This window comes from Lacicoccus alkaliphilus DSM 16010 (assembly GCF_900142805.1).
Classification (GTDB): Bacteria; Bacillota; Bacilli; order Staphylococcales; family Salinicoccaceae; genus Lacicoccus; species Lacicoccus alkaliphilus.
The window spans coordinates 1-57,671 of the sequence record NZ_FRCF01000014.1; the positions used below are offsets into that span (position 1 = coordinate 1).

The following is a 57,671-nucleotide window of genomic DNA, read 5'->3' on the forward strand; positions in this document are numbered from 1 at the left end:
CCGGTGCGGTGCTCGGCGGGAAGCAGCTGAAGCTTGCCGACATCGACCTGCCGGCCGAACGGATGGAGATCTTCAAAAACGGCATGAAGATTGACGAAGGTTACGGGGAAGCCGTGCTCGGCAACCCGCTGGCAGCCGTCGTCTGGCTCGCCCGATCATTGGATGAGTATGGTATCAACCTGAAAAAGGGCGAAGTCGTCCTGGCCGGTTCACTGACCAAAGCGATGGATGTGGATGCCGGCGATGTGTTCGAAGCCCATTTTGAGAATCTCGGCTCGGTCAAGGTGGAATTTTAAAGCGTACGGCCCTCAGTCAGACTGGGGGCCGTTTTTCACTTTCAAATACATATCCCTGAATTTTCCCTTGGTGAAGATCACCGGCACCGGATAGAGCGGGTTCGCTTCCGCAAATGAATAGTCGACCATTTCATCTAGATCATCCTCTTCGATTTCAAGGATCGTTTCCCTGATGCCGAGTGATGCATTCAAGTCTCGGATACTACTTATGAACGCCTGCGCTTTTTCTTCAACAGTCTCTCCTGCTTCAGAAATTCCTGCAGCATCTGAAAGCCGGGCGAGGTCTTCATGAATCACAGGTCCGTATTCCTCCAGTACATAAGGCATGATGACCGCATTCGCTTCTCCGTGTGTCACCGGGTATTTCGCACCGATCTGATGGGCCATCGCGTGAATATTGCCGACATACCCCCTTGTAAATGTTCGCCCCGCAAGGTATGCCCCGTACTGCATATTGTCGCGCGCCTTTTTATTCTTACCATTATGGTAAGCTTCAGGCAGATTTTGGAATATCAGCCGGATCGCTTCCTCCGCCATGCTGCGCGTCGCTTTCGTATTGCTCTGATTGATGTAGGCTTCTACGACATGACTCACTGCATCCATCCCGGTGTGCGCGGTGATTTCACGCGGCAGGCCGGTCGTGAGCGTTGCATCCAGAACAACGATTTCGGGCCGGAGGGCCGGGTCCATGATGGCATACTTCGTCTTATTCTCCGTATCTGTAATGACCGTCGCAATCGTGCCCTCACTTCCGGTCCCGGCAGTCGTCGGCACCGCGATCACCGGCGGCAGCTTCCGCCTCACTTTGAGCAGCCCGTGGTACTGCCTGATGTTTTCATGACCCGCCTCCGCCATCACCGCAGCCCCTTTCGCACAATCCAGCGGTGAGCCGCCGCCGAAGCCGATGATCGCATCACACTGGTGTGCATTGAACATCGCAGCCGCTTCAACGGTGTTCTCATCCGTCGGATTCGGGACTGTTCCATCATAAATGAAATACTCGATGCCCTGGGACTTGAGGCCATCAAGCAGACCGTCCATCAGACCGGCCTTCCTGATGCCTTCATCAGTGACGATGAGCACTTTATTGTAATTCCGGACTTTCAGGGTTTTGGGGAGGATTTCAAGCATCCCTGCCCCGCGGAGGCACAGCGGCGGCTTCCAGTTCAAAAATTTAACCGCCTGCCTGAGAATCCCCTGATAAACCCGGGCGTAGGTTTCGTAACTTTTGTTCTCCATTTGATCACCTGTTTTATAATATTCTTCCCCTTCAGCGCGGATTTCTAACATGGGCAGAGGTGTACTTTATTGATGTAAAGGGTAAACTGCATATAACATCTTATTTAAGGAGTGATATCGATGATGTCGAGGAAGTTCCTGCTGGCAGGCGGGCTGTCGACCATCCTCGTGCTCGGCGCATGCGGCGGCGAGGAAAACACGGATACGGACACCGACACCGAGCCGGTCGAGCAGGAAGACAGAGGCGAAGACATTGATGAAGAAGAAGGCGAAGATGACACTTCGACGGATTAAGGTGATCGAGAGTGGTGCTACGAAACATGGATTTCATATGAGTTCGTGGCGCCAAAGCCACACTCGCGCTACGAAAGACGGATTCCATATGAGCTCGTGGCGCCAAAGCCAACCCCACGCTACGACACATGGATTCTATATGAGCTCGTAGCGCCAAAGCCACCCTCACGCTACGAAACACGGATTTCATATGAGTTCGTGGCGCCAAAGCCACCCTCACGCTACGAAACATGGATTCTATATGAGCTCGTAGCGCCAAAGCCACCCTCACGCTACGAAACACGGATTTCATATGAGTTCGTGGCGCCAAAGCCACCCTCACGCTACGAAACATGGATTCTATATGAGCTCGTAGCGCCAAAGCCACCCTCACGCTACGAAACACGGATTCCATATGAGCTCGTGGCGCCAAAGCCACCCTCACGCTACGAAATCCGGATTCCATATGGGCTCGTGGCGCCAAAGCCACCCTCACGCTACGAAATCCGGATTCCATATGGGCTCGTGACGCCAAAGCCACCCTCACGCTACGAACCCTGCTTGCTATATGGGTTCATGGCACTGATGTAATAACGTAATCACAAAAACACCCCGCCAGGTTCGTGACCTGACGGGGTGTTTCGCATATTATGCTTCTTCTTTAACGTACGGTAACAATGCCATGTGACGTGCGCGTTTGATCGCGACTGTCAGTGGACGCTGATACTTCGCAGAAGTACCTGTTACACGTCTTGGAAGAATTTTACCACGTTCTGAAATGAACTTTTTAAGAAGTTCTACATCTTTATAGTCGATGTGCGTAATTCCGTTTGATGTGAAATAACAAACCTTTTTACGACGACGACCGCCTCTTCTTGGACCTGCCATGAGAAAGCCTCCTTTAATTATAGATTGTCTGGTGAGTCTCGTGTGTGTGGTCGACTCTCAACCTTACGAATCCATAATTCCGTTCATTACGTGTAATATGCCCTGTGTGTATGTGCACGATATATCATACAACACTACAGGCCCTGTTGTCAATATACACAATCTAAGATTCGTTCGCTTTCACACGGATGAACATCAGCATGAAGAACGACAGTATGACGATGACGATCACCCACGCCCAGGCGAGTGTCATGTTGCCCGACTGGAGTGCCACATATATCGCAGTCGGGAGCGTCTGTGTGCGCCCGGGTATATTCCCGGCAACGATGATCGTCGCACCGAATTCCCCGAGTGCCCGGGCAAAGCTGAGCAGTGCACCGGTGATGAGGGCCGTCCTTGCGAGAGGCAGTGTGATTCTGACGAATACCTGCCATCTGCTCGCCCCGTCGACTCTTGCGGCATTTTCGATATCTTCACTGACGTTCAGGAATCCGCCCTTGGCCGCCTGGTACATCAAAGGGAACGCGACCACGGTGCTCGCAACCACTGCTGCATACCACGTGAATATGATGGTATCCCCATAGAGCCACGCAATCGCCTCCCCGACCGCGCTGTTGTTGCCGAAGAATACGAGCAATAAAAACCCGACGACCGTCGGCGGCAGTACAAGGGGCATCATCAGGACCGTCTCGATGATGATCTTCCCCTTGAATTCCTTCCTTGCCATGAACCGCCCGATGATGATGCCGAGGATCAGGACGATGATCAGAGCAATGAATGCGACCCTTAAGGAAAGCAGTACAGGTGTCAGGAACTCCTGGGCGGTGATATTACCGGTTGATAAAACCATATTCATTGAAAACCTCACCGGCTGCTTCACTCTGCATGAACTCGAAGAAAGCAAGCTGTGCCGCTTCATTATCCGTATCGTTCATCATGCCGAGCGGATATACGATTTCTGAATGTGCATCTTCCAACGCTGCATCGATGACATCGATGTCCTCACTCATCAGCGTGTCCGTATGATAGACCACGCCCGCATCGACATTGCCGGTCTCAACATAATTCAACACCTGCCTCACATCTTCTGCATATACGAATTTCGATTCGATGTCCTCCATTATACCCATACTTTCAAATGCTTCCACGCTGTATTCACCTGCAGGCACCGATTCCGGATTGCCGATGCCGATCTCATCTGCATTTTCCAGGTCGTCAAAAGAGGTCACCGTACCACTGCCCGCCGGCACGATGAGGACCAGTTCATTCGTGAGCAGGTCCACTGCGTTTTCCTCATCGATGTGACCTTCCGCCATGACCTCCTGGAAATGGTCCGCATTGGCGGAGAAGAATAAATCCACCGGCGCCCCCTGGAGGATCTGCTGCATCAGGGCACCCGAACCGCCGAAGTTATACTCCACTTCGACATCCGGATATTCTTCATTGAAAAGTGTGGTGACCTCATCGAGTGCATCGACGAGGCTTGCTGCAGCGGAAATCGTGAGTGTGCCTTCAACCACGGCTTCCGTGTCTTCCGCCGCTTCTTCAGGCGCTTCCACCGTCGTATCGGTCGAGTCCTCATCCTCCTCAATCGTTTCGGCAACTTCCCCGTTTCCGCAGGCTGCCATGACAAACACGGCAAGCATCAGCACCAAAAACTTAAAGCTGTCCATATATTTCATTTGCCGAAGCCTCCTTTCCCTCAATTCAGTTTATGTAAGTTCAAGTATATTGATTATGCATATCAAAGTAAATGATACTTGGACGGCGCAGATGACAATATCCGGAATTATTATTCCTTTACTTCCCCCTTACGCCGCCTATACAATTGATTCAGGAAGAATTCCAGGAGGGATGATGATGACGAAGGAAAACGCAGCTGTAAGGGAAGCAGGTGCCCAGTTCAACCTGAGTGTCATGAGTGATGATTTCGCAGAAGTGATTTTAGGGGCGCTCGATGCAGTCGAGACGAAGAAAGTCTGGATGAAGACCGATGATGTGGCGACGGCTGCGACCGGCAGCATCGCGGATGTATTCGATGTGGTCAAAGCCATCTACCTGCACGCGGCAAAGACCGGCCTGCATGTGGAGATGAGCGGCAACATCGTGCTCGGCGGCTGCAACACGGGGGAAGATGAAAATGACCGTAAGGAAATCCGTCTCAATGAAGAGACATCCAGTCAGATTTCCCAGCAGGCCGGCTGCAGATTTTCAATCTACCCCCTCGGCGAGGCAGGTTATATCGAAAAGATCACAAAATCGGTGGAGAAGCTCCCCGATTATGGCGTCGAAGTCAGCATGGCGCCGTTTGCGACCCGTATCGACGGCGAAGTGAATGATATTTTTAAAGCTTTGGAAACGACATTCACCGAGATTCAGGAGACGAGCGCGCACGTGGTCATGCCTTTCACGATTTCGTGCAACAGTCCGTCAAACCGGTGAACATGAAAAAGGCGCAGGTCCCAAGTGACCTGCGCTTTTTTTATACGATCGACAACATCCTCTCGAGACTCTCCTTGGCGTAATGTGCCGTTTCCCCATCAACTTTGATCAGGTTCTGCGTATCACCGGCCACAATCTTATCCAGACACCATGCCAGGTGGGGCAGATCGATGCGGTTCATCGTCAGGCACGGGCACATGATCGGATTGAGCGATTCGATATGCAGATGTGGATTTTCCTCCTTCAGCCGGTTCACGAGGTTCATCTCGGTCCCGATCGCCCAGCTCGTGCCGGGGGCGGCATTGTTGATCATATCGATGATGTACTTGGTTGAACCGTCATAATCCGCCATCTGGACGACTTCATGCGTACATTCCGGGTGCACGAGGACATTCACATCCGGCATCCTCTTTCTGACATTCTCGATATGGATCGGCCAGAATTTCTCATGGACGGAGCAGAACCCTTTCCATAAAATGATTTGAATGTCCTCCCTGTCCCCGTCGAACTCCAGCCTGCGGTTGACGGGGTCCCACACGGCCATCTTTTCAAGAGGTACCCCGAGTTCAAAGGCCGTATTGCGCCCGAGGTGCTGATCCGGAAGGAATAAAATCCTCCGACCCTTGGCGAGCGCCCACTCGATGACTTTTTTTGCATTGCCGCTCGTCACACATGAACCGCCGCGCTCCCCGACGAAAGACTTGATTGCAGCACTCGAGTTCACATAAGTGAGCGGCAGTACGCTTTCCCCAAAAATTCCGCTCAGCTCCCTGTCACAGATGAGGGCCTGGTCGATGTTTGCCATATCAGCCATCGAACAGCCGGCATTCAAATCCGGCAGATAGACGTTTTGATGATCCGCCGTCAGTATATCAGCGGTTTCCGCCATGAAGTGGACACCGTTGAAAATGATGTATTCCGCTTCATGATCTTTACATATACGTGCAAGCTGCAGCGAGTCCCCCATCACATCCGCGAATTGCGCCACTTCATCTTTCTGGTAATGATGAGTGGGCATGAAGAGTCTCGCGCCCATTTCTTCTTTGATACCGGAGACTTTCTTCTCCAGTTCTTCCGTCGTCGCACTCAAATAGTATTCAGGTATGCGTTCAGGCACCTGCGTCATAATATTCATGTCATTTAACCACCTTTAATGTAATGTCCAACGCTTCCTGATGATGGAACAGTGCGCCGGCCGATATGTAATCCACACCGGTTTCCGCATATTCTTTGACCGTATCCAGGGTGATGCCGCCGGAGGCTTCCGTCCGTATATGTGGCGGCACCAGATGGATGTGTTCCCTGATCCACCCTGTGGCGCAGTTATCGAACATGATGATGTCGACATCATTGTCCACCGCTTCCTTCAGCATCTCCACGTCTTCGATCTCCACTTCAACCTTGTCCATCGGCCCGGTCAGCATCCTCGCCCTGCCGACCGCGGCGCCCACCGACCCCATGAAATCGATATGATTGTCTTTCAGCATCAGTCCATCGTTCAATGTCCTCCGGTGATTCCGGCCGCCCCCGGCGGTGACCGCATATTTTTCGAACATGCCGAGTCCCGGTGTCGTTTTTCTCGTATCAATGATTTCAGCCCCTGTGCCGGCAGCCTGCTCCACAAACTCACGTGTCTGCGTCGTGATTCCCGACATTCTCTGGACGAGGTTCAGCACCGTCCTTTCCATGGTCAGTATCGCCCGTATGCTGCCGCTGATCCTGGCGATGGTGTCCCCTTCCCTGACTGCCCTGCCATCTTCCAGCAGCACTTCGACTGCCATATCCGGATCGATCATCCTGAACCCTTCTTCTATGACCACGCTTCCCGAAAAGTATCCACTTTCCCTGGCTATCATTTCCGCATGACCGGTCAGACCCGCGCCAAAAATCTGTGTGGAAATATCACCATGATGATTGTCTTCAATGTAGAATTGTTTGAGCTTTTCCCTGACGTTCAATATATTGAGCATCCATTTTCCCCTCCTTCATACTCACAATCGTATCCATTAACGGACCGGTGCGGGCGCCCGGGAAGTCCGCCCTGCGGTGGCCGCCCCTCGTCTCTTCCCGGAGCAGCGCCGATTTCACCACGGCTTCAATCGTCTTCATTTCAGCATGGGCTTGAAAATTTTGAGTCGTCGCGGTGCCCGTCCCCGCCGTCTGATGCGCTTCATCGATCAAGCCGAGGAGCCCCATGAGCGGACGGCCACTCCTGATGATGCCTGCTGCACTCATCGCCCGCTCCTTGATTTCATCGAACATGGACACATCATATACCGGCACTTTGACCTTGCAGGTAAAGGTCCTGTTTTTTGGTCTGTGCATTGTCCGGTTGATTTTTCCGGCTGCATGCGCACCCATCACGAGCGCCTCCAGCAATGCATTGCTCGCCAGACGGTTCGCTCCATGAAAATGTGTGTGTGCCGTTTCCCCGATGACGTATAAGTCCGGGACCGATGTGCTGCCGTCGATATCGGCAACCGCTCCGCCCATCGTGAAATGTGCACCCGCCGTGACGGGGATCCTCCCTTGCTGCAGATCCACTTCGAAATGTCTCTTCACATTTTCATGGATCGTCGGGAAATTTCCCGGGAAATCCTTTACACCGTTGATATCCAAATATGTCTGTTCACCTCTTAATGCCCGCTTATGAATCTCATAACTCGTTACATGTCTGGGAGCCAGGTCTTCAAGCGGATGCACATCCTCCATGATCCGGCCCCCGTATTCAGCCCTCAGCACACCGCCGGCGCCCCTGACCGCTTCAGAGACCAATCCATACGTTCGTCCAGCCGTACCAAGCAATGTTGGATGAAACTGGACCATTTCCATCTGACGGAGCGCGACTCCGGCTTCCCAGGCGAGTATATGTCCGCTGCCCATCCGGGGTGAAGCACCGGAGTTCACAGTGTAGAGTCCGCTGAACCCGCCGGTGGCAAGGATGACCGCATCACAAAAATGATGATGCTGCACATCTTCACTGTCCACGGTCACTACACCGGCAGCTCCCTCATCACCGGTGAGCACTTTGATCACCGTCTCACCTGTATGGATTTCCACCCTGCTGCTATCGATCCCCTCTGCAAGAAAGCGACACAGGTGTTCACCCGAGCGGTCCCCGCCTGCATGGAGGATCCTCGGCGAATGATGACCGCCTTCCATCGCAAAATCCAAACACCCGGCCTCATCCTCATCAAACGCCATCCCACCGGCAATCATTTCTTCGATCAGCGGATGACCGGCCCGGATCACCTCCCCGATGATTTCCTTAGAACCCAATGCATCTCCGGCCGTATATGTATCTTCAAGATGCCCCGCCCCCTCGTCGCCCTCCCTGCCAGAGTGGCAGATGCCGCCCTGGGCCAGGTGGCTGTTATTCTCTTCCATCCGGTCTTTTGTAAATAAAACCACTTCCGCATCACCGTCCAGATGACGGATGCAACTGAGCGCGGCAAGACCGGCACCGACAATGATCATCTTTTTCATAGTTTACACCTTTATTTACAGTATAGTTTACATTAATATAGACATTAAAGGAAAAACAATAATAAATCAAGGAGATTCATATGATATATTTTGATAATGCTTCAACCACCCAGGCGTCAAAAGCAGTTTTAAACAATTATTTGGAAATGTCCGAAAAGATGTATTTCAACAGTGAAAGCATCCACGGCGGCGGACTCGATACAGCGTTCATACTGGACAATGTCCGCAATTATATCCGTGAGTACTTCAATACCGATAAGCATGTCATCTTCACGCGGAGTGGTTCACATTCAAACGATATTGCACTTCAGTTACTGCTGAAAAATAAAACAGCGAATAAAATATTGGTCTCGCCCTATGAACATATGTCCATTTCAGCGAGCCTCCACCCTTACACCGCCCTTTACGATATCGTCCATATGCCGACGAAAAGCAACGGCGAAATCGACCTCGAATCCCTTGAGGAGATGATGGCAGATACGCAATGCATCATTTCCACCCATGTACATTCGGAGACGGGATACAGGCTGCCGGTTGAAGGGATTGCCGAAATCGCCGGTTCATACCATGTGCCTTATCATATTGACGGTGTGCAGGGAATGTACGATCATCTTTCTACTGGCGGCCTCTGCACCTCATACAGCTTTTCGGCGCATAAAATCCATGGTGTCAAAGGGGTCGGCGTCCTTCTGATGGATTATGAGCATCTCACACCGCTCAATCCACATTTCCATCATGAATACGGCACACAGAACGGCACATTGGACGTACCCGGCATCGCGACGCTCATCCAGGCACTTGAGGCAATCGATGACCCCCGCGCCATGAGGGATATGAGGCATCATTTGAACACATCCCTTTCGGCGCTTGGTTTAAGGGCACTCGACCTGAATCATCATGCGGATCACATCTCGAGTTTCATCGTGCCCGGCATGGAAGGCCAGTATTTGATGCAGAGCCTTTCCAGCAGGAACATTTATATCTCGACAGGCAGTGCGTGCGGACACGGTGTGCTTGTCAGCCGCGGACTCGGGAACCTGATTGCAGAAAACTACGGCGCCTCGGCGGATCAGTATATACGTATTTCATTATCGAGGTATAATAGTATGGAGGAAGTACAACAGCTGATCGAGTGTGTTGAAAAAATCGTCAAGGAGGAATGAGCGTGAGTAAGGCAGAACAGCGTCGGGGGAGCATTCTCGAGGATTTGATGCAGGCGGATGCGGCCATCAGCGGGGCATCCCTCGCAAAAAAGTATGATGTATCCAGGCAGATCATCGTCAGTGACATTTCCATCCTTAAATCTCGAAAACATGAAGTGGTATCCACCAGCAAGGGATACGTATATCAGCCGGCTGGCGAAAAAGGCAGGCCGGTCAAGAGGGTCGTCGCCTGCCGTCACACGTTCAGTCAGATGGAAGAAGAACTGTCACTGATCTTGGATAACGGGGCGATGATCGATGACGTGAGCATCGACCATCCCGTCTACGGTGAGCTCGTCGGGGAGCTGATGATTGAAGATGCCGGGGACATGCATGCTTTCCTGAAATTGATGGACAGCAACAAGAGCAAGATGCTCGCGGAATTGACGGATAATATCCATCTGCACACGATTTCCGCCCACACAGAAAAAATTTTGGATAATGCAGTCGAAGATTTGAGGCGGCATGGATTTTTGCTGGAATGATGCGGACACTACTCTGAAAATCCGGGCCGGCAGATGCTCCCGATGAATAAAATAGCACTGAATTTCATAAAAATGAGTGTTAATATTTCAATCATTTGAATATTACATTTATAATGAATATAGATCCGATTTCAGAAAGGGGTATTTATTTGGCACAACTTGCAGGACTTGGAAAGTCAGGTATTTATGTTCACCCTATCGCACTAGGAACAAACTTCGTGGGCGGCCACAACTTATACAAGAATGTGGATGAAGAAGCGGGCAGGCAGACTGTGCGCGATGCGCTCGATAATGGTGTGACGATGCTCGACACTGCCCAGTCATACGGGCCCCACCGTTCGGAAGAGCTCGTCGGCGAAGTATTGAAGGAGTATCAAAGGGATAAGGTGGTCGTGGCCACGAAGGCTGAACGCCGTGATGAGGGGAACGGCAAAAAGGTCATCGACAACAGCCCTGAATATTTGAAGCAAAAAGTGGATGAGTCGCTTCAGCGCATGCAGCTCGAGTACATCGACCTGTTTTACATCCACCACCCGGACCCGGAAGAGAAGACGCCGCTGGATGAAGCAGTCGGTGCATTGAAGGAGGCGAAGGATGCAGGAAAAATCAGGGCCATCGGCGTTTCCAATGTGACACTCGAGCAGCTGAAGAAAGCAAATAAAGACGGCTACGTCGATGTCGTGCAGAATGAATATAATTTACTTAACCGGGAAGCCGAGAACGGGATGTTCGATTATTGTGATGAAAACAACATCACCTTCATACCCTTCTATCCTTTGGCCGCGGGACTGCTGGCAGGGAAGTATGATGAAAACTCCAAGTTCGATGACCTGCGCTCCAAGCTGCCCTTCTATCAGGAAGACCAGTTCAAGGAGAACCTGGCCAAAGTCGAGCAGCTGAAAGATATCGCCGCAAAATACGAGGAGGCAGTGGCCCAGGTCGTGCTGGCATTCTATTTGACGCGCCCTTCCGTCGGTGTCATCATACCGGGGGCTAAAAGAGGTGCCCAGATCAAAGAAAACATGAGGGCGGCGGATATAGAGCTGAAGGATGAAGATATCCGGCAGATTGCCGAGGTATTCAAGTGAACACTCAACGGGGATGAAACGGGCAGCCGGGTTCATCCCCTTTTTTAAATGTTGAATGACCCGTTTTTCAATACGCCTGAACCATAATTGTCGAAACTCTCCCAATCTTTACAATCTTTACATGTTATATTATTATTTCTGTATACAGTATACAAAGGGTGGTCGAATATGTTGGAAAATATCAATCAAAGAGTCACTGAGCTGGAAATACCGGGCACGCGCCAATTCTCAAACAGGGTATCCGCATTCGAGGATGGCATCAACTTTACGATCGGGGAACCGGATATCCCGACACCGGAGACAGTGAAGAAAGCAGCCATCAGGGCGATAGAAGACAATCAGACCGGTTACTCCCATAATGCGGGTTTATTCGAACTCAGGAAAAGCGCATCGAATTTTTTCAAGGATGTTTACGGGGTCACATACGATCCCGAAGACCAAATCGTCGTGACGACCGGTGCAAGTGAAGGTCTGAGATCCGTTTTTGAAACCATTCTGAACGAAGGTGATGAAGTCATCATCCCCGCACCATGCTACTCGGCTTATGAACCGCTGGTCGACCTGCTCGGCGCAAGTGTGAAGTATATGGACACGACCGACACCGGTTTCGTTCCCGATCCTGAGCAGCTGAGAAGCATGATGACGGAGAGGACGAAAGCGGTACTGCTCAACTTCCCGTCCAATCCGACAGGTAAAGTGTTGTCGGAAGCCGAGATGACACCACTCGTCAAAGCGCTCGCAGACCATGATATCTTCATCATCGCAGATGAAATCTACAGTGAAATCACTTATGACGCGAAGCACATTTCATTCTCCCAGTACCCGGAACTGCGTGACAAATTATTCCTCGTCCACGGATTGTCAAAATCGCACTCGATGACAGGCTGGAGACTCGGCTATGTGCTGGGTCCCGCGCATCTGATGCCGTATGTCCTGCGGGTCCACCTGTACGATACGATATGCGCCTCCCTGCCGAGCCAGTACGCTGCGATCGAGGCGCTGGACAACAGCCGGCACAGCCCTCATGAAATGGCTGAAATCTACCGGGAGCGGCGCGACCTGATCATCAGGAAGCTGACGGCACTCGGCTTCGAAACGAAAACACCGCAGGGTGCATTCTACGTTTTCCCATCGATAGAGAAATTCAATATGACTTCATTCGAATTCGCGGATAAACTGCTTGAAGCAGAGCATGTTGCGGTCGTCCCCGGCAGCGGCTTCACGGAATTCGGTGAAGGTTTCATCAGGATTTCATATGCCACTTCCATTGAAAATATAAATGAAGGACTGAAGAGGATCGAAAGATTCGTGGAGGACCTTTCATAATAAGTTTAGAGGGTGAAGTCATGAAAGCGATACAGTCGAAAATCTCTCTTGCAGAACAGGCGTTCAATACCTTGAAGGAAGAGATAGCGGCAGGCAGGTTGAAAGTCGGTGATCCGCTCCCCGAAGAGAAGATATCTGCACAGCTCGGCATCAGCCGGACACCACTGCGGGACGCCCTCCACAAACTTGAAAACGAGGGGCTTGTCACTATTAAGCCCGGCAAGCCTGCCGCAGTGGCGGGTTTTTCCAGGGCGGACTCGCTCGATCACCTGGACATGCGGCGGGTCCTGGAAATTGAAAACCTCAGAAGGATCATCCATAAGCTGGATGATGAAATGATCGAGGAACTGGAGAGTAATATGAGGCAGCAGAAAGAAGCCATGGAAGAAGGGAACCATCAACGTTATCTTGAACTGGACAGCGCATTCCACATCATGCTCACCCGGATCAATCCGAATCACCTGTTCCACGATATGGTGAAGAAACTCAGCACCGGTGTGGGGAGGGCTTTTTTGACATTATCCAACACGATCGGGCCGAGTGTCGAAAGTGCTTTCATGGAACATAAGTCGATTATCGATGCCCTGGCGGCAAAGGACCTGTCCCTTGCCGAGGCAGCGATGACCCGTCATCTTGAGAATGTTGAAGACCGTTTTTTGAAATTCTATGAGGACAGGGAGGTCTCCGATGATGGGCTCAGAGATTAAAAACTGGCAGACACCTGAACAAATGTTTGATCTGCTGAACCAGCTGGTCGGTTTCGACAGCCGTACCGGAACCCCGGGCGAATTGGATTTCCCTTTTTTCGTAAAAGAGAAGCTGCAGACACTGCCCTATTTCCAAAAAAATGAAAGCCACCTTCATCTAGTCGATGCCGGTATGGGTCGAAATGCTTTGGTCGCGCACTACAAAACGGATGCCACTCAAGACACCATCGTGCTGATCAGCCACTTTGACGTCGTACATACTAAAGAATTCGGTGACCTTGAAGACCTCGCTTTCGACATCAGGGGAATGACGCAGGCTGTCATGGAAAGGAAAGACGGTTTCAGCCCGTCCGTAAAGAAGGATATTGACTCGGATGATTACATCTTCGGCCGCGGTGTGATGGATATGAAGATCGGCCTCGCACTCCATATGAGCCTGATGGAACTCGCAGGCAACGAAGAATGGCCGGTGAACCTGATACTCGTCACCGTGCCGGATGAAGAAGTGAACTCCGACGGCATGCGGGCGGCTGTGAAGTTCTTATCCGGCCTGAAAGATGCTGAAGGGCTCGACTTGAAACTGATCCTGAACAGTGAACCTTCCTTCAGCCGGAATGCTGAAGATACGGATTATTATATATACACCGGCACCATCGGGAAAATGATGCCTTCCGCATTGTTCTACGGCATCGGCACGCATGCCGGCGAACCGCTTCAGGGACTTACGAGCCATTTCATGAGTTCATATTTGACACAGGCCATGGAATTCAACCCTGATTTCCGCGAAGAAGAATACGGGGAGGCGACGCCCCCGCCGGTCTGCCCTCAGCAGAATGACCTCAAAGGAGATTACTCCACGCAGACTTCCCATCATTCATACGCACTTTACAACGTGTTCACTTTAAGGCGCAGTCCCGGCGAAGTGATGGACATCTACCGTACTGTTGCAGAACGTGCCATGCGCCAGTGCCAATCGCATTACACCGGATTATGTGAAGCACTGGGCATCAAACCGTTGGCCGAAATCAGGACGATCACGTTCCATGAGCTCGCGACCTATGTGAGGGAGAGGCTCGGGACCGATCATTATGACAGAATCATCGACGGCGTCTTCAAAGATGAGACCCTCAACATCCGGGAAAAAGCCATCAAAATCGTCGACCGTCTGATGGATCACTCGAAGGCGCTCGCACCGGCAACGGTGCTGTTCCTGTCCCCTTCCTATTATCCGGCGGTCAACAGTTCGGAGGACCCGGCCCTTAAAGGGAAGGTCGACTCCATCCGGGATGTCTTCAAATCCGATCACGGCGTGGAGGCGGAACAGGTCCATTACTTCAACGGCATTTCCGATCTGAGCTATGTCAATTATACGGGCAGCGAGGCAGGATGGATGGCATTCAAGGAAAACCTGCCGGTCTGGGGAGAGCCTTACACCATCCCCTTCAGGGAGATGCAAAACCTGCAGGCCCCGGTCCTGAACGTCGGGCCCTACGGCAAAGATGCCCATAAGATGACGGAACGCCTGCATAAGGACAGTGCATTCATCCACACTCCCGATGTTTTGAGGAAACTCGTCAAAAGTTATATACGGTAAGCAATAACAGATAAAGGGGATGTTTTTATATGAGGAAGTTCACCTTCATTATACTGATGATGGTATTGATATCATCTGCCTGCGGCAGACCCGGCACAGATGAGGAGAGCGGCCAGAAGACGATCCGAATCGCACACCTGGTCAATCCGACCCAATCCTCCCACATGATGGCGGAAGCATTCAAGGAACAGGTCGAAGAGGAATCCGGCGGACAGCTGAGGGTCGAGATTTATCCATCCGGTTCTTTATTCCCGTCGGACAGGGAAGCCATAGAGGCCGTCCAGCTCGGAAACATTGAAATGACCATTCCCGCACTTGCCAGCCTTTCAGGGTTCGATCAGAATTTCATGATCCTCGATCTGCCTTACTTATTCGAAAATGAGGCAGAAGCCTATTCGGTCCTCGACGGCCCGTTCGGGCAGGAATTGCTTGACGGCCTTGAAGAAGTCAATATCAAGGGGCTGGTCTACGGGGAAAACGGGTTCCGTCATATCACGAATAACATCAACCCGGTCTACACACCTGAAGATATAGAAGGTCAGAAGATGAGGACGCTTGAGAGCCCGGTGCATACGGATTTCTTCAATGCTTTCGGGGCCAATGCCTCACCTTTCGCATTCGGGGAGATGTACTCCTCCCTCCAGCAGGGCACATATGATGCCATGGAGGCGCCCATCGCATTGATGTACACCAGCAATCTTTATGAAGTGCAGGAGTATATGTCATTCACTTCGCATGTATATATGCCCATCGCACTGCTGATGAACAACGATTTCTTTGAGTCCCTTGATGAAGATCATCAGGAAATCCTCATGGATGCAGCTGAAACGTTCAGGGAAGACCAGAGGGAACTGGAACAGGAACAGAATGTTGAGTACCTTGAGGAAATGAAGGAAGCCGGCCTCCAGGTCAATGATGTCTCCGATGAAGAAAAACAGGCCTTCAGGGACAGGGCGGAGCCTGTATACGAAAAGTACAGGGAAATGCTCGGGCCTGAACTGTTTGAAGATTTGGAAGCAGCAATTGAGGAGGCAGAGTGAATCTGTCATTAAATAAGGGGGTCTGAATATGAAAAAAATATTCCACAGATTTGAAGAAGGTTTTCTGATTGCCACTCTGGTGCTCATGGTCGCACTGATTTTCGGTCAGGTCGTCGGCCGCTATGTTTTCCAGAATGCACCCAGCTGGACGGAGGAATTTGCCAGATACATCCACATATTCCAAGTCTGGATCGGGGCAGGATATGCGGTTAAAATACGTAAGCACATCCGCGTCACGGCGTTCGTCGACATGTTCAACGGGGCCACGAGGAAGGTCATGGATATCGCCTCGACGATCATCTGGTTTCTCCTGGTCGTGCTCGTTGCGATTTTCGGCACCCAGCTGGTGATGGCAACATTCCAGTACACCCAGCTCTCACCTGCCACACAAATACCTATCTGGATCGTTTATCTTGCGGTGCCGCTCGGCGCCCTCAGCATGGCTGTCCGCCTGGTCCAGCAGCTTATTAATATTTCCAGGAAAGATTACTCCAACATCAAGGACGAAGAGGAGGCACCTCTATGAATATTATACTTATATTATTCGCTGTTTTGATCGTCTGTTTTTTGATCGGCGTTCCGATCGCCATCTCATTGGGTGTCTCGGCAATGGTTGCAATATGGTTCGGCACGGATCTTCCGATCAACCTGATTGCACAGAAAGCCTTCACATCGCTTGACTCTTTCTCGCTCCTGGCCATCCCCTTCTTCATCCTGGCAGGCGTGCTGATGGGGAGGGGCGGCATTTCGAAGCGGCTGCTTGATATGGCCACGGCACTCGTCGGGTGGATCACGGGCGGACTTTCACTCGTGACGATCGTCGCCTGTATGTTCTTTGCAGCAATCGCAGGGTCCGGGCCGGCGACGGTCGCCGCCATCGGAAGCTTCATGATTCCGGCAATGATCGCCAATAAATACCATGAAGGCTTCTCTGCCGCCATTCCTGCCGCCGCAGGGTCGGTCGGGGTGATACTGCCGCCTTCGATTCCATTCGTCGTCTACGGGGCGGTCGGGAGCGTCTCCGTCGGGGCATTGTTCCTGGCCGGCATACTGCCTGGACTCCTGATCGGTACGGCACTGCTGCTCACAGCGTATCTGCTTTCCAAAAAGCGCGGCTATAAACCTCAGGAAGGTGCAGAAAAGTTCGTCTTTAAAGACGTCCTGAAAACGACATGGGAGGCCAAATGGGCGCTGCTCGTCCCTGTCATCATCCTTGGCGGTATTTACGGCGGTATCTTTTCACCGACGGAAGCTGCGGTGACGGCAGTCGTTTACGCCATCATCGTCGGTGTATTCGTCTATAAGGAACTCGACTGGAAAGCTTTATATGAAGCCTTCATGGAAACGATCATCATCAATGCAACGACCATGATCATCATCAGCTTCTCGGTGTCATTCGCTTTCTTCATGACACTTGAACAGATTCCGAATATGATTGCGGACAGCCTGATGGCACTGACGTCCAACCCGGTCTTCATCCTGCTCATCGTCATCCTGTTCCTGTTGATCGTCGGCATGTTCATCGATACAATTTCCGCATTGATCATCCTGACGCCCATTCTGCTGCCTGTTGTCACGTCAGTCGGCGTGGACCCGATCCACTTTGGTGTCATCCTTGTCGTGGCGCTTGCGATCGGTTTCGTGACTCCGCCGCTCGGTGTCAATTTGTTCGTCGCCTCAAGCGTCGGAGAGGTCAAGTTCGAGAAGGTCGCCTTCGGGGTCATTCCACTCGTGGCCGTGATGATTTTATGCCTGATCATCCTTGCATTCGTACCGGCATTTTCAATGTTCCTGCCCGGCCTGGCCGAATGATGACAGGCTTTCCTTATACAAAAACAGCTGTGATGACTTCACTCATCACAGCTGTTTTCAATTATCCTTTTATTTATGTGCCTCATCTTACTTCCTTCACCGCGAAGTAATTCTCTTCATCATCCGAAAAATTGAAGACACGCCCGTCCGGGGTGTTGACGATATCTCCACATCTGATGCCTTTATTGTTCAAATCGGCATATAATGCATCCAGGTCCCCCGCCCGGAACATCAATGAAGGGGTCTCCAGGTTCACTTCATGGCCGGCCTCCCTTATGAATGCCTTGTCAAAAATCACGATGCTCGTCTCCGAATCCAGGCTGGGTGCAACTTCGACCGACTTATAATCATCGAAGATGAAATCTTCGGCTTTAATGACAAACCCCAGATCCTTCGTCCAAAAAGCTACGGATTGTTCCTGGTTGTCCACATATAACATGACACTTTCCAAACCGTCTATCATACTTACTCCCCCTCCTTAAAATCCCTTGCATCCCAATTATAAGTATCGGTTTACTATTACACAAATATAAAAGATGAAAAAGTTCCCCGCCACATTGGCAGGGAACTGCTGAAAACACTCATTTCTTATGGACGGAGTGGATGATGAGGCCGTCGCCGTAGCGGCGGCGGCTTATTTTTCTGGCATCGGCAGCACTGCGTGCCGGAATTTCATACGTTTGTTTCCCATCATCTTTTTCCATCGTCACAATGAAACACTTCGTACCACATCTCATATTCATACACCCTTTCATGAATCATCGCTTAGAATGGACCGTAATCGATGAAGAATGCAATGACCAGGAATATCGCAGCCGCCCCATACCATAACAGGAGCAGCGGCCAAATGAACTTGAGCCAGTCCGTATACTTGATTTGGGCAATCGCAAGTGCCGCCATGAAGTAACCGGATGTCGGATAGAATATATTCGAGAATCCGTCACCGAACTGGAACGCAAGGACCGCGGTCTGCCTTGTCATCTCCGTGAGGTCTACGAGGCCGACCATGATCGGCATGGTCGCCGCCGCCTGTCCGCTGCCTGAAGGAATCAGGAAGTTCAACAGACCCTGAACGATCATCATGGCCACCGGAACGAGCGATTCGGGAATCGCGGTGATGGCAAGGCTCAGGCCGTGGACGATCGTATCCATGATGGCGCCGTCTTCAAGCACTACAGAAACAGCACGTGCCACACCGACGATGAGAGCACCCAGAAGAATATTCCTGATCCCCTGATTCATCGCCTCTGCAATTTTTGAAGGCCCGAGTCCGCCGATCAGCCCGACAAGCAGGCCGGTCAGGATGTAGAATCCGGCCAATTCAATGAAATACCACTGATATTGGAAGATACCGAACAGCATGAAACCGAGTGCTGCAATGAAGACCCACGTTGCAACCACAGTACGCGTCGTGACGTCCTTCGTCTCTGCATCCTTCTCGGTGAACTGGGCATCATCCACATCATCACTGATGAGTGACTTGCCAGGGTCTTTCTGTACACGTTTGATATAGAAGCTTACAAACACTATACCGATGATCGTCATCACCGTCAGGACGATGGCGCGGTAGCCCATACCGGAAAATAAAGGCAGTTCCGCAATCGTCTGGGCGGTCCCGAGGTTCGCAGGCGCGGTGAGCGCCACCGTGAACCCGACCACAGTTGCAATCAGCACAGTGGCCGTCGCGGCCATCCTGTCGAAACCGAGCCTGAGGAACAATGGCAGCAGGGCGGGCAGGAAGATCAGCGAGGATTCTATGTTGCCCGTCAATGCCACGAAAAGCGCCAGGGGCACGACAATGACAGGAATGATCAATAACCCCTTGTTGCCGAACTGTTTGATCAAAAAGTTGATGATCATATCGATGACCCCGGCCCTTTCGATGACTTTGAACATCGCACCGATGGCCATGATACCGAAAATGATGATGACCGTCTGCTCGACCCCGCGCGGTATCGCCGTCATGAATTCAAAAAATCCCACAGGCGACTGTGCGATGAAATCAAATGTACCCGGAATGATGACAGAACGCCCATCCACTTCCTCACGCGCAAACTCACCTGCAGGCACTATGTAGGATGCCGCTGCCCCGATTGCGATTAATATGAAGAGTATCACATAAATATGCGGCATCTCAAACTTGCGTTTATTTGTATGCTTTGCCAAATCAAAACCCCCAATCAATATTTGAAAAATTATAATAACTTACATAAAAACTATTATTACATAATTTCCCGGGGAATAGGACCTGCCATGCATTTTTGGTTTTAAGTTACCATATATAATCATTATATTGGAAATTATGTTTCATCATGTATGGAGCATTTTATTCTTTAAAAAGGAATGAACATGCATAGTCTCGGGTATCGTTAAATTATACAGAAGGAGTGAAGTCAATGCGTGAAATCACATTGGGGCTGATCACCGCTTTCGGTTATCCCGAAAGATCCGGTGAGACTTTGGAGACGAAGAGAAAGCGGACAGGGAGGCGTCTTGATGGAGCGTATCATCAATTTCAACAATGAAATAAAGATGGCCTTGCAGCAAGATGATGGCCGGACATTCAGGGAAATCTTCCTGAATCTGCATCCCATGGACCAGGCGGCGATATATCTGGATATGGACCGGCAGCAGCATCTCCAGATTCAGCAGCACCTCACGCCAAGTGCATTTGCAGGCATCTTCCAGGCGCTCGACCTGCAACACCAGGAAAAAGCAGTGGAGGAAATGGATGATGCTTATATTGCCCATATGTTTGAGGCCATGTATGCCGACAATGTCGCAGATTTCCTTGAAAGACAGGATGCAGGTTACCGGGAGAAGATCATATCCCTCATGACCGGGGAAGGCCGGGCGGAAGTGAGGGAACTTCTCGACTACGCAGAAGACAGTGCCGGTACGATCATGACCAAGGAATACATCGCTGTATTGGAAAGTGATACGGTCGGTGAGGTCATGGAGAAACTCTCAGCCGAAGCGACCCGGGCGGTGACCATCTACTATGTATATGTCATCGGTCCCGACCATCGCTTGAAAGGGGTCGCTTCGCTGAGGGAGTTGATCATCGCTCCGGATGATGCCGGGGTAGGTTCCATCATGCAGACCCACCTCATTTCAGCGGGGGTTGATGACGATCAGGAAGATGTCGCCAAAGTGATACAGAAGTATGATCTGATCGCCCTCCCCGTCGTTACGGATCAGGGGCTTCTTGCGGGAATCGTTACAGTGGATGACATCCTCGATGTCGTACATATTGAAATCGAAGAGGACTTCGGTGAACTGGGTACGACCCGCGGGGCGATGGATTATAATCTGACCATCTTCCAGTCCGCCAAAAAACGCGGCCCGTGGATCATCATGCTGATGCTGCTCGGGATGATCACGGCGAACATCATCGGTGCATTCGAGGAAACACTCGAGGCAGTCGTACTGTTGTCGGCCTTCATCCCTCTCATCATGGATTCTGCCGGCAACACCGGGACACAGGCATTGACGGTCGCCGTGCGCAACCTTGCACTCGGGAACATCGGCCCCGGATCGGTATTGAAGACGCTGGGGCGCGAACTGGGCACAGGATTCCTGATCGGTGCCGCCTCTGCGGTTGCATTGATGATACTGATCCCGATATTCTATCCGGATGGTGGCATGATGTTCGCCGCAATCGTAGGTCTGACACTCGTAACGACCTTAAGCCTGTCTGCAGTCGTCGGGGCGCTCATACCTCTCATCATCAAAAAACTGCACATCGATCCGGCAGTCGCATCGGGCCCCTTCATCACCACGATCAACGACATCATGGGGCTGCTCATTTATTTCACGATCGCCACGACGCTGCTCGGTCAGTTATGATGGAACCTCTCCCATATAAGGGGTCAGGAGGATATTTTTCAGCATAGGGCCGTATCCATGACATAACCCAAGGTCCGGACCGCCACTTGTATCACGGGCTTCCGCCCGCCACCTCAAAGCGCCATTTCACCCTGGTCTGCAAACAAAAAGGAGGCTGCAGCTGCAGCCTCCTTTTTTCCATTACTTACCCCATACTTCTTCTGCGACCTCTTTGACCAGCTGGAGTTTGTCCCACTGTTCTTTTTCCGTCAGGTTGTTGCCTTCTTCCGTAGAAGCAAAGCCGCACTGCGGACTGATGCATAATCTGTCTTTATCGATATACTTCGCCGCTTCTTCGATGCGCGCTTTGATCTCTTCCTTATCCTCAAGCCTCGGCACTTTCGAAGAGATCAGGCCGAGCACGACCACTTTATCTCCACTCACCTTCGACAGTGATTCAAAACCACCGGCACGTTCCGTATCGAACTCAAGATAGTAGCCTTCCACATTCTCTTCGCCGAATAAAATATCCGCGACAGTGTCGTATGCACCGGAAGACGCCCATGTCGAACGGTAATTGCCGCGGCAAACGTGTGTCGTGATCACCAGGTCTTCAGGTGCACCTTCAATGGCTTTGTTGTTCACTTCCACATATTTAAGGCTTAAATCTTCAACCGTGAAGTCGCCCGCCATATTTTTCCAATAGTCCTCATCGACGATCATGCCCCATGTGCAGTCATCGAGCTGCAGGTTACGGCAGCCCGCTTCATATAATTCTTTGATGAACGTCCGGTATGCTGCAGCGATATCTTCAAGAAGCGCCCCTTCATCCGGGTAAAACTGGTCAGTCGCCTCTTTGTTGTCCGGTCGCTGCAGTTCCGCCAGGAACTGGGCCGGGGCCGGAATCGTCTGCCTTGCAATGATTTCATCATCTGCAAACCGGTTCACGAATTTGAAATGGTCTATGAAAGGATGCCCCGAACCGCCGAGCTTGCCTGTCAGGCGTGCGGATTCTGCACGTGTTTCGACTTCAGCGAACTGGTAGCCTTCATCGACTTCCACCTTCTCCACGCCTTCAAGACCCCACATGAAATCGAGATGCCACCATGACCTGCGGAATTCACCATCCGTGATCGCCTTCAGGCCGATCTCCTTCTGCTTTTCGATCAGCTCTTCTATCGCTTCATCTTCAACCGATTTCAGCTCCCCTTCAGAAATCGTGTCTTTGGCGAATGCATCACGTGCTTCCTTCAAGCGCAGCGGGCGCAGGAAACTGCCCACGTTATCGAATCTGTAAGGTGCTGTTTTCCGTTCATTTATACTTTTCGTCGTCATATCCTACCACTCCTCTATGTTTTTATGATATATCAAGATTAACATATATTTCAGCAATAGCATAAAAGTTAAAATTCATGCTTAGATATAGCTTTAAGCTATGACCGATTTAAGGTATACTGTGAATCATTACGATTTGGAAAGCAGGGGTTCAGATGACACTGCAACAATTGAAATATCTGATAGAAGTCGTGAACACAGGCTCCATCAATGAGGCTGCCAAAAACTTGTTCATTTCACAGCCGACATTATCGAAAGCCATCAAGACGCTGGAGAATGAAATCGGCATCCTCATATTCACCAGGACGTCCACAGGCATCGTCCTCTCTTCGGACGGCGCGGAATTCATGAGCTATGCAAGACAGGTCGTCGAGCAGGTGAACCTGATGGAACACCGGTACCTTGATTCGCCTTATCAGGAACGGCTGCTGTCGGTCTCCACCCAGCATTATTCATTTTCAGTGGATGCGATGGTCAAGATGATCGGACAGTACGGCGGGGATAAGTACCAGTTCACCCTCAGGGAGACGAAGACATTTGAAATCATCGACGATGTCAAGAACCTGACGAGTGAAGTCGGTGTCCTGTATATGAACAGTTTCAATGAGCAGGTGATCTCCCAGCTCATCAAAGAGAACCATCTGGCGTTCGAGCCTTTATTTTCAGCCAATCCCCATGTCTTCATCAGCAGGGACAATCCCCTGGCGAATAAAGAGACAGTCACCATTGAAGATCTGATGCCCTACCCGAGGTTGTCATTCGAGCAGGGTAAGAACAATTCCTTCTATTTCTCCGAAGAGATCTTAAAGACGCTGGACGTCCCCAAAAATATACTCGTCAGTGACCGTGCCACTTTATTCAACTGTCTGATCGGTTTGAACGGCTATACCATTTCGACCGGCATTTTGAGCGAGGAGCTGAACGGCACCGAGATCATCCCCGTCAGACTGGAGGTTGATGACCGGATCACCGTCGGGACTTTGACCAATAAAAAAGCACAGCTCAGCCGGATGGCCAAACTGTACCTGGAAGAGCTGGAGAAGTGCATCGAGTCATATGAAATTTTATAGGAAGCGCTTCATGCCTTCATGCGTCACTTCAAAGCCGAGCTTATGATAGAATGCATGCGCCCCGCTGCGGCGCTTGTCTGTCGTCAGCTGCACCAGCCCGCAGCCATGTTCTTTCGAAAGGCGGATCGCTTCTTCGAATAAAGCCCGCCCGATGCCTTTTTTCTGGTGGTCTTTGTGCACACGCACCCCTTCGATCTGCGCGCGCTTCATCCCGCCCCTTGCAAGCGTCGGGATGAAAGTGAGCTGCAGGCAGCCGGTGATCGTGCCGTTCTCGGTGGAAAGCAGGATCTGATTGCCCGTTTGTGCCTCGATGTCCTTGAATGAGCCGAGATACTTATCTTCTACAGTCTCCGAGACCGTCTCACGCGTTTTGCCCAGCTCATCATCCGCGAGCATCGCCACGATATCCTTGAGGTCGTCCGCCGTCGCGAATCTGAAATCCATTGCCTCACCCCTTTTACTGGATTATAGCAGGGTTTCCAGGGAATTTCATTTTGGTGATGACATGAAGCGTCGGCATTTGCTGCTTTCATGGCATGAGACGCCCTTCTGTGACACGAAACCAGAGCTTTCACATCTTTCGTGGCATGAAACGCCCTTCTGTGACACGAAACCAGAGCTTTCACATCTTTCGTGGCATGAGACGCCCTTCTGTGACACGAAACCAGGACTTCCACATCTTTCGTGGCATGAAACACCCTCCCTCTACATCACTGGTTACCTATCGGTCGCCTGCACACCCATGTTGCCCCATATTCATCGGTCAACGCCTGCTTTATATTCAATATGGCGTTGCCGCTGAAAACGTCGTTCCTGATATCATTGAATGCCTTTGATTCTTCTTCCGTCAGAGCATCACGTGACAGCAGTTTCCTGAACCAGTCCTTCACTTCTTCAGGATGGAGGTTGCCTGAAATCGAAGAAAGACGGTTATATCCCGAAGTTATTTTATCTTCCAGGCCGACTTCACCGCCGGCGTAATAAAGAAAACCATCACCGATTGCTTCTTTCAATATACCCATTTTATCGCTGTCACCCGGGTCTTTTATTCCTATGACCCGGGTGTTGCGGCTCAAAGTGATGATGCTTTCCGCTGATAAATCAAAGCCCGTACGACCAGGGTTATTATATAGAATGACCGGCTTGCCAGCCGCCTCTATGATTATTTCCGAATAAGCCACGGCTTCTTCCTGAGAAGGGATGATATAGGGCGGATAGCCCAGCATCATCGCTGAAATATTCGACTCCCCCACCCTGGATGCCAATTCTTCTGCATCTTTTTGCCTGATTGCTGAGACGCCCATGATGATTTCCATTTCCTCAGTTAAGGATGGCTCATTCTCAATTGCCTCGAGCAGGCTCACCTTCTCCTCCAGACTTAAACTATGTTGTTCACCGGTGGTCCCGGAAACCATGACGGAGCGGATACCGCGTGAATACAAAATTTTAACATGCTTGATCGTCTTCCCGATATTTAAGGACTCGTCCTCATCAAACGCTGTAGGTACCGCAACATGCATCTTTTCTTTCAACATACAACTGCATCCTTTCAAATTGATATAAAAATAGAGGGATAAAACCTATGCAGGTTCTATCCCTAATTAATCCATTATACTTCCCTATGATTATATCACTTTCCAGCATGCTCGATTGCTTCTCCAAGTATCTCCAATCCTTTATTTAATTCTTCCTCTGTAATAACAAGTGGTGTCAGGAAGCGGATGACATTATCAAATACCCCGGCTGACAGCAAAACCAATCCATTCTCATTAGCATAACTGGTTATTTTGTTCTTAGTTTCTTTGTCCGGGGTGTGCCTCTTATCATCCTTTATAATTTCAACTGCAACCATAGCTCCTGAACGCCTAATCTCTCCAATAAACGAATGGCGTTCTTGATAATTTTTCAAAAGCTCCTCCAATTTCTGACCAATCTTTTCCGCTTTATTACAGAGATCTTCCTCTTGGATGACTTCCAACACTGCCAGCCCAGCTGCACAGGCAACCGGATTCCCAGCAAATGTACCACCAATCTCACCTGTTGCGGCCGAGTCAAGAATTTCTGATCTCCCCACTACCCCGCTTAAAGGCAGGCCTGCAGATAATGATTTTGAAACCACCATGAGATCAGGCTCTGTTCCAAAATGTTCGGATGCAAACAATTTACCGGTCCGACCAAAGCCCGTTTGAATTTCATCGGCGATAAAAACAATATCATGCTTTTTACAGAATTGTGCGACTGCGTTTACAAAGCTTTTTGGGGGAATCAAAAATCCTGCTTCGCCCTGGATGGGTTCCATAACCACACATGCCACATTTTCAGGTGCTACTGTTTCTATGAAGAACTTATAAAAATCATCTGTAATCATTTCAGTATATTCCTCTTCAGTCAACGACGGATGTCTACGGTATACATTGGGATAGGGCGCATGATATATATCTGATGCGAATGGACCGAAACCATTTTTATAAGGCTTCACTTTACTTGTCATACTCATCGTAAGGTTTGTGCGTCCGTGGAACCCTCCTTTAAAGGAGACGACGGCCGCCCTGCCGGTGTATTTCCTTGCCATCTTAACTGCATTTTCTACTCCTTCAGCACCAGAATTAAAAAAAGCTGCTTTTTTTTCAAAATCACCTGGTGTGAGGCCGCATAGCTTTTCTGCCAGTTCTATATAGCTTTCATACATGATACAATTGAAACCTGGATGTAAAAATTTTTCAGCTTGGTTTTTGACTGCTTCTGTAACCTTCGGGTGGCTATGCCCGACATTCAAGACCCCGATTGCACCTCCAAAATCAATCACTTCTCTGCCTTCAGGGTCTGTTATCGTCGCCCCCCGGGCGTAAGATGCGATACTCTTATTACCATTGCTGATGCTTTTGGAAACGAATTGCTCTCTCTTTTTCTGAAGCTCCTGAGTTCTGTCCATATTAATGTAACCCCTTTCATATTTTTCAAGCAGTTTAATAAAATGATCGCCAACCTCTGAAGTCGATGCTTTACCTCCCAAATCGCTAGTTAACACATCTTTATCGTTTAATATAGTAACTATTGCCTTTAAAATGATTTCTCCCCATTCTTTTTCTTCAAAGTAATCCATCATCTGACTGACTGACCAAATAGCAGCGAGTGGGTTTGCAATGTCCTGTCCCGCGATATCTGGGGCTGACCCATGCACAGGCTCGAACATTGAAGGATAATTCTTTTCAGGATTAATATTGGCTCCGGTGGCTAATCCAAGACCCCCTGTAATACCAGCACCTATATCAGTTAAGATATCTCCAAACAGGTTTGAAGTCACAACAATCTCAAACCTGCCTGGATCCGAGACAAAGTACAAACTTGCAGCATCCACCAGATATGAGTACGTTTTAACGTCAGGGTACTCTTTGCCTACTTCCTCAAAAACTTCATCCCAGAAGACCATCGAATAGTTCAAAGCATTACCTTTGCTTACACTGGTTAAAGTTTTACCTTGCTTATGTGCCTCTTCGTATGCATAACGGATAATCCTCTCGGTCCCTTTTCTTGAAAATACCCCAGTCTGCAGTACGACTTCTTCAGGTTCCCCTTTGTACAGCCACTCACCTGCACCAGAATATTCGCCCTCGCTGTTTTCTCTGATCACTAAAAAATCAATATCCTCTTTTCTTTTATCTTTAAAAGGTGTGAGTCCTTCATTTAGTAATGTGATCGGCCGAAGATTGACATACAAATCAAACTCCCTTCGTATCTTTATCAGTAAATCCCTCAGAGACACATGATCGGGAACGCCAGGGTATCCGACTGCCCCAAGATAAATTGCATCAAAACCCTTCAGCTTATCGATGCCATCTTCATCCATCATTTCTCCAGTTTCCAAATAATACTCACAACCCCAAGGAAATGATTTAAAAGAGAATGATAAATTGTCGTCCATTTTTTCAATTGCTTTTAAGACCTTTACGCCTTCATTTATCACTTCATTACCGATTCCATCACCAGGTATCAGCGCGATATTATAATTCTTCATATCCTACCCCTTAAAAGTCTTATATTAAATTCCCATTGATACGTATTGCATTTCTAAAAACTCATCTATACCTTGATGTCCACCTTCACGTCCTAAACCACTTTCCTTCAAACCGCCAAATGGAGCCTGAACTGCTGAGGGTGCACCATCGTTCCAACCTACTATTCCGAAATCGATATCTTCTATTATCCTCGTACCCTTGGATATACTTTCTGTGAAAACATAAGCCGCTAATCCAAAAGGTGTATCATTAGCTAACCGAATTACTTCATCAATAGTTTCAAATTTTTGAATCGGTGCCACAGGGCCGAAAGTCTCTTCATTCATCATCAACATATCATTTGTCGCATTTTTTATTATCGTTGGAATGTAATAGTTGCCCTGTTCAGAAGGTTGTTCTCCTCCATGAACCACTTGCGCCCCTTTTTCCAGGGCATCTGCTACATGGCTTGAAACCTTTTCTACACCAGCTTTATTTATCAATGGGCCGATATTGATACCCTCTTCCATCCCGTCACCGACTTTAAGTTCTTTAACTTTTTCAGTCAGCGCATCAACGAACTTGTTGTGTATTTCACTCTGAACATAAATCCTGTTACCACAAACACAAGTCTGTCCTGAATTCCTGAACTTCGAAGCAATAGTCCCATCTACTGCTTTATTAATGTCTGCATCGTCAAGCACGATGATTGGTGCATGACCACCAAGTTCTAGACTGAGCTTCTTTATTGTTTCAGAACCCTGTTTCATCAAGATTTTGCCCACTTCCGTGGAACCTGTGAACGTAACTTTTCTTACCCTTGAATCCAATAGAAGCACTTCGCCAATTTCCTTGGAAGATCCTACAACAATATTTATTACTCCCTTGGGAAACCCTGCTTCTTCAGCAAGCTGCACAAGTTTGATTGCTGTCAACGGCGTCTCACTGGAAGGTTTAATGACAACGGTACACCCGGCAGCCAGTGCCGGTCCCATTTTCCTTGTCAACATGGCTGCCGGAAAGTTCCATGGTGTAATCGCTGCGACCACACCCACAGGTTTCTTCCATACTTGAAGCCGTTTATTAGAGTCATGTGTCGGGATATTCTCCCCGTAAACCCTCTTAGCTTCTTCGGCGTACCATTCTATATAATTGGCTGCATAGTGCACTTCACCCTTAGCTTCTGATAGGGGCTTACCCATTTCACGCGTCATCAGTTCAGCCAGTTCCGCCTCGTTTTCAATCATTAATCCATATAATTTTTTCAAAAGCGCTGCTCTTTCATAAGCAGTCGTCTTTGACCACGTCCTGAAGGCATCATCTGCCGCCTCAACGGCTGCAGCAGCTTCTTTCTTTCCACCTTTCGGCACTTCTGATATCAATTCTCCTGTGGCCGGGTTATGGACTGATAATTTATTTAAAGACTCCCCAGTCCATTCACCGTTTATATAAAGTAAGTTATGCATAACTGCACCTCAATTTTCATTTGATTTTTTTATCCTAAAAATTTCCCTTCGACATACTTAATATGGGTATGAATCTTATTCTCTACTATTTTCGGCTCCTTTGTTAACAATGCTTTCATTAGTTCCTCTTGTTCTTCATAAAATGCCTTGGGACTTGTGTAGTATTCATCCAGATACAATAAAAAAGTCCTTATTTGTACTTTGATGGATTCATACAATTTAATGATTCTGGAATTGCCAGATAAACTAACGATATAGCTGTGAAATTTCATATCCAGATCAAATAAATCCATCCAATCCTCCACACTATCTTTATACTTCATCTTGTCCAATATACTCTGCAGCTCAATAAATTCAGGATTCTCCAAGTGGGGTAGTGCTTTTAAAAAGGCGTAAGATTCAACCATAAGTCTCAAATCAATAATTTCTTTCCAATCTTCATCGGAAAAATCAGATACGTATGTACCTTTCCGGGGTTCTATCACTACCATTCCGTCGTTCTCCAATATTTTTAAAGCATCCCTGATTACATTCCTGCTCACATCATATTTGGCGGACAACTCATTTTCGATCAATCTCTCACCAAACCCTATTTCTCTCTTCCATATGCTTCGCCTCAGCTCCTCGGCTATAATTTCACCTAAAGATTCTTTGATTATATTTGATTTCATATGACTAACCCTTTCTTCACCCTGAAGGCGAAACAGTCGATTGTCGACAATTAAACTTAAATACACTTTAGCTTATGACAAAAATTCTGTCAACTGAAAAACTTGCTCTTATTTATCAGTTACACGGTTTACAACCTCGGGGTTGATTAAGTTGGGTGGCACATCTCCGCTTAATCCTGCTATAAGATTTTTTTCTGCCAACTTCGACATTGCCAATTCATTTTCTATTGTAGCTGCACCCAAGTGAGGTAGAGTAACAACGTTTGATAGCGATAATAGGGGATTGTCTGCCCCTACTGGTTCTTCTTCAAAAACGTCAAGCGCTGCAGCCATTATTTCTTTGTTTTTCAGTGCATTGTATAAGGCATTTTCATCCACATTTTTCCCCCTTGATGCGTTGATAAAAATTGCACTATTTTTCATTTTCTTAAAGTCTTCAGCTTTTATGAAATGCTTTGTTTCTTTGGAACCCGGAACCATCAGCACCACAAAATCCGCCTCTCGTAATAAATCTCCTAAATCAAGGTAAACAGCTCCAAATCTGCTTTCCACTTCCTTTTTGCGGGATCTGTTGTAATACAATATTTCCATATCAAAACCAAAGCGACACCTCTTAGCGACAGCCTGCCCTATGCTCCCCATCCCGATGATTCCAACTTTTTTATGGTGAACATCAGTCCCGAATCGGTTAAATTGAAGATATTCCTTCCACACACCTTCTTTAACGAATTTATCCAGCTCCGGTATTCTTCTGGCTGATGCCAGTAGCATTCCAAGAACTGCATCTGCGACTGTATCAGTTAGTACTCCTGGTGTATTAGTTGCCATTATATTCCGCTTCGTCATTTCCGGAATATCGAGGTTGTCGTAACCGACTGACACGTTGGAAACAACCTTTAAATTTGGGGCTAGTTCCAAAAGCTCTTTAGACACCTTTAATTCCAATCCTATAATTCCGCTCGCTTCCTTAAGTGCTTCTCTGAATCGACCATCCTGCAGGTACTCATAGTTCTCAAAGTATGAGACCTCAAATCTTGATTCCAAAGCCTCCCTCACTGGCTTGGAAACTCTTGTATAAGCTATTACTTTTTTCACTATACTCCCCCTTTTTACCTTTATATTCGGCCTTACCCATATATCAAAATAATCATTAGAAATGAAATTTGTCAACAAGATTCATTTATTAATCCGATTATTCTTAATTTAATAAATAGTTAATTATTTTGTTGACATAAATTTTTCCATAGTCTAACATTAGTATAAAGAATTGTCGACAGTCCACAAATGATTATTGTAAGCGTTTACTTTTTAGATTTAATATTATATTTCACAAGGGGATGTTAATAAGATGAATATAAAAGAGAAAATCAGAGAGGATATAAACTCGAAGAAAGATGAGTACATCCAGTTTCTTCAAAAGATTATACAACAACCAAGTACCAGCGGTAATGAGCTGGAAGCACAAACTATTGTCGCCGATCGCTTAAGAGACTTGGGATTGGACGTGGATGTATGGACACCTGATGCTGAGGAATTGAAAAAGAGCGAGTTCTTTAACCCTCGTAGAGAGGATTATGAGGGCAGTCCAAATGTAGTTGGAACTTTGAAAGGAAAGCAGAATGGGAAGTCCCTTATTTTAAACGGCCATATAGATGTCGTGCCTGCAGGAGATGAGAGTAAGTGGATTAATGAGCCCTACTCCGGGACGGTCATTGACGGGAAGTTATATGGGAGGGGAACGACAGATATGAAGGGAGGTAATATGTCCACCCTGATAGCACTTGAAACAATCATCAATTTGGGCATCGAATTAAAGGGGGATGTCATTTACGAAAGTGTTATTGAGGAAGAAACTGGCGGGGCAGGAACACTTGCTGCAATCCAAAGGGGTTATAAAGCTGATGTTGCATTGATTCCTGAACCCAGTGAAATGAAGATCTTTCCAAAACAACAGGGGTCGCTTTGGTTCGAAGTGACTGTAGAAGGTGTCTCTGCTCATGGCGGTACCAGGTATGAAGGAGTCAATGCCATAGAAAAAGGATGGGTTGTTTTTCAAGAGATTATGAACTTGGAGGAACAAAGAAATGAACCTTTACGTGAACATCCCCTCTATAAAAATAATCCAATCCCCATCCCCATAAACATCGGGCAATTTAATGGAGGATATTTTCCCTCGGCAGTACCCGAAGAAGCAATTATTCAAGGCCGTTATGGAATAGCTCCGGGAGAAACCATTGAAGAGGCTAAAGAGCAGTTTCAATCAATGCTTGATAACTTGAAATCCCTTGATAATTGGTTCGAAAAACATCCAGCCACAGTAAAATGGGGCGGTATTCACCTCCCGCCCGGAGGTTGTGAGGACGACCACCCTATGTTAGAAATCCTTCAGAATAATTACCTCGAAGTGGAAAAGGAAGAAGCGGTAATGGCAGGTTCAACCTGGGCTACAGATGGCGGTTTACTTACACAGGCAGGAGGGATTCCTTCCATAGTTTTCGGGCCAGGTACGACGAGCATGGCACATTTCACGGATGAGTATGTTGAGCTGGAAAAAATGTTTAAAACTGCTGAAATCACAGCACTATCCATAATTGAATGGTGTGAAATCAATGAATAAAATCATCAAATTACAGAGGGGAATAATATTATTATGAAAAATTTACTTAGTATACTGGCCTTAATGACGGCACTACTAGTGCTCAGCGCATGCACAATCGGTTCAGAGGATGATGGCGATGCATCATCAGAAGAGTCTTCCGATTCAACAGAGACCGACGAGTCTACAGAAGCCATAGGATCAGGCGAATACTCTATCAGTGTATCTTACACTACACCAGAATCCGGTTCTACGCATATAGGAATGGAGAATTTTAAAGAATTGGCAGAAGAGAAGACAAATGGGGAAGTGGAGATTGAGTTATATCCCAATGGACAGTTATATGCTTCGGAACGTGAAGCAATCGAGGCTGTTCAGTCAGGCACGGTAGAAATGACAGTTGCAGCTTCAGCGCCGGTTGTTGGTTTTGATGAAAGGTTTTTGGCAATAGATCTACCTTTCATTTTCCCTGACCATGAAACCGCCTATGAGGCTTTGGATGGAGAATTAGGACAAACTCTGTTAGATGGCTTACCTGAGATAGGACTTGCTGGATTAGCATATGGCGAAACTGGAATGCGTCAAATGACAAACAATAGTCATCCAATTGAATCTCCTGAAGATTTAGATGGCTTACAAATTCGTACTATGGAAAATGACGTTCATATAAATACATTTAATGAATATGGTGCTAGTGCTTCTCCATTTCCTTTCGGAGAGTTATATAGTGCACTGCAACAAAATATGTATGATGGCATGGAAAATCCAATCAATCTAATTGATCAAATGAATTTTTATGAAGTTCAGGACTACCTGACTATATCAAATCATGCTTATACTGCAACAGTGGCGTTTATCAATAATGATTATTTTGAAAACCTGCCTGAAGATATTCAATCCTCATTGGAGGAAGCAGCTCTTGAATCAATGGATTATCAGAGAGAGGTAGCAAGACAGCAGGATGAGGAAGGAATGGAAAATATTGAGGGCCAAATGGAAATCAATGAATTGAGCGAAGAACAGAGACAACAATTCATTGAGGCAGCTGAACCGATCTTTGACAGATATGAAGATGACATCGGCAGTGATTTAATGGAACTGACACGCTCATACTCAGAATAATTTCAGTTAAACATAGTTAGTTATTCCGAAGTTTAATTTGTATGGTTGGAAAAGTTGAAGACCATCTCTTCCTGGCCATACTTATTAAACTTCTTTTATAGTCAATTGGAATTTCAATAAAAGTGAGGCGTATATATGATGGATTTGAAAAATCTCTTTGACAAACGAATTGAAGAATTCATTCTTGTCCTAACAATGGCTCTTATCGTGTCGATTCTTTTCACTCAATCCATTCTAAGATTTTTTGGAGGATTTTCTTTAAGCTGGGGAGCTGAGTTAGCGCAGTTCCTTCACATCTGGCAAATATGGATTGGTGCTAGTTTAGCAATTCGCTTACAATCCCATATAGGCGTCGATGTATTCGTTAAATTGTTCCCTTATTTTATACAAAAGATTTTCAGAGTCATCGTCATCATTTGTTGGTTCGTATTTGCAGCTTTCTTGGCAATTGCCGGAACTCAATATATTTTGGATATAATGAATAGTGGGCAAACAAGCCCTTCCCTTCAAATACCTATGTGGATTCCATACCTGGTAATTCCTATCGGCGGAGCATTGATGATCATCAGATTGATTCAACAACTCTATTTATTAATTACCGATAAAATAACCTTAGGTGAAAAGGAGGAAATAGAATGACTGTAGCTCTTTTATTCATCTCCTTTTTTCTCTTAATGATAATAGGAGTTCCTATAGCACTTTCTTTGGGCATTGCCTCATTGTTGACAATGGTATTTGCGACAGATAATTCTCCTACAATAATCATACAACAAGCTTTCACATCTCTAGACAGCTTCCCCCTTATGGCGATCCCGTTATTCATTTTAGCTGGTGTACTAATGAGTACAGGCGGGATATCAGAACGCCTGTTAAACCTGGCTAACGTATTGATAGGCTTTGTTGCTGGCGGGCTGGCCATGGTAACAGTGTTGGCAAGTATGTTTTTTGCAGCTATTTCGGGATCAGGCCCGGCAACAGTAGCTGCAATCGGTTCCTTCATGATTCCCTCGATGAAAGAAAATAATTATGGTAGTGGCTTTGCTGCAGCTATTACTGCTTCAGCAGGCTCCATAGGAGTATTGATTCCTCCAAGTATCCCATTCGTGATGTATGGAGTAGTCGGGACGGTTTCAATTGGTTCAATGTTTTTAGCCGGCATCATCCCCGGGCTGATACTCGGCCTCGCATTGATGGTGATTTCTTATATAAATGCCAAGAAGAACGGCATTGAGGGAACCGGCGTGATGCCTACATTCAAAGATGTTTTAAAAGCATTGAACGAAGCAAAGTTTGCATTGTTGGTTCCGGTGATTATACTGGGCGGGATTTATGCAGGTTTATTCTCACCAACCGAATCTGCAGCAGTAGCATCTGTATATGCACTTTTTATAGGAGTTTTTATTTATAAGGAACTGACATGGAAATCCGTTTATCAAAGTTTCTCCTCTGCTGCTCTGACAAATGCTGCTACAGTAATCATCATAGGTTTCTCAGTTTCATTTGCTTACCTGATGACGAGAGAAAGAATTCCAACAATCGTGGCAGACTTTATAGTGAGCCTCTCAGAGAACCCTCTTGTCATAATGTTGATAATTAACATCTTCCTGCTAATTGTAGGAATGTTCATCGATACAATATCGGCAATAGTTATTTTAACTCCAATCCTACTACCAGTTGTGACTAATATAGGATTAGACCCGATTCACTTTGGGGTCATACTTGTAATGAACCTGGCCATTGGGTTTGTCACTCCCCCACTCGGAGTCAACTTGTTTGTTGCCTCAAATGTAGGTAAGGTAGCATTTGAAAAAATTGCGAAAGGTATGATCCCTATTTTGATTGTCATGCTGATTGCCTTGATGATTGTAACTTATTTTCCACCGTTATCAACTTGGATTCCGAGCTTAAGGGATTAATTGATTAAAAGCCTTAGATAGGTGTGACACCTTCCAACAGAGAGCACATCTCTCCCAATACAAATCAGAATGCGCAGTAACTATAAAAAAGACAAAACCAAAGGTTTTGTCTTTTTTATAGTTATTTTCTCAGTCATATAAAGTAGATTACGTACCATTAAGAAAACAGTTCTAATTGGTATCCATATCCGGACTTAACTTCTCTTTTGTCCCCCTGTTTCCCTTATCAAAATAAGAGACGGTAATGATTACAATTATATTAACAACTATACCGTAAATAATTGGGTTATTAGCACCCAATCCTTCTACCCATAACCCTATCAGTACGGTAGTTGCAGAAAGCAATATAGCCGCGAAGGCTGCATTTGGCGTAATTTTTTTAGAAAATAGACCAAATAATATTGGTACAAAAATTGAGCCGGCAAGAATAGCATAAGCGACATCGATTGCTACTAGCAATTCTTCAATCCATAAAGCAATTATAATTGCGAGTATAGCTAATATAAAAGTGGTTATTCTTGAAATTAATAGAAATCTTGTATCATTTATCTTAGTAAAAAAGTGATCTTTCAAAATGTCTTTAGAGATTAATGTTGAGGATGCAAGTAACGTCCCAGAAGCAGTCGACATTATAGCTGCTGCTACCGCTGCGAAGACTATACCTAAAAATCCGGTTGAAATTGTTTCAAACGCCATTGTTGTAAATACATCCTGGGTGTTTTCTATCCCCGGAAGTACTACAAGTGCTGCCATACCTATTATAACCATAGCCAGTGAATATAATAGACTGTAGATACCAACTAACACCCCGGCGGTTTTTGCAACTTTGGAGTTTTTCCCAGTGAAATACCTTTGCCAAATATCCTGACCGACCATCATTCCTAATGTATAGGTTAATAGGTATGTTAATATTTGTCTGAATCCAATTTCCGTAACATTGAAGTAGCTGCTTGGTAAGTTAGCTGACAAGCCATCAAAACCGCCCGCAGCACTTAGACTCTGAGGCAACATAATTAAAAATATACCCAAGGTCATGATGCCAAACTGAATGACATCCGTTATGGAAAGAGTCCACATCCCACCTAGAATTGTATAAAAGAAAACAATACAGCCCCCAATCAAAGACTCCTGAGAGTAAAGCGCCAATAGCGATAATTTGTGTAACACTTATAAGCAATGTATATATAGCAGCTACCACTGCCCCTATAAGTTTGGATTTTGTACCAAACAGCCTTCCTAACAGTTCACTGATAGTCAGGAGTTTATATCCCATCACCCTATCCAGAAACAGTAAGCCGAATAAAGTAATACCAAGGCCCATTGAGAACACAAACCAGATTCCTGACAAACCCATTTCATAACCTAACTGTGAGGAACCGATTGTTGATGAGCCACCCAGAAATACGGCAGTCAGACAACCGAATAACATCCATACACCCAGGTTCCTGTCTGCCACCATATACTGTTCACTAGTTTTTGCTCTTAACATTCCCAGGACACCGACACTGACTAGTAGCAGGAAATATATTACAAATACTAGATAATCTAAAACTTCCATAATTCTTTATCCCCCTGTTTATACGGACTAGGCACTTTTAAGATGATGAATCACGCTTGTGAATTGCTATTAAGCTGATCATTTCAAATATTACTGATGAAGCTGCTACAGCAGTGATTTCACCGCTATCATAAGTCGGCAGCACTTCTACCAAATCAAAACCTTTGATGTCCAATCCTCTTAGATTCCTTACAAATTCCAGCCCTTCGAACGAGGTGGGTCCACCGACTTCCGGTGTGCCTGTTCCGGGAGCATAAGCTGGGTCCAGGAAATCAATATCATAAGATACAAATGCTTTTGCAGTTCCTACCCTTTCCTTGATTCTTTCTGATACTTCATCGAAGCCCATTTTTCGGGCTTCTCTCATCGTTATCACTTCAAAGCCTAAATCTCTGGCGTCTTCTATGCATCCAGGCCCATACAAAGGTCCTCTCATCCCTACTTGAATTGAGTGCTCAGTATCGATTAATCCTTCTTCTACTGCTCTTCTGAATGGTGTCCCGTGCATATACTTTTCACCAAAATAATTATCCCATGTATCACCATGAGAATCGAAATGAATAAGGGCCACAGGGCCATACTTCTTATGAAAGGCTCTTAGGTGACCAAGCGATATGGAATGGTCTCCGCCCATCATTACAGGGGTGATACCATTATCTAAAACTGGCTTGAGGGATTCTACTATATTGTCATAAGTAGCATGAATATTTCCCGGAATCACATCAATATCGCCGTAATCAACACCGGAACAGTAATCAAATATATTAATATCCTGATCTGGATTATATGGCCTGAGCAAGACTGAAAAATCTCTGATATGCTGAGGTCCATATCTTTGCCCTGTCCTATTCGATGCTGCAGTGTCAAATGGCACACCTATAACAGCAAAATCCACCTCTTCTGTAGTTCTAATATTTTCTAACCTCATAAATGTTCGTGGTCCCACAAAACGAGGTGATTTGGATGAATCCTTTGGTCTGTACATATATATTTACTCCTTCTCGTATTAAATATGTTTAACTCCATTATTATATCAAATTCCCTATCGACAAATATTTCGTATCCAGATATGCTTCGATGCCTTCCGGGCCGCCTTCCTTGCCGAGGCCGCTTTCCTTCAAGCCGCCGAATGGTGCATGTGCAGCGGATGGTGCACCGTCGTTCCAGCCGATGACGCCGAACTCGAGCTGATCTGAAAGATACAGGCCGGTTCTGTAATCATTCGTGAAGTAATATGCAGCGAGGCCGAACGGCAGACTGTTGGCGAGTTCAATTGCTTCGTCCACCTCTTTGAATGACTGGATCGGAATCAGCGGGCCGAACGTCTCCTCGTTCATGATCTCCATGTCCTGCGTCGCGTTCTTGATGACGGTCGGTTCAAAGAAGTACGTGCCCTTCTCGTCATCCGCGATTCCTGTGCCGCCGCATAATATATCCGCACCGAGCTGCCCGGCATTGTCAGCCTGGCCGCTCACCTTTTCATATGCCTGTTTATTGATCAGCGGACCGACCTGGGTGCCTTTCTCCAGACCGTTGCCGACCTTCAGTCCCGAAACTTTCTCACTCAGCTTCTGCGAGAATTCATCCACGATCGATTCATGGACGAACAGCCTGTTTGCGCATATGCATGTCTGTCCCGCATTCCTGAACTTCGAGGCGATGGTCTGATCGACCGCGATATCGATGTCCGCATCACCGCAGACGATGATCGGCGCATGGCCGCCAAGCTCCATCGAGACATGCTTCACCGTATCTGCACTGTTTTTGATCAGTGATTTGCCGACCGGCGTCGAACCGGTGAAGGTGATCTTCCTGACGAGCGGACTGTCCGCGAATAAAGACCCGATCTCGCTGCCGGAGCCGTTCACTGCTTTGAAGACGTTCTCCGGTACGCCCGCTTCGTAGGCCAGTGCCACAAGTTTCATCGTCGTGAGGGGCGTCTCCGCTGCGGGCTTGATGATAAAGGCACATCCCGCCGCAAGTGCGGGTGCCACCTTCCTCGTCAGCATCGCCGCAGGGAAATTCCACGGCGTGATGCCGGCAACCAGCCCGACCGGCTGCTTTTTGATGAGGATGTTCTTATTCGGTGAGTTGGCCGGGACGGTCCTGCCGTAGACGCGTTTCGCTTCTTCTGCGTACCATTCGATATAAGCGTTCGCGTAAGCGACTTCGCCGAGCGCCTCGTGGAGGGGTTTGCCGCTTTCCTTCGTGATGATTTCAGCCAGCTCGTCCTTATTTTCATTGATCAGGCGGAACCATTCCTTGATGATGCCGGAACGGTGATGCGCATCCGTCTGCCGCCATTCCGTAAATCCTTCATGGCATGCCCCGATTGCGGCCTCGACTTCCTCTTTCGTATTTACAGGCAAAGTGTCCACGACTTCACCCGTTGCCGGGTTAGTAACTTCAAAAGTCTGCGTCATCGTCACTCACCCGCCTTTTCAAGTGCCGCATCCAGTATATCAAGCCCTTTATTGAGCTCTTCATCGGTGACGACGAGCGGCATCAAAAATCTGATGACGTTACCGTAAATGCCGGCGGAAAGTAAGATCAGTCCGTTATCGTTGGCATACTTTGCGATTTGACCGGCCAATGCTTTATCCGGGGATTTCTCTTCATCATCGTTCACGATTTCCACAGCAACCATCGCTCCGAGGCGTCTGAATTCACCGATGAATGCATATTTCCCTTTATAAATATTGAATACATCCTCAAGTTTCTGTCCGATCCGCTCCGCTTTGTTGCAGAGGTCCTCTGCTTCGATCACGTCGATGACGGCGAGTGCCGCGGCACAGGCGACCGGGTTGCCGGCAAATGTACCGCCGAGTTCGCCGGGTTCTGCCGCATCCAGTATTTCGGATCTGCCCACCACACCGCTGAGCGGCAGTCCTGCCGCCAATGATTTCGACACGAGCATCAGGTCAGGCTCGATGTCGAAGTGTTCCGACGCAAACCATTTACCTGTACGGCCGAAGCCGGTCTGGATTTCGTCCGCCACGAAAATGATGCCGTGCGCCTTGCAGAATTCAACCACTTCATGGACGAAACGTTTCGGCGGAATGATGAAGCCGCCCTCGCCCTGTACCGGTTCCATGACGACACATGCCACATTTTCAGGGGCCACGGTCTCTATGAAGAAATCCTTGAATTCCTTGATGGACTGCTCGATGTATTCTTCATCGGTCAGTGCAGGATGCTTGCGGTAAAGATATGGGAACGGTGCCGGATAAATATCCGAAGCAAACGGTCCGAATCCGTTCTTATAAGGTTTCACTTTGCTGGTCATGCTCATCGTCAGGTTGGTCCGCCCGTGATACCCGCGCTTGAAGGAGACGACCGCATTCCTGCCCGTATATTTCCTGGACATCTTGACCGCATTTTCCACCGCTTCCGCACCGGAATTGAGGAAGATCGCTTTTTTATCAAAGCTGCCCGGGGTGAGATGGCACAACTTTTCGGCAAGCTCGATATAACCGTCATACATGATGCAGTTGAAGCCCGGGTGCAGGTACCTGTCGACCTGGTCCTTGACCGCCTGCGTCACTTTCGGATGTGTGTGGCCGACGTTCTGGACGCCGATCGCACCGGCGAAATCGATGAACGTCTTCCCTTCCGGATCGGTGACGGTCGCGCCGTGTGCGTGGTCCGCAATGCTCAAGTTACCGTTGCTCACACTTCTTGATACATATTTCTCTCTTTTTTTCTGTAATTCCTCAGTTCTTGTCATGTTATGGAAACCCCTTTCATTATATGAGTATAGTCATTATTTCAAATATTGGTATAATTGAAAGTACCAATTTCATAATAATATAGGCACCAGATTGAAAGGAGCCAGAAGGATGTTGGAAATCAACTTATCTTCAAGCCATTCGAAATTCAAATACCGGCAAATATATGAAAGCCTTAAAGATATGATCATATCCGGCAAGATCCCGAAAGGATATAAGCTCCCTTCGAAGCGGGAGCTCGCAAAAGATTTGAATGTGAGTGTGAATTCGGTCGCCACGGCATATGACCAGCTGATTGCGGAAGGTTATGTCTACGCCGTCGAAAAGAGAGGCTATTATACAGAAGCGATCAATAAGTATAATACCGAGGCGCACTTACCGGAAGAACTCCCCGGGGATTTAAAGGAAAATGAAGGTCCGGGACGATATAAATATTCCCTGTCCCATATGACCGTGAACAGCAGTTTCTTCCCCTATAAGAAATGGATGAGCTTTCAAAGGGATGTGATTCAGAATCACCAGTTCGACATCTCCCAGCTGAATCATCCCCAGGGGCCGCTCGAAGTCCGGGAAGCGATCAGGAACCTCATTTCCGTGACCCGGGGCATCAACTGCTTCGCTGAACAGATCGTCATCGGCACCGGGACCCAGCCGCTGATCAGCCAACTCATCGACCTCTTCGAATCCGACGTCAAAGTCGGCATTGAGAATCCGGGCTACTCCAGGGTCCGGGACATGTTGAACGACAAAGGCATCAATGTAGTGGATATCCCGTTGGACACGGAAGGTGTCGATATATGTAAGATGGAGGAGGAACACACGAGTATTCAGTTCCTCACACCCTCCCATCAGTTCCCGCTCGGCATCATCATGCCGATCTCCAAAAGGATCGATCTTCTGAACTGGGTGTCGGAAAAAGATGAGCGTTATATCATAGAAGATGATTACGACAGTGAATTCAAATACTGCACGGACAGCATCCCTTCACTGCAGAGCCTGGACAAGAACCAGAAGGTGATCTACATGGGGACATTCTCCAAAACCCTTCTGCCGAGCTTCCGCATCAGTTATATGATCCTCCCCATCAAGCTGCTCGAAAAGTATAAACAGAGGTACAAGTACTGGCTTCAGGGAAATGACAGCCTCCAGTTATACACTTTAAAATACTTCATGGAATCCGGGGAATACAGCCGTTACGTCAAAAGGATGAACAGCCATTATGAGCACAACAGGATGATACTGGTCGAGGCATTGAGGGCGCATTTCAAGGAAAAGATCGACATCGTGGATGTGCCGGCAGGGCTTCATTTCATCGCGAAATTCAAGACGGACCGGTCATATGACGACATCAAGGCCCGTGCCGAAGCCGCCTCGCTTGAACTGTACGACATCAGGCGCTTTTCGACGGATTACGTGGCGGACGATGATGCGTGGAAGGAATATGTGCTCGGCTTCGCCAATCTCGATATAGATGAAGTCGGGAGCATCACCCGGCTCCTTTACAAGGCGGTCTTTGAATGAAGGGCCCGGCAGCCCCCGACGCCATGACCGCTTCAAGCACAATATTTGAAAACGGTTTCAACAAGTTGTATCTTTGGAATGTAGACATACTATAACAGAGGGGGCAACATCTTGAGTCAATCATTTGAAGACAAAATCGTGTTGATTACGGGCGGTGCCGGCGGCATCGGTCAGGCAGGCGCCAAGGAATTTTTGGACAGAGGGGCTTCAGTCGTATTGGTCGACTTGAATGAAGAGGCGTTGAAGCAGGCTTCAGAAAATCTCGGATCAGACAAAGTCCATACCATTACAGGGGACGTCACGGATGAAGAAAGTGTGAAGAATTATGTAGAGGAAACCGTCGAGAAGTTCGATAAGATCGATGTGTTCTTCAACAATGCAGGCATCAACGGACCGTTCAAGAACATTAAGGACCTGGACAAGAAAGAATTCGATATGATCATGAACATCAATACCACCGGCGTATTTTTAGGCATGAAATACGTCATCAGACAGATGGAGCAGCAGGGCCACGGTGCCATCGTCAATACGGCATCCAATGCTGCATACATCGGTTCGGCCGGGATGGCAGGCTATATCGCTTCAAAGCATGCGGTCGCAGGCTTGACCAAAACAGCCGCCCTGGAAGTGGCCGGCGACAACATCAGGGTCAATGCCGTCGCACCTGCCGCGATCGATACGGATATGCTGTCGGATATCCAAAATAACCTGACGCCAGGTGAGCCGGAAAAATCAGGTGAAGCCATCAAGCAGGGTATTCCCTTCGGACGTTTCGGCACACCGGAGGAAGTGGCGAAAGTGGTCGCATTCCTCGCTTCCGATGATGCCAAGTTCGTCACGGGTTCGCTCTATAATGTGGACGGTGGCATGCAGGCGGATTGACGAAAATAAAACAAGCGATGAGGGTCGGTAAACCGCCTCATCGCTTGTTTTGTTTTAAAGCTTCTCCAACAGCCACCGCGCCACGTCTGCCTTGTTTTCATCGCCGACTGCGTGGGCTGTCTCATATGTCGTATAAGTGACATCCGCACCTTTTTCCTTAAAATACTTCTCGTTCTTCCGGCCGACTTCGGGCGGGAATAATTCGTCCTCCCGGCCGTCCGACAGAAAGACATCAAGATGTGTCACATCCTTGACGCCGTACCTCTCTTCCAGAAATTCCGGGACATACCCATTCATCGAGACGATGCCGGCGATTTCATCACCCATCACCATGGCGAGCGCATTGGACAGGATAGCCCCTTGGCTGAAGCCGCCGAGATATACATGGTTCTCATCCACCGGGTATTCATCGATCACATCTTTTATGAATGCCGGCATTTTCTTCATACAATCATCGAACGTCTCCATGTCCGGTTTTCCGAAATCCTCGAGATGATAATAAGCATAGCCGTTTTTGTATTCCATATCACCGCGGACCCCCACGACGATGAAGTCATCCATGATGCCGCCGAAGTTGATCCATGCAAATTCTTCATGGTGGCCGATGCCGTGGAACGCGAACAGAATCGGATATTCTTTATTCTCATCGTAGTTCTGCGGTGTCTTCACTTCATAATAATAAGTATCCTGCACAATTCTGCCTCCTAATTGTCATGTTACCCACCATTATATGGTAAAGACACGCCTTAAGAAATCAATTCGCACTGATCATCCAGTCGATACCATACTTATCCTCGAATGACCCGAACAACGATGTCCACTCGGCCGGACCCAAAGGCATATGAATCCGTGCCGCCGCACTTGAAGCTTTCCCGAAGAAAGCACCCGCCGTCCCGACCGCCTCTTCATCATCACCATCAAAGACGAAGGCCACCTGCGCCCCTTCATTATTGATCTCTTTTCCGCCCCATGTGCTGCTGATGAAGATCGGCTCCCCCAGAATCTTTATCTCTGCGTTCATGACGAATTTTTCCGCTTCCTCTTCAGACATCTTAAACTCCTCAGACGCACCTTCGAACATTTCATGATCCGCTTTCGTCACCGACACCACTTCCGCATCAAAATATTCCACGTAATAATCGATTGCTTCAAGCGCATTCTGGAAATTGAAATAGGGAATGACCTTGAACATGGGAACCCCTCCTGTAATGACGATATATTAATGTATTAATTATATAATAACCCCATCACAAAGTGAATTATTACACCTCTCACTCGCTTAAATCTTTGATCACCTGCCCGAGCAGCGGGTCGAAGTCCAGACTCGCTGTCATTTCATAAGACACATGAAGGTCCAGTCCCTCTACCATATCTTTGATTTTTGATGTCATGTAGCCATCATATAAAAATAAAGGCACGATGATCAGTTGCCGGTACTTCCCGGAGATTTCAGGCAGCAGTTTTTCAAAGTTCAGCTTTCCGTACAGCATCATCGCATGGGCATCGCACCCGAGGTCCAGATTTTCCGTGAAGGATTCAAGTGCTTCATCCGCTTCCGGGAAGCGCGGATTGCCATGGGCAATGATGACGGCAGCTGTACCGTCCTTTGCCGGAGCATCGTCCACTCGCTGCCTGATGATTTCTTTTACCAATGGATGGGCGGTGAGGACCGGCCGCACTTCAATCTCCACTTCGGGATGCGAGGTTCTGAAACTGCGTACGATTTCCGGTATATCCTCCTTCACGTGGGACGCCGGCAGTATGAACAGCGGTGTGATCACGATATGTCCTGCCCCGTCCGCAATCAGCCGGTCGATCACGATATGGGCATTCTGTGTATCACTTTCCAAAAACGCGGTTGAAAATTCAAGATCATAAGGTGCCATCAGTGCATCGATACGCGCATTCAGCTTCTCGTTCAAATCGCCCCGTCTGACACCGTGGGCAAGCAGCAGATGTCTGATCATAAGACACTTCCTTTCCTTTAATTTTATACAATACCCCTTTCCCGCCGCATCAATGCCTGCTTTTGATTAATCACCGGCGCTGTGGAATAATTGAATCAAACACTGATCACTCAGAACTTTGGAGAGGATATGAAATTGAAGACATTACAGGATTTGAATCATGAAGAGCGTTTGAATTTGGTCGAAGAGACCGCGAAAACCTTCAAGGCAACGGCCCGGGAACATGATGAAAACATCACTTTCCCGTTCGATAATTTCAAGGTGCTGAAGAGCATCGGTTATCCTGCCCTTTCCGTCCCGAAAGAATATGGTGGCGGCGGCATCAGCCTCGCCGAATTGATGAAGCATCAGGAAACCATCGCGAAATATGATGCGGCCACCGCACTGTCCATCGGCTGGCATATGGGCATCATCATGGACCTTGGTGAAAAGAAGACGTGGGAGGCGTCGAAGTATAGAAAGGTCGCGACGGATGTGATTGAAAACGGTGCCCTCATCAACAACCTCGCCACCGAACCCGCAACCGGGAGCCCGACACGCGGCGGGAAACCGGAGACGACGGCAGTCAAGGACGGTGAGTTCTGGATCCTGAACGGCAGGAAGACCTTCGCCACACTCTCCCCCGTCCTGAAATATGCCTCAGTCAGTGCGACCATCGAGGCCACCGGTGAAGTCGGGGATTTCATCGTCGATACAGGCCTCGAGGGTGTCCGCATCGACGAAACATGGAACTCGATCGCCATGCGGGCAAGCGGCAGTCATGACTTCATCATGGAGGAGGTGCGGGTGGAGGCAGACGACCTCGTTTCATTCAGGACACCGGGTAAAAAGGACCCGTCAGGGTGGCTCCTGCATATCCCCGCCTGTTACCTCGGCATCGCGAAAGCGGCACAGACGGCAGCGGTGAAGTTCGCAAAAAGCTACTCCCCCAACAGCATCGCAGGGACGATTTCAGAACTGCCGAATGTGCAGGAGAAAATCGGCAGGATGGAGCTCGCAGTCATGGAGTCGGAGGCATTCCTTTATTCCACGGCAAAGCAGTGGGACACAGCGAACAATGAAGAAAGAAAAGAGATGGGCCCGGTGCTCGGGGCCGTGAAGACATCCGTCGTCAACAAAGCCGTGGAAATCGTCGACCTCGCCATGCGCACCGTCGGCGCGAAGAGCCTGAATGCGGATGACGAACTGCAGAGGCATTACAGGAATGTCCGCGCAGGGCTCCACAACCCGCCGATGGATGACATGGTCATCATCAACCTTGCGAAATCTGCCATTGAAAGGACTGAAGTGTAATATGGAGAAAATCATAATGGATGTCGACACCGGCATCGATGACGCCCTGGCGATATTGTACGCAATCGAAAGCAAACAGCTGGATATATTGGGGATCACCACCGTCAACGGTAACGTTCCCCTCGATTACGTCACGAAGAACACGCTTAAAATACTGTCACTCGCCGGAGAGAACGACATCCCCGTCTATCCGGGGGCGGTCGAACCTTATTTGAGGGAAGCCGTCCATGAGTTCAAAGTGCACGGGAACGACGGCATCGGCAACGCACTCGATGACATGGTGGTGACAAAGCCGCTCGAGGACACCTTTGCAGCGGACTTCATCATTGAAAGTGCACGTGAACACAAAGAAGAATTGACCCTCATCATGGTCGGCCCGCTGACCAATCTGGCACTCGCCTTGAAAAAAGCACCTGAGATCAAAGACATGATCGGACGGGTCGTCATCATGGGCGGCGTCGTGTCGGATGCCGGTTACGGCAACATGCTGCCGACATCCGAGTTCAACATTTTTGCAGATGCGGAAGCGGCGAAAGTCGTCTTCCATAAAGGACTCGACATCACTCTCGTCAGCCTCGACGTCACACATCAGGTGATGATGACCGATGAACATGTGGAAAAGCTCAAAGGCACGAAATATTATGACTTCGTCAAAGACGCGACGGATGAATATATGGATTATGGCCTCAGGCTCTACGGCAAAAGACAGTGCGCACTGCATGATCCCCTCACGGTCGGTTACGTGCTCGATCCCAACCTGCTTGAAACGAAAGCCTGCCATGTCGATGTGGAGACTTCGAGCCCCTTGAGCTACGGTCAGACCATCTGCGACTTCCGGGGGCTGCTCGGTAAGGCACCGAACGTGAAGATCTGCCTCGGCGTCGACAGCGGACGGTTCCTGGAGGACTTCGTGGAGAAGCTGGGTGGATGATCACTCACCTGCCTTGAAGCCGAGCCTCTGATGCGTACTTATTGTGGATGAGAGAAAGCAACAGCTTCCAGGCAGCCAGTGATCGACGACGTTATCATAAATCTTAATCACACCAAACGGAAGCGGAGCCTTTTCAGGTTCCGCTTCCGCTTTCCTTTCATACCAGCACTTACAGCATAATATTGGGAATTAAATCACATAATTGTTATAATGGATGCTCAAAGCTTTCATCAGCTTTACCATCATTATTGAAAAGGAGTCAATACATGTTGTTCAATTTCAATTTCATGAGATTCATGTTATTTGGAATTTTATTTTCATCCCTGGTTGCAGGAGGGTGTGGCACTGACAGGACGGAGGCTGATGATTTCAGCGGTGGTGGCCCCGGTCTGAACTACAGTGAAGAAATGGACTTCACGATCACCGGGGTGGATCTCGGCGCCGGACATACTGCAGTGATCAATGATGCAACAGAAGCGTATGACAGCCTGGAGGGATGGCAGCAGGACAATGCATCTGCCGCTGCGATGCTTGCCGAACTTGATGATGCCGTGGAGAATGAAGAACCGATCGCCGTCGCGGCATGGTCACCCCACTTCAAGTTCTCACAATATGACCTCAAATATCTGGAGGACCCTGAAAGCATCTTTGGTGAGGGAGAGAGCATGAGGACGATTGTCAGAACAGGACTGGAAGAAGACCTGCCCGGGGCCTATGCCATCCTGGACAGCATCCAATTTGAGATGGAGACGATTGAAGAAGCGGTGCTGCAAGGCTCAGACCCGGCGTCCGACCATGCTCAGATCGCCCGCGAGTGGGTGGCAGCAAACCAGGATGCAGTTGAAGAATGGACATCCGGCGCAGCGCCTGCAGAAGGTGTGCCCGTCGCACTGGTCACAACATACCGGGATGATGCACTCTTCACAGCCAATGTGGCTGCTGCTGCTTTAAGCCAGCATGGATTCGATGTCACATTGACTGTATTAGATACACTCTCCCTGTTTGAAGCCATTTCTGCAGGCGATGCGGATGCCTCCCTTTCCCCGTGGCTCCCCATTACAGATGAAACTTATTATAATGAATACTCAAATCAGATTGATGATCTGGGACCGCATACGGAAGGTGCCAAAATTGGCATCGCCGTCCCTGAATATATGAGTGTCGATTCACTCGAAGACCTGGCACCAAAAAATTGACACACTTAAGACACCCCCGGAAGCTTGATTGCTTCCGGGGGTGTCTTCTTGGAGCGGAAGTGTCCCACTCTCTTAATCATTCAATTCATCGTCAGGCAACTCTCCAGATTGACGATCTGCATTCCGTTGGCGCACTGCTTCTTTGAACTGATTGACTGCAGATACGAACGAAGCCTTTTCATTGGCAAAAACCTGCTCCAACGCTTCCCCTTCATATCCTTCCTCAATCAAATCGGCACGCAGTCCTTCAGAGAAATCGTCAATGACCTCCCGGGACTGGGAGCCGTCTTTTTCTAATGCCTTATCGTTCATCCCATCTCCTGGCGTATTGCCTTCAGCCTGTGCCATCTTCCTATGCCCTCCCCGCATGCGGACTCGATACATACCTTGCATATTTTGATCCGAGCATATCAGCGAGCAGGCGTGTCTCGAATCCAAATGCCTTCATGACAAGGAGATGGACCTTCGCCTGGGTCAACGTATAGACGAACCATGGCAGGGTCGGTTCATATTCATGCAGTGCGATGAGCACTTCATCGGTATCCAGAATCCGGCGGAATTCAAGACGTGCACGGCCGCCATCATCAGTCCTTGAAAATTGTCCGCCCTTGATGTAGAACAACAAACGGTCTTCATATGAACGTTCATCCGACTTTTCAAAAACCAGTATCGGATTTTTGAAGAAAGGCAGCGTGATCGATGTTTCATTTTGATCGACGCTTGTATTGATCAACTTGCCGCCGATCCTCGACAGCCAGTTGATATAATAATCTGCTGTATCTTCGATCGACCATTGTGCCGGAATCCTGATGCGCTGTACGGATTTCACATCATTCTTCTCCAGATCCTTCTTCTGAAGTATCCCCCCGCCCGAGGAACTACTCTGATCAAGTTCACCTTCGAGTGCGATCCTCACGCTTTCTTTGAAGGTGGTCGGCGCGTTGGAGATGCCCTCGACATAATTCTCCTCTTTCATGACCATGCTGTGGGTGAGGCTGTCGAGCAATGGATAGACCATTTCCTTCGGTTTCTGTGCGACCACGCTCACCCATAGTTTTGAGAGGAAAATCGGTATGATGGGGACATCCACCATCGGCAGCTTTTTATCCATCACTTCGGCCGTCTCCTCGAACAATTGGCGGTAACTCTTCTCTTCCGGGCCGCCGATGTCGATGGATTCGCTCTGCTCCGGTTTGCGTGTCACGAGTTTTGTGAGTCCCGTGATGACATCCTTCAACGCCACCGGATGTGTACGGTTGTATGCCCATGCCGGCAGCAGCAGCCCCGGCAGACGCTTCACGAGATTATGGAGGATCGGGAATGATGAGCCCTTCGGGCCGACGATCAGTCCCGCACGCATTGTGGAGACGGGGATGCCGTAGGACCCGAGTATCCTCTCGCACTCCAGACGGCTCTCGAGATGAGTCGACAGCTCATCATCATCCGGTACGATGCCGCTGAGATAGATGATGTGATCGATGTCATGCTTTTTCGCCGCCCAGGCGAAATTGTCCGCAAGGATCGCATCCTTGTCAGCGAACGTGCCCTGGTCGAGCTTGGAGGACGGCTGCATGGAATGGACGAGGTAGATGGCGATGTCCACCCCTTCCATCACCTTCTCGACGTCCAGCTGCGAATAAAGATCCGCCTCCTTCCAGGTGACGTTCTCCTCATCTTCCTTATTATCAATATTCCTTGAGACTGCGATGATTTCGTACTCTTCTTTCAGGCTTTCCATCAAGTTCCCGCCGATGTAACCCGACGCGCCGGTCAATAATATTTTCATCTAAGCACCCCTTCATGAATAGTTATGTACTTATACCCTGTAACCTGACATATATGTATTAAAAAAAAGATTCTAGATAAGCCAATTCGATATAAAAAATACACGCCCTACTTTGAGGGCATGTATTTATATGATTACTTACTTTCGAAGAAAGCCAGCTCTTTCCCGGCACCCTTCAGCTCCTTCTCCTTCAGGACATAGCTGAGCAGGTCGAGCATGATCCTTGCGGCAGTCTGCCCCGTCATCCCCGTCGGGTCATACTGCGGTGCGACCTCAACCAAATCGAATCCGATCACTTCGCCGTGCCCTGCAATGGCTTTAAGGAAGTCATTCACTTCATCATAGAGCAGTCCGCCCGGTGAAGGTGTGCCCGTCCCCGGTGCTATGGAAGGGTCGACACCGTCGATATCGATTGTAATGTAGTACTTCTCGCCTTCCGGAATGAGGTCGAGCAGACCCTGGATGCCCTTCATGCGCATCTTCTTCGGCGACAGTATTGTAGAACCGTAGTCCCTCGCCGCATCGACATCTTCCTTCTTGCTGCTGCTGATACCGCGAATACCGAACTGGTAGATATTCTCCACATGATCAAGCTCCGATAACCTCCGGATGCAGTTGCCGTGGCCGTAACGCATGCCCGACCTATGGTCTGCCCAATCAAGATGTGCATCGATCTGAATGACATGAAACGGACCGAGGTCCTCCAAACCCTTGCCGATAGGAGCGGTAATCGAATGATCGCCGCCGATGATCACCGGCATGGCACCCTGTGAAACGATCTTCCTCACCATCTCCTCAGTATTGTCGTGACTCTGCATGATGTCCCCATGGACGATGTCCACATCACCACAGTCCAATACTTTCCAATCAGGTCCAAGGTAAGTGATATCATTTTCAATATCATACGCACCCTCCAGGCCAAAACTGTATAATGTCGATCCTTCACGCACTGCCCTCGGCCCCATTCTTGCGCCCGACTTCCATTGTGTCCCCATGTCGTTCGGTACACCGATCACCGCGACATCCGCCTCCATCTCGGAAAGCTTCTCCACGTCATCACAAATCGGGTACTTTCCAAAAGTGCTGATGCCTGTGAACGGCAGATTCAAAAATTGTTTTTCATCCGGTCTTACCATGATATATTCCCCCTGTTATATACTAATGTTAAATTTCTGACTTTTCTTAAATCTATCAGTGACTAAAATCTATCACGGTTTCCCCGTAAACACAATACAAAAACGCAAAATAATTTCAATAAAATATAAAAAATAATGAACTAAATTCAGTATTGCATTTAAATGCAATATTACATTATTAACATTTAAAGACCGTTAAATGAGGTTTTAATGACCGTTATAATTGATTTTAAATGCATTATTGCATTTTAAAAGTTTTAATTTAATAAAATTTTATGTCGGAAAACTCTTGTTAAATAATATGCCCATGTGCATAATGGTTTTCAAGGGAGATGGATTTCTGAAAATAAGGAATCTTTAATTAACAAAGGGGGACTCGCCATGAATGAACATTTCAGCAAGACGGAAATGCCACTCAGCAGAAAGCGCTACGTTTTAGGGGTAAGCAGGTTCATATTTTTCACGAGCATCGCAATATTGATATTCTTCATACCTTTCCAGATCAATGGAAACACGGAAATACTTTTCGGGTTCATCTATAATACACTCATCGACTTTTTCGGCATCGTGGGCATATGGATGATGACCGTACTCATACTCACCAACGCCTTACTCAGCGTTGTCGGGAAATTCATTTCTAAAGAGGGCACTAAGTTACATAGCCATTATGCGAAAGATTCAAAAGTATATATTCCGATCTACTTTGTAGGAGCTGCATACTCCATACTCTACACTTTGCAGGTTTCCATACCGGCATTCAACGGTCCGGAGGCGATCGTCGGCTCAGGCACGGGGGAACTGATGTCCGGCATTGCACTTGCGGTCATGTGGGTCATCCCGCTCGGTGCGATCTTCATCCCGTTCTTCGTCAACTACGGATCGATCGATTTCATCGGCACACTGCTCCAGCCGATCATGCGTCCGATCTTCAAGGTGCCGGGCAAGAGCGCGGTGGATGCCATCACTTCATTTTTGACATCATCTTCGGTGGCGGTGCTTTTCACCACCAAGCTCTATAACATGAAGTACTACACGAAAAAGGAAGCGGCTGTCATCACGACCAGCTTCAGTGCTGTCAGTATAGGCTTTGCAGCCGTCGTCATCGATACGGCAGGTCTGATGGATCACTTCGGGAAAGTGTACTTCTCATCATTTCTTGTGGCATTCATCATCGCCTTCATCATGATCCGCATCCCGCCGCTGTCATTGAAGAAGAATGTCTATATCGATGACAGTGCACAGACGCCGGAAGACAGGGTTGCGGAAACGTATAATAAAAACACGCTCGGCATCGCCGTCAATTCAGCGATAGATCAGGCTGCCGATGCGAATGATTTCTTCAAGGAAATCAAGAAAAGTTTGAAGGAAGGTTTGGCGGTCCTTCCGAAAGTGCTTTCGATGCTATTCGCCATCGGCGTTTCAGTGCTGATACTCGCTGAATACACACCGACTTTTGAGATCATCGGTGCCGTCATCGCACCTTTCATCCAGTTGTTGCGGGTCCCGGATGCTGCATTGATTGCACCTTCCTTGGCACTCGGACTCGCTGAAATGTTTCTGCCGGTGCTTTACATTTCGGATATGGTGGGCACGCTCGATGTCCAGGCAAGATACTTCGTCACTGCAGTATCGATGGTGCAGATCATCTTCTTCGCTGAGACCGGCGCCGTCATGCTGTCGACTGGGCTGCCACTTAAACTCTGGGAACTGATTGTCATTTTCACTTTGAGGACGCTCATTGCAATGCCGCTTGTGGCCATCTTCATGCACTTGTTATTCTAATTGAAAATTAAAAGTGGCGGCACTCCCGATTGGAGGTGCCGTCACTTTTTTTCACCGGATTTCACTTGAATTCTATACCATACTTATGGAACTTCCTGCGGATGGTCGTCGGGTCGACTTTAAACGCCTTTGCCATGCTGAACACATCTCCGTCCGCCTCCATCGCATTCAGCAGCACCTGCTTTTCGAAGTTCGCCACGATGCCAGCCAGTGATTGCGTCCCGTCCATCTCCATGAAGGAAAGGCTCTCGATTTGGGAATTCTTGATTTCAAAAGGCACATCCACATAGTCGATGGTGGATTCCGGACTTGTGACTACGAGCCGCTCAACGATATTTTCAAGCTCCCTCACATTACCCGGCCAGTGGTAACCGACCAGGACATCCATCGCCTGTGCGTCGATCCGCTTATCCAGATTGTACTTTTTATTGACCTTTTTAAGGTTCTGCATTACAAGCGGATAGATGTCATCCCTCCGCTTCCTGAGCGGTGGGATGTCGATTGGAATGATATTCAGGCGGTAGTAGAGTTCTTCCCTGAATTTTTTTCCTTTCACCATTTCTTCCAAGTTCTTATTGGTCGCAGCAATGATTCGTACATCAGCCGGTATTTCCTCTGAGCCGCCGATACGGGTGAACCTCTCTTCCTGAATGACAGTGAGCAGCTTGCTCTGCAGGGATAATGACAATTCATCTATATCGTCCAGAAACAAGGTGCCGCCGTCCGCCAGATCCAATAACCCTTTCCTCATGCCTTCTGCGGTCCCATTTTCACGGCCGAACAGTTCTGCTTCAAGCAGTGTCTCCGTAATCGTGCCGCAGTCGAGTTTCATGAACGGTTGATCCTTCACCGGACTGTAGCTGTGGATCAGGCGGGCGATGACTCCCTTTCCGGCCCCCGGTTCCCCCTGGATCAGCACTGATGATTTGACCGAAGCGACACGCATGACCAGTTGGATGATTTTCTCCATCGTCACATCCCTTGCGATGACCGCACTGTCTATATCCCGGTATTTCATCTGTTCGAGCTCCATATGGTAGTTCTTGCTGAGGTGTTTCGCTTCCTCCAGTTCGTCCCTCAGGTTATTGAGCGAGGTGATGTCCCGGGAGTTCACGACAATCCCTTTCATTTGCTTCTCCCCGTCGAAGAACGGGGTGGCACTCGCCATGACCAGCTTACCGTTGATGTTCTGGAACATATTCACACGCTCTTTCTTTGCGATTGCCGCGAGGGTGATCGATTCCGGATAGACCTCCGTATCCACGAAATGCTGAACATTTTTACCGATGATATCCTCACGTTTGATGCCCTCGATTTCCTCACATGCCTTGTTGTAGAAAAGTGTCACGCCTTCCGCATCGGTGATGTGGATGCCATCATAGGAGGAATCTATCAAGGCCTGGAACTCATCCCTTGTAAAAAGCTTATCCGTCATATTGTCCACCCCCAGTTAAAGTATAGTTTGCGTCCACACAAATATAACATAAGCCATTAAGTGGGGTATTCACGAAAGCCTTACAAATGTCATAAATAAATGTCAGAATTCAATTGACAAGTCTGATTATTTAGTTTAATATTACTTGACTAAATCAATAACCGAATAGAATATTCATGACACTTATCCAGAGAGATGGAGGGACTGGCCCTTTGAAACCTCGGCAACAGGCTGTACGGTACTGTGCCAATTCCAGGAAGCCAAAGGCTTTGAAGATAAGAAGAGCTCCACCAGTCGAACCCGGCCTCTTCTACTGTAGAAGGGGTCTTTTTATTTCCGGATGACTCCATGAATGTCATTCACATACATAAAGGAAGGAATGATCGAATATGAAAATATCAGATGTGGTGGTAAAGAGATATTGGGATAACCAGCGCCCGGACATGAAGCATGCCGACGGCTATGAAGTCATCACGGTCGAGGTGCAGACGGATGCAGGAATAAGCGGGACGGGTTTCCTTTCCCTCCCCGTCTTCTCTCACGGGCATATCGGCGACGTCATCGCCACCCTGCTTGAACGCAACCTGAGGAACGTCGTCCTCGGGGAGAACCCTTTGCATACGGAAGATGTCTGGCAGCGCATGTACAGCACCACTTGGAAACTCGGCGGAAAAGGCATATTCCGTAAATGCATCGGCGCAATCGACATCGCCCTCTGGGACATCAAGGGTAAAGCGGCGAACTTGCCGGTATCGGGACTCTTCGGCGGCCACAAACAGCACGTGAAGACATATGCGAACGTCGCCCACCAGCTCCCGCCGGATGAACTCGCAGCGAAGGCTGTGGAATACACGGAGCAGGGGCATACGGCCCTGAAGATCCGCTGCGGCACCAGCGCCGTCCCGATCGAAGAGGCGGATGAGCGGGTGCGCCTCGTCAGGGAAGCCATCGGACCGGACATCAAGCTGATGGTCGACGTCAACGGCTCATGGGATGCAGAAACCGCCATACAGCAGCTGAAGAAATGGGAAAAATATGACCTGTACTGGCTCGAGGAGCCGGTGCCTTACGAAGACACCGCCGGATATGCGCGCGTCAAACAGTTCGCAGGCAGCACCTACATCGCGGGCGGCGAGCAGCATGAAGGCCTGGATGAATTCAGGCACCTGATCGAACGGAATGCCCTCGATATCGCACAGCCCGACGCTGCCACGACCGGCGGCATCACGGACTGGATGAAGATCTACAATTTCGCGACGATGCACAACATCCCCGTCGCCCCGTGGAACCTCCAGCAGGTCCATATCCATATGGCCGTCGGCCTGCCGAATGTGCAGTGGATTGAATACTTCACGCCGGACCGCGGCTTCTTCCAGAACAGGCTGTTCGACGGCCCTGCGCTGAAGGAAGTCAGGAAAGATGACGGCATCTACTTTGAAGCGCCGGACGTCACCGGGCTCGGCATGGCAATGAACGAAGCGGTGGCGGAAGAGACTTTACTGGATGAATAAAATGCCCCGTTGGGGAGAATGAAAAGGAAGAGGAAAATGAAAAGAAATCATATATTATTTGCAGCAATCTTATTTTTATCCGTCGTGTTCCTGCAGGCCTGCGGCAACGGCGGCGGGGAAGACACATCAAATGAAGGGAACGGTGATGCCGGCGGTGAAGCGGCGAACTATCCCGAGCGTACGATCGAACTTGTCGTCGGATACGGTGAGGGCGGCGGCACGGACAACTTCGCCCGCCTTGTCGGCCAGAAGATGAGTGAAAAACTCGGCGAAAACATCAACGTCGTGAACCAGCCGGGTTCCCGCGGTGCGATCGCTGAGGAATATGTACAGAACCAGCCGGCGGACGGCTACACGATCTGGGTGGCGACACCGGATATACTCGTCAACATCGCAACGGATTCAACGCCTTATCCTTTGGATGACTATACGCCGCTCGGCCGCGGCCAGCTGGACACATACACCATCCAGACAAGCTCGGACAGTGAATTCGATGATATCGATGCAGTGATTGAAGCGGCTGAGGAAAACCCTGGCACCATCACCATCGGCGGCACTTCCGCTGACGGTTTCGATGAACTGAGCGCCAACAGGGTCATGGAGGATCTCGGTATTGAACTGAGATACGTGCCGTATGATGAAGCGGGCATGATGCACAGTGATGTGCTCGGCGGACACACCGACCTGATGCTTGAAGAGATCGGCCCTGCGAGAGCCACCATCGAATCCGGGGACCTGGATGTCCTCGCGATCTTCATTGATGACGAGGAAGTTGAAGGTTTTGAAGATGTACCGACGAACCCTGAGAGGGGCTGGGAGTTCACCGACGGCAACGCAAGGAGCTTCTACGTGAAGTCCGATACACCTGAAGAAATCATCAATGTACTGGAAGAAGCGTACGCAGAAGTCATCCTTGAAGATGAAGAATACCTGCAGTATGAAGAGGACAACTACCTTCATATCAGGGAAGACGGCTACCTGCCGCGTGAAGAATATGAGGCACTCAACGAAGAGCTTCTGGAAGAATATGAAGAAACTTTAAATTAAAGTGAAATAGCACCATCTGAA

General features: G+C 48.5%; 53 protein-coding genes, 3 pseudogenes and 1 riboswitch. Of the genes and pseudogenes, 27 read left to right on the forward strand and 29 right to left on the reverse strand.

The window, feature by feature from the left end:
- Positions 1 to 296 (forward strand): annotated as a pseudogene (locus BUA12_RS11510) (2-keto-4-pentenoate hydratase); the annotation flags it as partial.
- A 12-nt stretch (positions 297 to 308) separates the two neighbouring features.
- On the opposite strand, the gene BUA12_RS11515 reads toward BUA12_RS11510, so the two are convergent.
- Complete coding sequence (locus BUA12_RS11515; RefSeq protein ID WP_072710770.1) at positions 309 to 1,535, reverse strand: iron-containing alcohol dehydrogenase; 1,227 nt, start codon at positions 1,533 to 1,535, stop codon at positions 309 to 311.
- Positions 1,536 to 1,655: 120 nt separating this feature from the next.
- Here BUA12_RS11515 and BUA12_RS13115 point away from each other — a divergent pair, with 120 nt between their 5' ends.
- Entirely contained in the window at positions 1,656 to 1,829 is a 174-nt protein-coding gene (locus BUA12_RS13115) for a hypothetical protein (RefSeq protein ID WP_178138268.1), read from the forward strand.
- 627 nt (positions 1,830 to 2,456) lie between these two features.
- Here the strand turns inward: BUA12_RS13115 and rpsR are convergent.
- From rpsR to modA, 3 genes are all read right to left on the reverse strand, one after another.
- Positions 2,457 to 2,696: a 30S ribosomal protein S18 gene (rpsR, locus tag BUA12_RS11520; protein WP_072710771.1), complete on the reverse strand. Its 240-nt coding sequence runs from the start codon at positions 2,694 to 2,696 to the stop codon at positions 2,457 to 2,459.
- Positions 2,697 to 2,859: 163 nt separating this feature from the next.
- A complete protein-coding gene (gene modB / locus BUA12_RS11525; protein WP_072710822.1) occupies positions 2,860 to 3,546 on the reverse strand; it encodes a molybdate ABC transporter permease subunit in 687 nt (228 codons plus the stop codon).
- Positions 3,527 to 4,378: a molybdate ABC transporter substrate-binding protein gene (modA, locus tag BUA12_RS11530; RefSeq protein ID WP_072710772.1), complete on the reverse strand. Its 852-nt coding sequence runs from the start codon at positions 4,376 to 4,378 to the stop codon at positions 3,527 to 3,529. Before modA ends, modB begins: the two co-directional genes overlap by 20 nt.
- 178 nt (positions 4,379 to 4,556) lie before the next feature.
- On the opposite strand from modA, the gene BUA12_RS11535 reads away from it, so the two are divergent.
- The gene (locus BUA12_RS11535) at positions 4,557 to 5,138 is read left to right on the forward strand and encodes a YkoF family thiamine/hydroxymethylpyrimidine-binding protein (RefSeq protein WP_072710773.1); all 582 of its coding nucleotides are present in this window, start codon (positions 4,557 to 4,559) and stop codon (positions 5,136 to 5,138) included.
- A 40-nt stretch (positions 5,139 to 5,178) separates the two neighbouring features.
- Here BUA12_RS11535 and nadA read toward each other — a convergent pair whose 3' ends face one another.
- From nadA to BUA12_RS11550, 3 genes are read right to left on the reverse strand one after another with little or no spacing between them, the layout of a single operon-like run.
- Positions 5,179 to 6,273 carry a quinolinate synthase NadA gene (gene nadA / locus BUA12_RS11540; RefSeq protein ID WP_072710774.1) on the reverse strand — a complete coding sequence of 365 codons (1,095 nt, stop codon included), beginning with the start codon at positions 6,271 to 6,273 and terminating at the stop codon, positions 5,179 to 5,181.
- A gap of 1 nt (position 6,274) precedes the next feature.
- On the reverse strand, positions 6,275 to 7,108 hold the full coding sequence (nadC, locus tag BUA12_RS11545; protein WP_072710775.1) for a carboxylating nicotinate-nucleotide diphosphorylase: 834 nt from the start codon (positions 7,106 to 7,108) through the stop codon (positions 6,275 to 6,277).
- On the reverse strand, positions 7,059 to 8,624 hold the full coding sequence (locus BUA12_RS11550; RefSeq protein WP_072710776.1) for an FAD-binding protein: 1,566 nt from the start codon (positions 8,622 to 8,624) through the stop codon (positions 7,059 to 7,061). The genes nadC and BUA12_RS11550 overlap by 50 nt, the downstream gene beginning before the upstream one ends.
- Positions 8,625 to 8,704: 80 nt before the next feature.
- Here BUA12_RS11550 and BUA12_RS11555 point away from each other — a divergent pair, with 80 nt between their 5' ends.
- The 9 genes from BUA12_RS11555 (at position 8,705) to BUA12_RS11595 (ending at position 17,878) form a co-directional block, all read left to right on the forward strand.
- A complete protein-coding gene (locus tag BUA12_RS11555) occupies positions 8,705 to 9,787 on the forward strand; it encodes a cysteine desulfurase family protein (protein WP_072710777.1) in 1,083 nt (360 codons plus the stop codon).
- Positions 9,784 to 10,311 carry a transcription repressor NadR gene (locus BUA12_RS11560; protein WP_072710778.1) on the forward strand — a complete coding sequence of 176 codons (528 nt, stop codon included), beginning with the start codon at positions 9,784 to 9,786 and terminating at the stop codon, positions 10,309 to 10,311. The genes BUA12_RS11555 and BUA12_RS11560 overlap by 4 nt, the downstream gene beginning before the upstream one ends.
- 149 nt (positions 10,312 to 10,460) lie before the next feature.
- Positions 10,461 to 11,399: an aldo/keto reductase gene (locus BUA12_RS11565; protein ID WP_245772814.1), complete on the forward strand. Its 939-nt coding sequence runs from the start codon at positions 10,461 to 10,463 to the stop codon at positions 11,397 to 11,399.
- 168 nt (positions 11,400 to 11,567) lie between these two features.
- Positions 11,568 to 12,725 carry an aminotransferase class I/II-fold pyridoxal phosphate-dependent enzyme gene (locus tag BUA12_RS11570; protein WP_072710780.1) on the forward strand — a complete coding sequence of 386 codons (1,158 nt, stop codon included), beginning with the start codon at positions 11,568 to 11,570 and terminating at the stop codon, positions 12,723 to 12,725.
- A 20-nt stretch (positions 12,726 to 12,745) separates the two neighbouring features.
- Positions 12,746 to 13,432, forward strand: a complete 687-nt coding sequence (locus tag BUA12_RS11575) for a GntR family transcriptional regulator (RefSeq protein ID WP_072710781.1) — start codon at positions 12,746 to 12,748, stop codon at positions 13,430 to 13,432.
- On the forward strand, positions 13,416 to 15,026 hold the full coding sequence (locus BUA12_RS11580; RefSeq protein ID WP_072710823.1) for a M20/M25/M40 family metallo-hydrolase: 1,611 nt from the start codon (positions 13,416 to 13,418) through the stop codon (positions 15,024 to 15,026). Before BUA12_RS11575 ends, BUA12_RS11580 begins: the two co-directional genes overlap by 17 nt.
- A 29-nt stretch (positions 15,027 to 15,055) precedes the next feature.
- A complete protein-coding gene (locus BUA12_RS11585; RefSeq protein ID WP_072710782.1) occupies positions 15,056 to 16,066 on the forward strand; it encodes a DctP family TRAP transporter solute-binding subunit in 1,011 nt (336 codons plus the stop codon).
- 28 nt (positions 16,067 to 16,094) lie between these two features.
- The gene (locus BUA12_RS11590; RefSeq protein ID WP_072710783.1) at positions 16,095 to 16,592 is read left to right on the forward strand and encodes a TRAP transporter small permease; all 498 of its coding nucleotides are present in this window, start codon (positions 16,095 to 16,097) and stop codon (positions 16,590 to 16,592) included.
- Positions 16,589 to 17,878: a TRAP transporter large permease gene (locus tag BUA12_RS11595; RefSeq protein ID WP_072710784.1), complete on the forward strand. Its 1,290-nt coding sequence runs from the start codon at positions 16,589 to 16,591 to the stop codon at positions 17,876 to 17,878. The genes BUA12_RS11590 and BUA12_RS11595 overlap by 4 nt, the downstream gene beginning before the upstream one ends.
- Positions 17,879 to 17,960: 82 nt before the next feature.
- Here BUA12_RS11595 and BUA12_RS11600 read toward each other — a convergent pair whose 3' ends face one another.
- The 3 genes from BUA12_RS11600 to BUA12_RS11605 all read right to left on the reverse strand — a co-directional run bounded on the left by BUA12_RS11600 (position 17,961) and on the right by BUA12_RS11605 (position 20,044).
- Positions 17,961 to 18,341 carry a VOC family protein gene (locus BUA12_RS11600; RefSeq protein WP_072710785.1) on the reverse strand — a complete coding sequence of 127 codons (381 nt, stop codon included), beginning with the start codon at positions 18,339 to 18,341 and terminating at the stop codon, positions 17,961 to 17,963.
- A 118-nt stretch (positions 18,342 to 18,459) separates the two neighbouring features.
- Positions 18,460 to 18,615, reverse strand: a complete 156-nt coding sequence (locus BUA12_RS13120; RefSeq protein ID WP_178138269.1) for a hypothetical protein — start codon at positions 18,613 to 18,615, stop codon at positions 18,460 to 18,462.
- Between the two features lie 28 nt (positions 18,616 to 18,643).
- Positions 18,644 to 20,044, reverse strand: coding sequence for a YfcC family protein (locus tag BUA12_RS11605; protein WP_084670184.1), 1,401 nt, complete (start codon positions 20,042 to 20,044; stop codon positions 18,644 to 18,646).
- A 230-nt stretch (positions 20,045 to 20,274) separates the two neighbouring features.
- Between BUA12_RS11605 and BUA12_RS13250 the strand changes: the two genes are divergently transcribed.
- The gene (locus BUA12_RS13250; RefSeq protein ID WP_281248140.1) at positions 20,275 to 20,403 is read left to right on the forward strand and encodes a hypothetical protein; all 129 of its coding nucleotides are present in this window, start codon (positions 20,275 to 20,277) and stop codon (positions 20,401 to 20,403) included.
- The gene (mgtE, locus tag BUA12_RS11610) at positions 20,375 to 21,727 is read left to right on the forward strand and encodes a magnesium transporter (protein WP_072710786.1); all 1,353 of its coding nucleotides are present in this window, start codon (positions 20,375 to 20,377) and stop codon (positions 21,725 to 21,727) included. Before BUA12_RS13250 ends, mgtE begins: the two co-directional genes overlap by 29 nt.
- 180 nt (positions 21,728 to 21,907) lie before the next feature.
- On the opposite strand, the gene BUA12_RS11615 is transcribed toward mgtE, so the two are convergent.
- Positions 21,908 to 23,041 carry a 5-methyltetrahydropteroyltriglutamate--homocysteine S-methyltransferase gene (locus BUA12_RS11615; protein WP_072710787.1) on the reverse strand — a complete coding sequence of 378 codons (1,134 nt, stop codon included), beginning with the start codon at positions 23,039 to 23,041 and terminating at the stop codon, positions 21,908 to 21,910.
- Between the two features lie 155 nt (positions 23,042 to 23,196).
- Between BUA12_RS11615 and BUA12_RS11620 the strand changes: the two genes are divergently transcribed.
- Complete coding sequence (locus tag BUA12_RS11620; protein WP_072710788.1) at positions 23,197 to 24,111, forward strand: LysR family transcriptional regulator; 915 nt, start codon at positions 23,197 to 23,199, stop codon at positions 24,109 to 24,111.
- Here BUA12_RS11620 and BUA12_RS11625 read toward each other — a convergent pair.
- The 7 genes and pseudogenes from BUA12_RS11625 to BUA12_RS11655 form a co-directional block, all read right to left on the reverse strand.
- Complete coding sequence (locus tag BUA12_RS11625; protein WP_072710789.1) at positions 24,106 to 24,555, reverse strand: GNAT family N-acetyltransferase; 450 nt, start codon at positions 24,553 to 24,555, stop codon at positions 24,106 to 24,108. The two genes, BUA12_RS11620 and BUA12_RS11625, sit on opposite strands and share 6 nt — an antisense overlap.
- A gap of 266 nt (positions 24,556 to 24,821) precedes the next feature.
- The gene (locus BUA12_RS11630; RefSeq protein WP_072710790.1) at positions 24,822 to 25,646 is read right to left on the reverse strand and encodes a dihydrodipicolinate synthase family protein; all 825 of its coding nucleotides are present in this window, start codon (positions 25,644 to 25,646) and stop codon (positions 24,822 to 24,824) included.
- A gap of 95 nt (positions 25,647 to 25,741) precedes the next feature.
- Positions 25,742 to 27,043 carry a 4-aminobutyrate--2-oxoglutarate transaminase gene (gene gabT / locus BUA12_RS13125; protein ID WP_072710825.1) on the reverse strand — a complete coding sequence of 434 codons (1,302 nt, stop codon included), beginning with the start codon at positions 27,041 to 27,043 and terminating at the stop codon, positions 25,742 to 25,744.
- 21 nt (positions 27,044 to 27,064) lie between these two features.
- Positions 27,065 to 28,126 (reverse strand): annotated as a pseudogene (locus tag BUA12_RS13130) (tartrate dehydrogenase); the annotation flags it as partial.
- A gap of 24 nt (positions 28,127 to 28,150) precedes the next feature.
- Entirely contained in the window at positions 28,151 to 29,572 is a 1,422-nt protein-coding gene (locus tag BUA12_RS11645; protein ID WP_072710791.1) for an NAD-dependent succinate-semialdehyde dehydrogenase, read from the reverse strand.
- A 29-nt stretch (positions 29,573 to 29,601) separates the two neighbouring features.
- Positions 29,602 to 30,243: a GntR family transcriptional regulator gene (locus tag BUA12_RS11650; RefSeq protein ID WP_072710792.1), complete on the reverse strand. Its 642-nt coding sequence runs from the start codon at positions 30,241 to 30,243 to the stop codon at positions 29,602 to 29,604.
- Between the two features lie 108 nt (positions 30,244 to 30,351).
- Positions 30,352 to 31,338 carry a 2-hydroxyacid dehydrogenase gene (locus BUA12_RS11655; protein WP_331463079.1) on the reverse strand — a complete coding sequence of 329 codons (987 nt, stop codon included), beginning with the start codon at positions 31,336 to 31,338 and terminating at the stop codon, positions 30,352 to 30,354.
- Positions 31,339 to 31,591: 253 nt separating this feature from the next.
- Here BUA12_RS11655 and BUA12_RS11660 point away from each other — a divergent pair, with 253 nt between their 5' ends.
- The 4 genes from BUA12_RS11660 to BUA12_RS11675 all read left to right on the forward strand — a co-directional run bounded on the left by BUA12_RS11660 (position 31,592) and on the right by BUA12_RS11675 (position 35,877).
- Entirely contained in the window at positions 31,592 to 32,860 is a 1,269-nt protein-coding gene (locus BUA12_RS11660) for a peptidase (RefSeq protein WP_072710793.1), read from the forward strand.
- Between the two features lie 33 nt (positions 32,861 to 32,893).
- Positions 32,894 to 33,961, forward strand: a complete 1,068-nt coding sequence (locus BUA12_RS11665) for a DctP family TRAP transporter solute-binding subunit (RefSeq protein ID WP_072710794.1) — start codon at positions 32,894 to 32,896, stop codon at positions 33,959 to 33,961.
- Between the two features lie 135 nt (positions 33,962 to 34,096).
- The gene (locus BUA12_RS11670) at positions 34,097 to 34,600 is read left to right on the forward strand and encodes a TRAP transporter small permease (RefSeq protein ID WP_245772815.1); all 504 of its coding nucleotides are present in this window, start codon (positions 34,097 to 34,099) and stop codon (positions 34,598 to 34,600) included.
- Complete coding sequence (locus tag BUA12_RS11675) at positions 34,597 to 35,877, forward strand: TRAP transporter large permease (RefSeq protein ID WP_072710795.1); 1,281 nt, start codon at positions 34,597 to 34,599, stop codon at positions 35,875 to 35,877. The genes BUA12_RS11670 and BUA12_RS11675 overlap by 4 nt, the downstream gene beginning before the upstream one ends.
- Before the next feature lie 171 nt (positions 35,878 to 36,048).
- Here the strand turns inward: BUA12_RS11675 and BUA12_RS11680 are convergent.
- The 4 genes and pseudogenes from BUA12_RS11680 to gabT (BUA12_RS11695) form a co-directional block, all read right to left on the reverse strand.
- Positions 36,049 to 37,435 (reverse strand): annotated as a pseudogene (locus tag BUA12_RS11680) (sodium:solute symporter family transporter).
- Between the two features lie 37 nt (positions 37,436 to 37,472).
- Positions 37,473 to 38,420 carry an agmatinase gene (gene speB / locus BUA12_RS11685; RefSeq protein WP_072710796.1) on the reverse strand — a complete coding sequence of 316 codons (948 nt, stop codon included), beginning with the start codon at positions 38,418 to 38,420 and terminating at the stop codon, positions 37,473 to 37,475.
- Between the two features lie 43 nt (positions 38,421 to 38,463).
- A complete protein-coding gene (locus BUA12_RS11690) occupies positions 38,464 to 39,858 on the reverse strand; it encodes an NAD-dependent succinate-semialdehyde dehydrogenase (protein WP_072710797.1) in 1,395 nt (464 codons plus the stop codon).
- A 2-nt stretch (positions 39,859 to 39,860) separates the two neighbouring features.
- On the reverse strand, positions 39,861 to 41,162 hold the full coding sequence (gene gabT, locus BUA12_RS11695; RefSeq protein ID WP_072710798.1) for a 4-aminobutyrate--2-oxoglutarate transaminase: 1,302 nt from the start codon (positions 41,160 to 41,162) through the stop codon (positions 39,861 to 39,863).
- Positions 41,163 to 41,274: 112 nt separating this feature from the next.
- Here gabT (BUA12_RS11695) and gabR point away from each other — a divergent pair, with 112 nt between their 5' ends.
- The gene (gene gabR / locus BUA12_RS11700; RefSeq protein WP_072710799.1) at positions 41,275 to 42,684 is read left to right on the forward strand and encodes a MocR-like transcriptional regulator GabR; all 1,410 of its coding nucleotides are present in this window, start codon (positions 41,275 to 41,277) and stop codon (positions 42,682 to 42,684) included.
- Positions 42,685 to 42,795: 111 nt separating this feature from the next.
- Positions 42,796 to 43,566 (forward strand): SDR family NAD(P)-dependent oxidoreductase, encoded by a 771-nt coding sequence (locus BUA12_RS11705; protein ID WP_072710800.1) that lies wholly within the window; start codon positions 42,796 to 42,798, stop codon positions 43,564 to 43,566.
- A 54-nt stretch (positions 43,567 to 43,620) separates the two neighbouring features.
- Here the strand turns inward: BUA12_RS11705 and BUA12_RS11710 are convergent, their stop codons facing one another.
- From BUA12_RS11710 to BUA12_RS11720, 3 genes are all read right to left on the reverse strand, one after another.
- Complete coding sequence (locus BUA12_RS11710; protein WP_072710801.1) at positions 43,621 to 44,259, reverse strand: alpha/beta hydrolase; 639 nt, start codon at positions 44,257 to 44,259, stop codon at positions 43,621 to 43,623.
- A 61-nt stretch (positions 44,260 to 44,320) separates the two neighbouring features.
- The gene (locus tag BUA12_RS11715) at positions 44,321 to 44,758 is read right to left on the reverse strand and encodes a VOC family protein (protein ID WP_072710802.1); all 438 of its coding nucleotides are present in this window, start codon (positions 44,756 to 44,758) and stop codon (positions 44,321 to 44,323) included.
- Between the two features lie 79 nt (positions 44,759 to 44,837).
- On the reverse strand, positions 44,838 to 45,533 hold the full coding sequence (locus BUA12_RS11720; protein WP_072710803.1) for a sirohydrochlorin chelatase: 696 nt from the start codon (positions 45,531 to 45,533) through the stop codon (positions 44,838 to 44,840).
- 129 nt (positions 45,534 to 45,662) lie between these two features.
- Between BUA12_RS11720 and BUA12_RS11725 the strand changes: the two genes are divergently transcribed.
- The 3 genes from BUA12_RS11725 (at position 45,663) to BUA12_RS11735 (ending at position 48,953) form a co-directional block, all read left to right on the forward strand.
- Positions 45,663 to 46,826, forward strand: a complete 1,164-nt coding sequence (locus tag BUA12_RS11725; RefSeq protein ID WP_072710804.1) for an acyl-CoA dehydrogenase family protein — start codon at positions 45,663 to 45,665, stop codon at positions 46,824 to 46,826.
- Between the two features lies 1 nt (position 46,827).
- Positions 46,828 to 47,757: a nucleoside hydrolase gene (locus tag BUA12_RS11730; protein ID WP_072710805.1), complete on the forward strand. Its 930-nt coding sequence runs from the start codon at positions 46,828 to 46,830 to the stop codon at positions 47,755 to 47,757.
- Between the two features lie 269 nt (positions 47,758 to 48,026).
- Complete coding sequence (locus BUA12_RS11735) at positions 48,027 to 48,953, forward strand: glycine betaine ABC transporter substrate-binding protein (RefSeq protein WP_178138270.1); 927 nt, start codon at positions 48,027 to 48,029, stop codon at positions 48,951 to 48,953.
- A 72-nt stretch (positions 48,954 to 49,025) separates the two neighbouring features.
- Here the strand turns inward: BUA12_RS11735 and BUA12_RS11740 are convergent, their stop codons facing one another.
- The 3 genes from BUA12_RS11740 to speB (BUA12_RS11750) form a co-directional block, all read right to left on the reverse strand.
- On the reverse strand, positions 49,026 to 49,301 hold the full coding sequence (locus BUA12_RS11740) for a hypothetical protein (protein WP_072710807.1): 276 nt from the start codon (positions 49,299 to 49,301) through the stop codon (positions 49,026 to 49,028).
- Positions 49,302 to 49,305: 4 nt separating this feature from the next.
- Positions 49,306 to 50,739: an NAD-dependent epimerase/dehydratase family protein gene (locus BUA12_RS11745; protein WP_072710808.1), complete on the reverse strand. Its 1,434-nt coding sequence runs from the start codon at positions 50,737 to 50,739 to the stop codon at positions 49,306 to 49,308.
- 134 nt (positions 50,740 to 50,873) lie between these two features.
- Entirely contained in the window at positions 50,874 to 51,875 is a 1,002-nt protein-coding gene (gene speB / locus BUA12_RS11750) for an agmatinase (protein WP_072710809.1), read from the reverse strand.
- 381 nt (positions 51,876 to 52,256) lie between these two features.
- Here speB (BUA12_RS11750) and BUA12_RS11755 point away from each other — a divergent pair, with 381 nt between their 5' ends.
- Positions 52,257 to 53,657, forward strand: coding sequence for a YjiH family protein (locus BUA12_RS11755; RefSeq protein WP_072710810.1), 1,401 nt, complete (start codon positions 52,257 to 52,259; stop codon positions 53,655 to 53,657).
- 61 nt (positions 53,658 to 53,718) lie between these two features.
- Here the strand turns inward: BUA12_RS11755 and BUA12_RS11760 are convergent, their stop codons facing one another.
- A complete protein-coding gene (locus BUA12_RS11760; protein ID WP_072710811.1) occupies positions 53,719 to 55,092 on the reverse strand; it encodes a sigma-54 interaction domain-containing protein in 1,374 nt (457 codons plus the stop codon).
- Between the two features lie 180 nt (positions 55,093 to 55,272).
- Positions 55,273 to 55,374, forward strand: a riboswitch (SAM riboswitch).
- Between the two features lie 107 nt (positions 55,375 to 55,481).
- Here BUA12_RS11760 and BUA12_RS11765 point away from each other — a divergent pair.
- Both BUA12_RS11765 and BUA12_RS11770 read left to right on the forward strand, forming a co-directional pair.
- Entirely contained in the window at positions 55,482 to 56,603 is a 1,122-nt protein-coding gene (locus BUA12_RS11765) for a mandelate racemase/muconate lactonizing enzyme family protein (protein WP_072710812.1), read from the forward strand.
- 36 nt (positions 56,604 to 56,639) lie between these two features.
- The gene (locus tag BUA12_RS11770) at positions 56,640 to 57,650 is read left to right on the forward strand and encodes a Bug family tripartite tricarboxylate transporter substrate binding protein (protein ID WP_072710813.1); all 1,011 of its coding nucleotides are present in this window, start codon (positions 56,640 to 56,642) and stop codon (positions 57,648 to 57,650) included.
- Positions 57,651 to 57,671: the final 21 nt, after the last annotated feature.

Coding starts and splice junctions, on each gene's coding strand:
- BUA12_RS11560 (WP_072710778.1), top strand. CDS start 9,784: ATGAGCGTGAGTAAGGCAGAACAGCGTCGGGGGAGCATTCTCGAGGAT.
- BUA12_RS11630 (WP_072710790.1), bottom strand. CDS start 25,646: ATGTTGAAAGAAAAGATGCATGTTGCGGTACCTACAGCGTTTGATGAG.
- BUA12_RS11650 (WP_072710792.1), bottom strand. CDS start 30,243: ATGAAATCAAATATAATCAAAGAATCTTTAGGTGAAATTATAGCCGAG.
- rpsR (WP_072710771.1), bottom strand. CDS start 2,696: ATGGCAGGTCCAAGAAGAGGCGGTCGTCGTCGTAAAAAGGTTTGTTAT.
- gabT (WP_072710798.1), bottom strand. CDS start 41,162: ATGACAAGAACTGAGGAATTACAGAAAAAAAGAGAGAAATATGTATCA.
- BUA12_RS11765 (WP_072710812.1), top strand. CDS start 55,482: ATGAAAATATCAGATGTGGTGGTAAAGAGATATTGGGATAACCAGCGC.
- BUA12_RS11675 (WP_072710795.1), top strand. CDS start 34,597: ATGACTGTAGCTCTTTTATTCATCTCCTTTTTTCTCTTAATGATAATA.
- BUA12_RS11755 (WP_072710810.1), top strand. CDS start 52,257: ATGAATGAACATTTCAGCAAGACGGAAATGCCACTCAGCAGAAAGCGC.
- mgtE (WP_072710786.1), top strand. CDS start 20,375: ATGGAGCGTATCATCAATTTCAACAATGAAATAAAGATGGCCTTGCAG.
- BUA12_RS11730 (WP_072710805.1), top strand. CDS start 46,828: ATGGAGAAAATCATAATGGATGTCGACACCGGCATCGATGACGCCCTG.
- gabR (WP_072710799.1), top strand. CDS start 41,275: ATGTTGGAAATCAACTTATCTTCAAGCCATTCGAAATTCAAATACCGG.
- BUA12_RS11575 (WP_072710781.1), top strand. CDS start 12,746: ATGAAAGCGATACAGTCGAAAATCTCTCTTGCAGAACAGGCGTTCAAT.
- BUA12_RS11590 (WP_072710783.1), top strand. CDS start 16,095: ATGAAAAAAATATTCCACAGATTTGAAGAAGGTTTTCTGATTGCCACT.
- BUA12_RS11725 (WP_072710804.1), top strand. CDS start 45,663: ATGAAATTGAAGACATTACAGGATTTGAATCATGAAGAGCGTTTGAAT.
- BUA12_RS11600 (WP_072710785.1), bottom strand. CDS start 18,341: ATGATAGACGGTTTGGAAAGTGTCATGTTATATGTGGACAACCAGGAA.
- BUA12_RS11740 (WP_072710807.1), bottom strand. CDS start 49,301: ATGGCACAGGCTGAAGGCAATACGCCAGGAGATGGGATGAACGATAAG.
- modA (WP_072710772.1), bottom strand. CDS start 4,378: ATGAAATATATGGACAGCTTTAAGTTTTTGGTGCTGATGCTTGCCGTG.
- BUA12_RS13115 (WP_178138268.1), top strand. CDS start 1,656: ATGATGTCGAGGAAGTTCCTGCTGGCAGGCGGGCTGTCGACCATCCTC.
- BUA12_RS11770 (WP_072710813.1), top strand. CDS start 56,640: ATGAAAAGAAATCATATATTATTTGCAGCAATCTTATTTTTATCCGTC.
- speB (WP_072710796.1), bottom strand. CDS start 38,420: ATGTACAGACCAAAGGATTCATCCAAATCACCTCGTTTTGTGGGACCA.
- BUA12_RS13250 (WP_281248140.1), top strand. CDS start 20,275: ATGCGTGAAATCACATTGGGGCTGATCACCGCTTTCGGTTATCCCGAA.
- nadC (WP_072710775.1), bottom strand. CDS start 7,108: ATGCTCAATATATTGAACGTCAGGGAAAAGCTCAAACAATTCTACATT.
- BUA12_RS11645 (WP_072710791.1), bottom strand. CDS start 29,572: ATGCATAACTTACTTTATATAAACGGTGAATGGACTGGGGAGTCTTTA.
- BUA12_RS11690 (WP_072710797.1), bottom strand. CDS start 39,858: ATGACGCAGACTTTTGAAGTTACTAACCCGGCAACGGGTGAAGTCGTG.
- BUA12_RS13120 (WP_178138269.1), bottom strand. CDS start 18,615: ATGAGATGTGGTACGAAGTGTTTCATTGTGACGATGGAAAAAGATGAT.
- BUA12_RS11625 (WP_072710789.1), bottom strand. CDS start 24,555: ATGGATTTCAGATTCGCGACGGCGGACGACCTCAAGGATATCGTGGCG.
- BUA12_RS11580 (WP_072710823.1), top strand. CDS start 13,416: ATGGGCTCAGAGATTAAAAACTGGCAGACACCTGAACAAATGTTTGAT.
- gabT (WP_072710825.1), bottom strand. CDS start 27,043: ATGGACAGAACTCAGGAGCTTCAGAAAAAGAGAGAGCAATTCGTTTCC.
- BUA12_RS11760 (WP_072710811.1), bottom strand. CDS start 55,092: ATGACGGATAAGCTTTTTACAAGGGATGAGTTCCAGGCCTTGATAGAT.
- BUA12_RS11720 (WP_072710803.1), bottom strand. CDS start 45,533: ATGATCAGACATCTGCTGCTTGCCCACGGTGTCAGACGGGGCGATTTG.
- BUA12_RS11620 (WP_072710788.1), top strand. CDS start 23,197: ATGACACTGCAACAATTGAAATATCTGATAGAAGTCGTGAACACAGGC.
- BUA12_RS11595 (WP_072710784.1), top strand. CDS start 16,589: ATGAATATTATACTTATATTATTCGCTGTTTTGATCGTCTGTTTTTTG.
- BUA12_RS11585 (WP_072710782.1), top strand. CDS start 15,056: ATGAGGAAGTTCACCTTCATTATACTGATGATGGTATTGATATCATCT.
- BUA12_RS11615 (WP_072710787.1), bottom strand. CDS start 23,041: ATGACGACGAAAAGTATAAATGAACGGAAAACAGCACCTTACAGATTC.
- nadA (WP_072710774.1), bottom strand. CDS start 6,273: ATGAATATTATGACGCAGGTGCCTGAACGCATACCTGAATACTATTTG.
- BUA12_RS11515 (WP_072710770.1), bottom strand. CDS start 1,535: ATGGAGAACAAAAGTTACGAAACCTACGCCCGGGTTTATCAGGGGATT.
- modB (WP_072710822.1), bottom strand. CDS start 3,546: ATGGTTTTATCAACCGGTAATATCACCGCCCAGGAGTTCCTGACACCT.
- BUA12_RS11665 (WP_072710794.1), top strand. CDS start 32,894: ATGAAAAATTTACTTAGTATACTGGCCTTAATGACGGCACTACTAGTG.
- BUA12_RS11715 (WP_072710802.1), bottom strand. CDS start 44,758: ATGTTCAAGGTCATTCCCTATTTCAATTTCCAGAATGCGCTTGAAGCA.
- BUA12_RS11535 (WP_072710773.1), top strand. CDS start 4,557: ATGACGAAGGAAAACGCAGCTGTAAGGGAAGCAGGTGCCCAGTTCAAC.
- BUA12_RS11670 (WP_245772815.1), top strand. CDS start 34,097: ATGATGGATTTGAAAAATCTCTTTGACAAACGAATTGAAGAATTCATT.
- BUA12_RS11745 (WP_072710808.1), bottom strand. CDS start 50,739: ATGAAAATATTATTGACCGGCGCGTCGGGTTACATCGGCGGGAACTTG.
- BUA12_RS11555 (WP_072710777.1), top strand. CDS start 8,705: ATGATATATTTTGATAATGCTTCAACCACCCAGGCGTCAAAAGCAGTT.
- speB (WP_072710809.1), bottom strand. CDS start 51,875: ATGGTAAGACCGGATGAAAAACAATTTTTGAATCTGCCGTTCACAGGC.
- BUA12_RS11550 (WP_072710776.1), bottom strand. CDS start 8,624: ATGAAAAAGATGATCATTGTCGGTGCCGGTCTTGCCGCGCTCAGTTGC.
- BUA12_RS11660 (WP_072710793.1), top strand. CDS start 31,592: ATGAATATAAAAGAGAAAATCAGAGAGGATATAAACTCGAAGAAAGAT.
- BUA12_RS11570 (WP_072710780.1), top strand. CDS start 11,568: ATGTTGGAAAATATCAATCAAAGAGTCACTGAGCTGGAAATACCGGGC.